Below are 57,671 nucleotides of genomic sequence, written 5' to 3'. Positions count from 1 at the left end.
GTTGCCGGGTGAACCGATCAGCGAAAGATTTCCGCCCAACGCAGAGGCACACGCCAGTGGCATAAGCAGTCGAGAGCGGGCGTACCCTGATTTTATCGCTGCGCCTATCACCACAGGAATTAAAACCGCCGCCGTGCCGGTATTGGACAATACTCCGGAAAGGATCCCACAGACTAACATAATGATGACAATGAGCTGCTTTTCGCTCCGCGCATAACGCGTCACAATACCGCCAATCTTATCCGTTACGCCGGTTTCAAATAAGGCTCCGCCAACCACAAACATTGCCACAAACAAAATGACATTTTGATTAATAAAACCGGAAAATGCCGTTTGCACATCAAAAACGCCGGTAACCACCAAGGTAATACAAACAATCATGGCCGTTACAGCCAAAGGGATTTTTTCCCACACAAACATTACTACAGAAAAAACCAATAGCGACAATGTAATCGTAACTGGAGACATAAATATATCACACCTCACCTTATCAAAGGCCATATAATCATATTTAAAATCAGGTAACTTCACCCACACTTAAACGCTCAAATAAAACAACAGAAAAGCTCCATGCCGCTCTGAATAATAAATCTTGCCCATGGGCATCCTGCGATGCCCAGGTAATCCATCATTTTCTCAAGAATAGTTTAAATTACCTTCCAGGCGATTAATATTTCCCACCACCATACCCCTAGCGTGATTTGCAGGAGGAAAGTAAGTAACGCTAATATTCCACCGATAATCCACCATGATTTAATATCATTATAGCCAACGCCAAAAATAACTGGCCCTGCAGCCCCGCCGTAGTGGGTTACCATGCCACCATAAGAGTTGCTGAAGAGTAAGGCCAGCGCGGTTAGCATGACCGGCGCGCCAGAAACATTCGCCAGCATGGCAAAGACCGGTACCATGGCGACAATATAAGCGCTACCCGACGCAAAGAAGTAACGAACTAAAATGCTTAAGGCAACAATAACGATGAAAGCAACATTACCATGACCGTTAAATGAAATATTATTTTTTAATAATTCAGCCAGCCATAAGAAAAAGCCAACTTTAGAGAGCAGGGAACTTAAACCAATAATACCACCGTACCATATGAGCGTATTCCACCCCCCCTTATTCTTAATCACGTCATCCCAGGTCACGATTTTCAATACCAGCATCAGCGCCATTACACAGATTGCAACAGTAGACTCATTGACCCCCAGGGCGCTGCTGAATACCCAACCGCCGAGCGCAAGAACAAAGAGGCAAGACAGCATCTTTTCCCGCACCGTCATGGGCCCCAAAGCGTCTATGCCTGTCTGAGCGATCTTTTTATTATCAACTCGCTTTAATTCTGGCGGATATAGCTTGTAGGTAATCAGCGGCGTCAGCAGCAACATAATGATGCCAGGTAGTCCAGCGGCCAGCGCCCATCCTCCCCAGCTCAATTTTATGTGGCAAATATCTTCGATCATTTTCAGCGCAAGGATATTCCCGGCCATAGCGGTGAAGAACATGTAGCTGGTCGTTTTAGTGACCATATAGATGTTCAGCATGAGGTAATGGCCCACGCGCTTCGCGCTCCTCTCCGGCTCTGACCCTAAGGCGACGGCGACACTATTGATTATGGGTAAGACGATGCCGCCGGCACGGGCCGTATTCGACGGCGTGGCGGGCGCCAGAATCAGGTCAAGAAAAGCGGTAACATAGCCCAGGCCCAACGTCGTACTACCAATTTTGCCGATCAGAATATACGCAATTCTTTTACCCAATCCGGTAATGACAAATGCCGCGCTCAGAGTAAATGCAGAAAACACCAACCAGGTGGTACCTGATGAATATCCGCTTAACACGCTGGCCGCTTTTATCGAACCGTCGCCTAAATTTCCCACGACCACCATTGATGCGGCTACCGCGATCAGGAGGACCACGGGCTCAGCAAAGGGTTTAATGACTAACCCGACGATCGCTGCCAGATAGATACCGGATAATACCCAGGCAAGATTTGATAACCCTTCTGGCGCTGGGAATAAACTGATGAGTAACGGTATTGCTATTATAACAAGCAGCTTCCATAATTTATTCTTTTGCATTTCCATTCTTTCCCTGTAATCAATATTTAAGGATGCTGGTGAAACGTATTCACATCACTCCCCTCCCCGATTCCGGGTATTTTTATAGATACTAAGAGAGTGGGTATTTATTCGGGAATGTAAACCGTTCCTGAAAGGATCTTCCGCGCGGTGCGAATAACCGATGCGCGGATATTTTCTGGGCGTTCAGCAGTCTGACTTAAGTCGACTTCAATACCGCCGCTGGGATGTTCGACTTTAATGATTCCGTCGCCTGATAGATTCGTCAGTTCATTAGCAATGGTTTCCGGAATAATACATGCGCTTGCCAGACCGATAGCACCGGTAATCGCCAGCGATTTATGGCAATTATGCGGCATAAAATAGCGTACGTTTATACTTCCGCCACTTAGCGCAGGAGAAATCAGAACCGGTTTAGGGATAACCATATTAGTTACATCCCCAAACCCCATCGCCTTGCCAGCCTGGGTACGAATAGATTCAAGCGATTTTAATAACGCGCTATCCCGATCTAATTCACTTGCAGATTCATATCCGGTTTTGCCCAGACTCTGAGCCGGGATCACCACCATGGGCATCGCCATATCAATACAGGTCACTCGCACATTATCGAATACGTCCATGCGATTACCTGTCGGAAAAAGGCGTCCGGATTTTGCCCCCGCCGCATTCAAAAAAGTCAATGCCACCGGCGCAGCGCGGCCCGGAACGCCATCGATTTGGCTATCCCCTTCATAGATAACCTTTCCTTCAGGTGTTTGAACGTCAGCATCAATAAAAGTATTGGTGTTCACGTTTCTTATACGCACTCGCGTAACCGGAGACGCCGCCTCAACTAACCCATGCTCAATCGCAAAGCCGCCTACCGCACACAGCATATTGCCGCAGTTTGGCGTCGTATCCACCCGCCGTTCATTGACGATGACCTGAACAAACAGATAATCGATATCCGCTTCTTCGCTAAGCGATTGACTGATAATCGCCACCTTACTGGTTTGTGGGCTCCCTCCGCCAATGCCGTCAATTTCCAGCTCATGACCCGAGCCCATGATCGCTAATAAGCAGTCATCACGTTGCTGAATATCCTTGGGTAAATCATCTGCTAATAAAAAGGCACCTTTCGATGTCCCGCCACGCATTAATACACAGGGAATGCTCTTCATAGCATGTTCCTTATTCGCTAAGAAATAGAAGAATGGTGTAAAACGGCTTCGTGAATTTAATTGGTTTTATGTTTTTTAAGATTTTTATTTACTTAATTAACGGCCAAAACAATCACCTCAGGCATTTTACAAATTCATTCTACTTGCAAGAATTTCACCGGTTGATAAAATTTTGCCATAAGAGTTATTCCTGCTGAGCATTAATTAAAAAATACTCCCGCTTAATAATGACTTGTCATCTACTTAGAGAAACGCTTATTAAACCCTACGGAGCAATAATGAAAAATGAACTATCCGGTATGAAAGCCTTTGTCACGGTTGCGGAGCTTGGCTCATTTAGTAAAGCAGCCGAGCAGCTCAATCTCACGCAACCCGCGCTGACCAAAAAAATAAAAAAAATAGAGGGTAATCTGAACATTGCGTTGTTCGAACGAACCACGCGAAAAATTGCGCTTACTCAGGCCGGAAAAATGCTTCTCCCAAAGGCCAAAGCGTTGATTGCCAGCCTTGATGCGGCAATATTTAACCTCAACGATTTAACGTCTCAAATACATGATACGGTGACGCTATCTTGCATTCCGACCGCCGTATTTTACTTTTTACCGCGTGCTATCGTGCAATTTAATCAAAGCTATCCCAACATCAAAGTACGAATTTATGAACAAGGTATAGAAACGTGCATGAACTCAGTACGCAAAGGCGATGTTGATTTTGGAATAAATATGAACTTCATCACATATCCAGACATCGATTTTATCCCTCTGGTGAATGAACCTTTCGTTCTGGCGTGTCGGCAAGACCATCCGCTGGCGGGGAGACAATTAGTCGAGTGGCGTGAACTGGTGAGCCAAACCTTAATCGGCGTCAGGAAATCAAGCGGCAACAGACAGTTAATCGAGAAATGCCTGGCGGATAAGCCCTGGCGACTGGATTGGTTTTATGAAGTCCGACACTTGTCGACCTCGCTCGGTCTTGTCGAAGCCGGGCTGGGCGTCTCAGCGCTCCCCTGTCTGGCGATGCCCCATAGCGGCAACAGCACCGTCGTGAGCGTTCCGCTTGTCGAGCCGGTGATCCGGCGCACGCTTGGTATGATCCGCGTAAAGAACCGGCCCCTTTCCGCGGCGGCAGAACGATTAGCGTCGCTACTACTGCTGATGTGGACCGATGAAGCGGGCACGTTATGGCGCAACGTCGTCGACCCCATTCAAAACACCTGAGCACCATGCCCGGCCGCTTTATCACCGGGCTAGGGCGCCAACGCAATCACCTCGGCCGCCCAGCGCTGAAATCCTTCGACATCCAGCCCCAGCGCCACCTGCGCATTTGCCGGTTGGCCAAGTTTACCTTCGATATCCACCACCGTGGTGCCTGAAGTCCATGTACCCTGGGTTTCTACCGCCACGAAGCACGGTGCAAGGGTAAAAAGCTGCGGGCGAACCAGCCACGCAATCGCGCACAGGTCGTGCATACGCAGACCGCTGCTCATGCTGCCGCTACGGTAGTGGCTAAACAGCGCGTGCAGCATTTTCCCGGTCTGATTCAACGTCGGCAGAGTGGCGAGATAATCCGGCGCCAGCATCGCCTGATTAGTGACGTCCAGCCCGCACATGACGATATCCAACCCGCTGTTGAACACTTTAGCCGCCGCTTCCGGGTCGATGGCGATGTTAAATTCCGCGTTCGGCGTAAAATTGCCGCGCCCGGCGGAGCCGCCCATGATCACCAGGCGACGGATATTAAAGCGGCATTCTGGGTACTGGGTCAGCAGTAGCGCAATATTGGTTAGCGGGCCGATCGCCACCAGGGTCATCGGCTCCGGGGCGTGCATCAGCGCGTCGCGGATCGCCTGAAACGCCGGTTTCGCCAGCGGCTGGCGGTGATGTTCAACGAAATCGTAGCCTTCCATCCCGGACTCGCCGTGCACCGAGGCGGCGTCGCGCAGAGGGCGAACCAGCGGCATCGACGCGCCCTGGGCCAGGGGAACATCGGCGTTCCAGAAATGCAGAAGCTGAAGGGCGTTGCGGGTCGTTTTCTCCACCGACACGTTGCCCGCTACCGTGGTCATCAGCTGCAGATCAAGCTCGGGGGCGAATAGCGCGGCGGCAATCGCCGCGGCATCATCAATGCCGGGATCGGTATCCAGAATGATAGGTAAGCGCATCGTTTCTCCATAAAAAATGCCAGACGTTAAGTCTGGCATCTTCTCATACTGCAGCAGAAAAGAACTTACTCTACTTCACGGACATCTACGCGCAGCTCTTTCGGCACCTCGAAAACAATGTTCTCTTCGCGGCCTTCCAGCGGCACCGCATCGCCACCGCCCAGCTCCTGCAAACGCGAAATCACATTCTGTACCAGGATATCCGGCGCCGATGCGCCCGCGGTCACGCCGACGCAGCCCGCTTCTTTCACCCAGGCTTCCTGGATATCGGTCGCGTCGTCAATCAGATAGGCCGCTTTTCCCATCCGCTGGGCCAGCTCGGCAAGGCGGTTAGAGTTCGAGGAGTTCTTCGACCCCACCACCAGCACCACATCGGCCTGCCCGGCCAGCGCGCGGACGGCTTCCTGACGGTTAGTCGTGGCGTAGCAGATATCATCTTTACGCGGCCCGACGATTTTCGGGAAACGCTCGCGCAGAGCGTCAATCACGTCGGAGGTATCGTCGACGGAGAGCGTCGTCTGGGTCATAAACGACAGTTTAGCGTCGTTTTTCACGTCCAGCGTCCAGACATCGTCCGGCGATTCCACCAGGTACATTCCCCCCAGCGGGTTGCTGTACTGGCCCATGGTGCCTTCGACTTCCGGGTGACCAGCGTGGCCAATCAAAATGGATTCTTCGCCGCGACGGCTGGCGCGGGCGACTTCCATATGCACTTTGGTGACCAGAGGACAGGTGGCGTCAAACACCGTCAGATCGCGGCTTTTCGCCTCGTTGCGAACGGCCTGAGAGACGCCGTGGGCGGAGAAGATCAGGATTGCGCCGTCCGGCACTTCGCTAATCTGCTCGATAAAAATCGCACCGCGTTGACGCAGGCTGTCGACAACATAACGGTTGTGCACGACTTCATGACGCACGTAGATCGGCGCGCCGTATAGCGTCAGCGCGTTTTCAACAATGCTGATAGCGCGGTCAACGCCTGCGCAGAAGCCGCGCGGGTTAGCCAACAGAATCTGCATCTTACCCCTCCAGCGCCGGATCGATCTCCAGCACGTCAACATCAAAATGAACGGTACGCCCAGCCAGCGGGTGGTTGAAATCAACGGTGATCGAATCGCCGTTCACTTCGCGGATCACGCCGGGCATTTCGCTGCCATCCATTGCGGTAAAGAGCATAATCGCGCCGACTTCCGGCTCGCCCGCGTCGATAAATTCCCGGCGCGAGAAGTATTGGATCAGGTCCGGGCTCGGTACGCCAAATGCAGCGTCCGGCTCCAGCGAAAAGGTGGTTTTATCCCCTTCTTTCAGCCCCAGCAGATGCTGTTCCAGGCCTTCAGAAAGCGAGGTATCGCCCAGGCGAAAGAGCGCGGGTTTACCGTTATTGCGGGTTGACTCTGCGGTGGAGCCGTCGTCGAGCTTTAAGGTGAAGTGCACCAGCACCGCACTGTTGCTCTGTACTGATTTAGACATGCAGGTTGCTCACTTGTTTTACCCGGCGGCGGTGGCGCCGCCGGGCGAGTTTTGTTACGCCTGTTTCTTCGCTGCCGCGTTCGGTAAGAAGCCTTCCAGCACGATCAGCGCCGCGCCGATACAGATAGCGGTATCGGCGAGGTTGAAGGTGGCGAAGTGCCAGTTCCCGACGTAGAAATCGATCATATCGACGACAAAACCATGCCACAGCCTGTCGAATAAATTCCCCAGCGCGCCGCCAATAATCAGCGCATAGGCAATGTTATTCAGCTTCTGCGTCGCCTTAGAACGATACATCAGCACCGCGAGGATCACGCAGATACCGATAGCGATACCGGCGAAGAACCAGCGCTGCCAGCCGCCGCTGTCGGCAAGGAAGCTAAAAGCCGCGCCATAGTTGCGCGCATAGTGCAGATTAAGCGATGGGAACAGCGATACCGTATCCCCCAGAGCAAAGTTCTGGAGGATCAGGAATTTACTGCCTAAATCGATAATCAGCACGGCTACGACGACCCACAGCCAGCGTAGCCCCGTTGAACAAATCGGTTTACTCATCAGGCAAACTTACGTTTTTCGCCGTCACCGGCGATGTTGCTGACACAGCGTCCGCAGATATCCGCGTGTTCCGCCACCTTGCCGATATCCGTGGTGTAATGCCAGCAGCGCGGGCACTTGTCACCTTCGGCTTTGCTCAGCACGACTTTCAGGCCTTTCAGCAGCTCACTCTGCCAGGCGTCGGCCGGAGCCTGCGCATAATCGGCAACTTTCGCCCCTGAGGTCAACAGGACAAATCGTAATTCATCGCCCAGCGCGTTCAGCTTCGCCGCCAGATCGGCATCGGCGTAGAGCGTCACTGCCGCCTCCAGCGAGCCGCCAACCTGCTTATCCGTACGCGCCTGCTCAATGACCTTATTGACTTCGCCACGCACCTTCAGCAGCGCGTCCCAGAAGCCGTCGTTCATCGCTTCGTCCGCGTCCAGGCCAAACAGGCCGGTATACCATTCGCCGGTAAAGACGTATTTCTCGCGGTCGCCCGGCAGGTAACCCCAGATTTCGTCAGCGGTAAAGGACATGATCGGCGCCATCCAGCGCACCAGCGCTTCGGCAATATGGTACAGCGCGGTCTGGCAGCTACGACGCGCGATGCTGTCCGCCTTGGTGGTGTACTGGCGATCTTTAATGATATCGAGCCAGAACGAACCCATTTCGATGGAGCAGAAGCGCATCAGGCGCTGCACCACTTCGTGGAAATCGTAAGATTCGTAGGCTTTGACGATATCGTCCTGCGCTGCTTGCGCACAGCCTACGGCCCAGCGGTCCAGCACGACCATCTCTTCCGGTTTCACCATGTCTTTTGCCGGGTCGAAGCCGTTGAGGTTCGCCAGCAGGAAGCGCGCGGTGTTACGGATACGACGATAGCTGTCGGCGGCGCGTTTGAGGATCTCGTCGGAGACGGCCATCTCGCCGGTGTAGTCGGTGGAAGCCACCCACAGGCGCAGAATATCCGCCCCCAGCTTGTTCATCACGTCCTGCGGAGAAACGGTGTTGCCGATGGATTTGGACATCTTGCGGCCCTGACCATCAACGGTAAAGCCGTGGGTCAGTACCTGGCGATAAGGCGCTTTGCCCTTCATCGCGGTAGAGATCATCAGGGATGACATGAACCAGCCGCGGTGCTGGTCGGAACCTTCCAGATACATATCGGCGGCGTGACCGGTAAATTCCGGACGCACGTCAACAACGGAGGAGTGGGTCGACCCGGAGTCAAACCACACGTCCAGCGTATCCGGCACCTTCTCGTAGCTATCCGCGTCGGCGCCGAGGATATCGCGGGAATCGAGATCCCACCACGCCTGGATGCCGTCGACTTCTACGCGTTTAGCGACTTCTTCCATCAGCTCCAGCGTACGCGGGTGCAGCTCTTGCGTCTCTTTATGCACGAACAGCGACATCGGTACGCCCCAGGTGCGCTGACGGGAGATACACCAGTCAGGACGGTTGGCGACCATCGATTCGATACGCGCCTGGCCCCAGTCCGGGATCCACTGCACGCCTTTGATTTCGGAAAGCGACTGCGCGCGCAGGCCTTTTTGATCCATGCTCACGAACCACTGCGGCGTGGCGCGGAAGATGATTGGCGTTTTGTGGCGCCAGCAGCACGGGTAGCTGTGCTGCATTTTTTCAACGTGCAGCAGCGCGCCTTTTTCTGACAACAGCGCAACGACAACCTCGTTGGCTTTGAAGACGTTTACGCCGTCCAGCGTCGGGTAAGTTCCCGGCAGATAGGCGCCGTCCGGGCCAACCGGGTTAGCGACTTCCAGACCATATTTTTGACCGATGACATAGTCATCCGGGCCGTGGCCTGGCGCGGTATGTACCGCACCGGTACCCGCGTCCAGCGTGACGTGATCGCCCAGGATCGCCGGGACGTCGAAATCGAGGAACGGATGCTTAAAGCGCATCAGCTCCAGCTCGGCACCGTTCACCACCGCCAGGATGGTGTAATCAGCAATGCCGGCGCGCTTCATCACGCTTTCGACCAGGTCTTTCGCCAGGATCAGCGCCTGACCGTCAACCTGCACCAGCGCATAGTCAAACGCCGGGGAGAGGGAGATGGCGCGGTTCGCCGGCAGGGTCCACGGGGTGGTGGTCCAGATAACCAGAGAAACCGGGCCGTTGACGTCCGCCACACCGAATTTTGCCAGCACCGCCGCTTTATCGGTCGCGTGGAACGCCACGTCGATGGACGGGGAGGTTTTGTCGTAATACTCAACTTCCGCTTCCGCCAGCGCTGAGCGACAGTCTACACACCAGTGCACCGGCTTAGCGCCTTTGTGCAGGTGGCCGTTGCCGATGATTTTACCCAGCGCGCGGATGATGTTGGCTTCGGTTTTGAAATCCATGGTCAGGTACGGGTGCGACCAGTCGCCGAGCACGCCCAGACGGATAAAGTCTTTACGCTGTCCATCAACCTGGGTGGCGGCGTATTCGCGGCACTTGGCGCGGAACTCGGCAGCGGTGAATTTCTCGCCCGGCTTGCCGTACTCCTGCTCCACTTTCAGCTCGATCGGCAGACCATGACAGTCCCAGCCCGGTACGTACGGAGAGTCATAGCCCGCCAGCCCTTTGGACTTAACGATAATGTCTTTCAGAATCTTGTTAACCGAGTGACCAATATGAATGCTGCCATTCGCATAAGGAGGGCCATCATGCAGAATGAAGGTTTTTTTGCCTTTTTTGGCTGCACGAATGATGCCGTACAGGTCATCATCGGTCCAACGCGCCAGCATTCCCGGTTCACGCTTGGCGAGGTCGCCGCGCATCGGGAACCCTGTTTCCGGCAAATTCAGGGTCGATTTATAGTCACTCATCAGATTCTCGGTTCCGTATTTCGGTTTGATAAACACCGTCAGGGTTATGCCTGTCCGGTTAGCCCAAAGAAGTCGCGGGCCGTTAACTCATCACGTGCGATTTGCGTTTTTAGTTCATCAAGCGACGCAAATCGCTGCTCGTTACGTATTTTTTTACGCAGTATTACATCTATATGGCGACCGTAGAGGTCCATTACAACATCCAGGAGATGAACTTCCAGCTGCTGACGCACGCCGGATACCGTTGGACGAGTACCAATGTTGGCGACCCCCATAAACGGTTTGTCGCCAAGCCCTGTCACTTCTACCGCATAGACCCCTTTTACCGGGGAAACCTGACGGCGCAGCGGTAAATTCGCCGTCGGGAAGCCTATTGTGCGCCCGAGCTCATCGCCGTGCACTACGCGCCCGGAGATGGTAAACGGATGCCCCAGCAGCGTCTCCGCGAGGGGCAGATCGTCGTCAGCCAGCGCCTGGCGCACCGCCGTGCTGCTGATGCGCACACCGCCTTCACAGAAGGTTTGGGTGCTGGTGACGTCAAAGCCATACTCCACGCCGGCTTTTTGTAATAACAAAAAATCCCCCTGGCGACCCGCGCCAAAGCGGAAATCATCGCCAACGGCGAGGAACTGGACACCCAGTTGGCGGACCAGCAGTTCGCTGATAAAGTCCTGGGCGGTCAATGCGGCAAAGCGCCGATCGAAGCGCACGCACAGGACGTAATCGACGCCGCTTTCGGCCAGATAGTTCAGCTTCTCACGCAGGCGCGTTAATCGCGCTGGCGCTTTATCGGCGGCAAAAAGCTCAAGCGGCTGCGGTTCAAAAATCATCACCACCACCGGTAAGCCACGCTGGCGGCCTTCTGCGCGCAAACGCTGCAATAATGCCTGGTGCCCGCGATGCACGCCGTCAAAATTTCCAATGGTCAGCACGCACCCGTGCGGGGCCTGACTGAGATTATGTATGCCGCGTATCAGCTTCATGTCTGGCTCAAAACAGTGAAAATCGTCCGAGTATACCTTGTACAACTGGCGACGTTAACCAGCGATTGCACCTCTTCACTGAAAGATCCCGGTAATTCATTCACTCAGCGCGAGATTGCGGGAAAATCTCTCCGGCGTCGTCGATTTTTATGGTCGAAAGGCTGTATTCGCCAGCAACAAGCTGGTAGAATCTTGCGCCATCACTACGTAATGAAGCGTTGTTAGTTTGAACGACGCTTATTTGCACAAATCCATTGACAAAAGAAGGCTAAACGGGCATTCTCCTCGGCCTTTGAATTGTCCATATAGAACACATTTGGGAGTTGGACCTTGGCTAATATCAAATCAGCTAAGAAGCGCGCCGTTCAGTCTGAAAAGGCCCGCAAGCACAACGCTAGCCGTCGCTCTATGATGCGTACTTTCATCAAGAAAGTATACGCAGCTATCGAAGCTGGCGACAAAGCTACTGCACTGAAAGCATTTAACGAAATGCAACCAATCGTGGACCGTCAGGCTGCTAAAGGTCTGATCCACAAAAACAAAGCTGCGCGTCATAAAGCAAACCTGACCGCTCAGATCAACAAACTGGCTTAATCGCCCGCGCGTTGTCGCTTTGAAAAAAACCCGCGAAAGCGGGTTTTTTTATGTCTGCCATTTATTACGCTGGAGCCTGAACCCGGCCTCGGCATTTTCCTCATGCAGCCCTATGCCTGAGGCGGCGTAAAAAGCGCCGAATAGTCACGGTTACAAATCCGCTGCACCGCCGGATGCTGGATCATTCGTTCCGCAAAGATGGCGTGATACTCCTCCATAACGTTGTCCATGCGCCCGATCTCAACTATCGATTCATCGCTATAAAAATCATGCGCATACAGCGTCGGCGCAACGAATATCGCATTGTGCGCCGCGCCGAAGGCCTTCATCAACGCCGCATCGTCGAACTCGCCCAGAATTTCCACCTGTAGCCCCTGCGAGTTAAACCAGTTGAGCAGCTTGCGCCCTAGCATGGAACGACGGCCGGGGATCAGCAGCCGACGTTCTTCCAGACAGCCGGGGAACGGTCTTTCCGGCGGCGGATTCATGCACCAGAAGCTCACACTACACTCGCCAATTTTTACCGAAAATAGCCCTTCCTGCTGGGTGGAATCGATGGGACAGTCGGAGATGATCATATCGAGCTTATGCTGGCTTAGCTGCTCAAGCAGCATTTCATGGGTCGACTCGAAACAGCGTAAATGGATCTGTTCGTTATCGACGACGGCGGCATCCAGTACGCCGCTAACCAACCGTTTCGACAGCGCGTCCGCGACGCCAACATCAAACAGCAGATTCGACTCTTTACGATAGTTAACGATATCGAGCATTTCCTGGCTTAGCGTAAACATGCGATCCGCATAGCGGAATACCAGTTCACCTAATTCGCTAGGCTCCAGCCCTCTTCCTTTGCGCTTAAACAATTTCCCTTGCAGGCGTTCTTCCAGGGCCTTAATTTGCCCGGTAATGGTCTGCGGCGTCAGGAACAGCGCTTCAGCGGCACCGACAACGGAGCCTTCTTTGTAGACGTGCCAGAAGTAGTACAGGTGATTGTAGTTGATGTGCGACATGCTTCTCTCCCTGATAATGTCAGGAGAGCCGTAGCCGGCTCCCCGTGAGATGTTAAGCCGCGTAGCCCGAATCCGTTACGCGCTTACGCAATATGATGTATCCCGTGACGGCCGATAGTATCGATCCAATCAGGATGCCAAGCTTGGCCCAGTTGATCAATCCGGGGTCGACGCTGCCGAAGGCCAGGGTGGCAATAAAAATCGACATTGTGAAGCCAATCCCACACAGGATGCCCACCGCCATAATTTGCCTACAGGTGGTCCCTTCGGGTAACGAGGCCCATTTCAGCTTCAGCGCCAGCCAGCAGAATACGCTAATACCCAACGGCTTACCGATAAACAGCCCGGCAATGATACCCAACGGCAGCAGTGAGGTCAGCCCTTCTACCGTGACCCCTTGCAAAGAAACGCCCGCGTTAGCGAAGGCGAACAGCGGCAGGATCAGGAATGCCACCCACGGATGCAGCACGTGCTCAAGCTGCTTCGCCGGCGATTTACCGTTCTGCTCTTTTAGTGGGATCATAAAGCCGACAATAACCCCAGCCAGCGTGGCGTGCACCCCCGACTTAAGAACCGCGGTCCAGAGTATGGCGCCCACCAGGATATAGATCCCGGTACGCCGTACGCCGCACAGATTTAATGCCGTCAGCACAACAATGGCTCCAGCGGCGACAACCAATGACACGACAGAAAGGTCGTGTGTATAGAACAACGCAATAATAATAATTGCGCCCAGATCGTCAATAATGGCCAGCGCCATCAGGAAAATCTTCAGCGCAGCGGGAACCCTATTCCCCAGCAACGCCAGTACGCCCAGCGCGAAGGCAATATCGGTGGCTGCCGGAATCGCCCACCCTTCTCTGGCAATCGAATCCTGGCCGTTAAACGCCAGGTAGACCAGTGCCGGAACCACCATTCCGCCCAACGCTGCGACGACCGGAAATACCGCCTGGCGACGGCTGGCTAATGCTCCCTGATTCATTTCACGCTTCACTTCAAGGCCGATAAGCAGGAAAAATACCGCCATCAGCGCGTCGTTAATCCACAACAGCATGTTCTTGTTGATCTCAAGCGCGCCGACCTTCAGCTGAACCGGCGTCTCAAGAAAAGCGTGATACCAACCGCTAGTCAGGCCGACGTTAGCCATTAGCATAGCCAGCGCCGCGGCGATGATAAGAATGATGCCTCCGGAGGCATCACTAGTAAAAAAACGATGCAGATGTTTCACTTTTTATAATCTCTTTATGGGTAATACTTCGTAATTACTATCCTACTCCGCCTGAATCATCGTTATAATTAGATTATACATGATAAATAGATCGGTTTTTACGAATCAAAAAAAACCGAGACATATCGGGCTTACCTGCTGTCATCGCGTCCTGGAAAAACTTAATTATGGATAGAGTTCCATTTTGTACACACGGAAACTAATGAAGACCCCGGAAAATCCGGGGTCTGCTGATATTGACGTTAAAGAGATTAATACGCGCCGAGGTCGGTCCAGGTCTTACCCGCGCCGCAGTTCAGATCCGGCTGATTGCCCTGGGACCACCAGTTCACCTGGTAGTTGTGGCCTTTCCAGCTCACGATCTCGAAAGTACCCCAGTTTGCGCCATAGACGGTATTCGCATCCCACAGCGGGTACGGCGTCGTGGAGTCATCAGGTTCCGGAGTTGGCTCAGGAGTCGGTTCCGGGATCGGCTCAGGAGTCGGTTCCGGGGTCGGTTCCGGAGTCGGCTCAGGAGTCGGTTCCGGATCAACGCTGCTTGCCGCAGGTACGACCGTCAGTACAAAGCGCTGCTGAGTGGACGGCTCATTGTGAACGTCACGGACAAACAGGGTGAACTGGAAGTCGGTGGCTACTGTCACTACAGGCGTCACAAACTCAATCACTTGTGCCGTTTTATCAGCGACGTCAATCGCTACCGGTACGCCCCAGCTGAAGCTCAGCGCATCATGGTCTTCATCCGTGGAGCCTGCGCCTGACAGCTGCACGCGGGAGCCGCCAACAACGAGGAGTTCAATCGCTGCTTTTGGCGCATGGTTGACCTTATCGCTATCGTCATCGTTATCAGCCGGATCGACGTTGATACCTTCAAAGTAGAACGGCTCCATATCGATGACTTCTTTACTCATCTGGTAACCCAGACCTTCACGCGCCGCATTTACTAGCACGCCGTTATCCTGGTCGATAGTCCAGGTAAACAGGCCGCCCAACCCCCGTTTCGCTGCATATTCCCCTTTAGCTTTCACGGTACGCGGCGTATCCAGCGACATGAACAGTTTTGACTGCGGGTTATAGAGATAATCAGCATTCGCGACTTTATCGGTATAGACGTTGAAGCCGTTGCGTCCTTTCTGATTTTCCAGATCCAGATAGTTATAAATGGTGTCGTACCATTCGGTGCAACCGGATTCAAACGAGCCGGTAGTGGTACCTTCGCCTGGTTTGTAGGTGCCTTTCAGCGGAGAGAAGCTCTCAATCTCGACGTTACGGCCATTGCGGGTATAGCCAGCGTAGCCTACGTTGATGCGGTCAGCCGGGAAGCCTTCGCCGATCAGATAATCAACAACCGTTTCAACGCTCCACCCGCCCGCGGTCAGCGGAGAGAGGTTGGTGTGATGAGTCAGCGTTTCCGCCCATGGGGTGCCGAAGAAGTCATAGGTCATCACATTGATGCCATATAGACCAGCTTCCAGCAGCGCTTTCACGTTGGAATAACCCAGCGTCTGAACGACGGCGGAGCTGGCGATAGAAATTTTAACGTCGCTGCGGCCCGCTGCATCCAGCTCTTTTTTCAGCTCTTTGATAAGCAGCGCATAGTTTTCGCCATCTTCCGGACCGAATGGGTTGTTATTGCCCGCATTGTTCGGGTATTCCCAGTCAATATCCACTTCGCTGAACATCGGGAACTGTTTGAACAGTTTTACCACCCCAGCAGCAAACGTTTTACGCGCCGCATCGGTTTTCGCCATTTCATGGAAAGCGTTACTCATGGACCAGCCGCCGATACTCATAGACAGCGCCAGCGTATGCCCCAGTTGTTTTGCTTTCGCCTGCAGATCGCGCAAACCACCTAAAATACCGTGAGTAGTTTGTTCGGTGACGGTCATTGGGTCGACATCCCAGCCGCTGGTAGACTGGTTGCAGTTCACATAAGACTGGAAATCGCCCCACGGATCGAGGAAAGTCGGCTCATGAGTGGTTTTACCGGTCTGCGCCGCCGCGGTTTCGATGGTGTATTGCTTCTCACCTTTATCACCAACAATACCAATAAAGCCAAAAATAATTTTGTCGTAAGCCAGCGGATCAACGCTCGCCAGATCGTAACCCCGACCGCGGTTATTCGGGGTGTCCTGTCCCTGGAGGCGACCATCATATTGTGACCAGTCTGTATAGTAACCAAACACTTTCGGTTTAGCGGCTTCGGCTTTATAGACGTTATATACCGGTTGCGCCACGCGGGCAGACGTATAGCTATACTTGCTGTCTTCAGTAGCAGGATAAAAACTATCTGCTGCATTACTGGTTTCAGTCAGAGTATCACCCTTAATTAATTTGCTGGTAGCCATGATATATTCCTTTTCAATGTAAATAAATTAGCAGTTCGTTCTGCGAGACAGATAATCCATTTTCATCGATGGCATAGCTAATCACTAAACCTCACATGAGAAATTGATTTTTAAATTATGCCTACCTGGTAACAATCACTCACATCAAAATAAACATATCGCGCATTAAGTTAAAAAAACATGAATATCTTAAACATACCATTTTTTCTTAAAGAATATTAAAAAAGCAGTTAAATAGAATTTAAAAATGCTTAAAAGCTGTGATGCAACCAATAAAGCTGCAAGGAAAAAGATGAATATTAAAAATGAAATATGGAATAAGAAAAAACTGATTATTAATATTCTAACCGCTCTCGCACACTCGGATAAAAGGACATGATTGTGAAAACATACATCATCAATGACGATTGCATTTTCAATGAACGGAAATATGAATTAAGAAATGTCTCTAACTCATTAGTCATCAGAATGACCGCAATGCGTGCCAGATGTTTAAGCTTCATTATTGAACATGCACAGGAGGAGGTAATAGGCAGACAGGAACTGACTACGGCGCTGTGGGGAAGCCGGGGAAATTATGTTAATGACGCGAACCTGACGCAGATCCTCTATCTCATTCGCAAAGACCTCAAAACTTTCGGTATCAATGATCTGTTGATTACCATCCCCCGCAAGGGCATCCAGGTTAACGATCAAATTTCCATTGCAGCGGCAGATTCAGAGACCAGCACAAAACCAGCATTGACCATCATGCTCTTTTGCAAAAAAATCCTGGCCCTCTTGTTCCCTCGCGGACAAAAACGCCCCTTTTTCTGACTTATTAAGGAGATACAGATGAACCCTATTCTTGACGGCATTCTCAACCTCGAGGGTGACTACGTTAATCATCCAAAAGACCTTGGCGGGGAAACCCACTGGGGGATCACTGAAGCGGCCGCCCGCGCAAACGATTACGCAGGCGATATGAAAGAGCTAACGCGAGTTGAGGCGTATAGCATTCTTGAAAATATGTACTGGATCAAACCCGGATTTGAGAAAATTTCCCGGATCTCATGGGCCGTGTCGTTTGAATTATGCGATGCCGCGGTAAATATCGGCCCGCATTTTCCCTGCACCTGGCTACAGCGCTGGCTGAACGCATTAAACCGAGAACAGCGTTTTTATCAGGATATTAAAGCCGATGGGATTATTGGGAAAAGGACCCTGGAGATGCTGAGCACTTTCCTCGATATACGAGGCAAAGAGGGTGAAGAGGTTCTGCTGAAGGCCCTTAACTGTAGCCAGGGCGCTTATTATCTCAGTATTACGGAGAGCCGACCTGCAAATGAAGAGTTTATCTATGGCTGGCTAAAAAATCGAGTTACATTACTTCGTCCTACAGGCAGCTAACAAAACGTTGCAGCCACCACTAAACGAACAAGGCTCATATGAGCCTTGTTCGTTTGTACGATATTATTTAAATAAATCATTACTATTTAATATCTGCCGGACTTTTGTCCCCACGATTTTTAATATAGGTACAGCGAATACCCCTCCGATACCGGAAAAAAGTAAAATCATATTAAGGCTTAAGCCTTTTTCAATGGCGACAGCGCTAACCAGAAAGCTGGTAAAACAGGAAATAACAATTTGCGCCAGGCAACTGATAATACCTTTGTGCAAATGGTTGGCTTTACGGACATTTGATTTCATCAAATAGCTGACGAAACCACCCCATGCACCGGTTGCGATGACAGTAAAAAGAATTTCCATTTCAAGCAGCATCGCCTTTGGCGTTTCAATCTGAGCGGGAACTGACATATACGACTCCTTATGATTATGACACACTCTGAATCTACCTCTGTTTAAACAAAGTACAGAATCAAAAATAATCATTAAGCGTCCTTTGACGGCCACTACTGCCCTTTTCAACGGCGAAATGCCGAGAGCGTATGCAGCATTGTCACCACTTCTTCAATATTCTGACTCTTACGATTCTTTTTATGCCAGTAAGCATAGATATTAATGGGTTTAAACGTCATCTCGCCAGGCGGTTGGATAATATTAATATTATAATTGCGGTTATTTTTATAAAATATCGCAAGCTTAACTGGCATTAACGCTATCAGCGAGGTGCGCTCCACAATACTGATGATACCGGTGATCGAATCACTCTTATACCCTTTCAGCCTGTGGCCCTGATAAGCGATCTCGCTGTCATATAAGTTTTCGTCATTAATCATCATTGGGGAGAATAAGCTGGTTTGATAGACGGCATGACGGGAAGAAAAAAAATTATGCAAGGATAGCTGTGACAGTTCGCTCAACAAACTATCTTCACTACAGATACAACAAAAATCTTTAAAGCTATCAATAAAGCGACTCTCAAACGCCTCATTGTTGATCGCTTCAGTACTTATCGCGAGATCGCAATCGCCGGAGATGAGTAAGCTTTTCATCTCCTCATTATCTCTGTTTCGGTTAGAAAAATGCCCGAACAGATAGCGATCGAATACTTTTTCATCGTAAAGCTGTGAAAGATAATAGTTTTCGGTAATGTCACCGCCAAGAATAGTGATTCGGTTCTCCTCCTGATGCTTACGCTCTGGGGTTAATGCCATCCTGACGAGGTCGATGACCTGACGAAAACTCTGGTGCACTTCCAGCGCTTTCACCGTCGGGATCAGCCCGTTTTTGCCCCTGACAAAAAGTTCCTCATTATAAAAAAGCTGCAGTCTGGTTAGCGCAATGGAAACAGCCGCCGGTGTTACGGATAATCTTTTTGATGCTTTTGTCACATTTCCTGCCGATATAACGGCATCCAGTACTTTCACCAGATTATAATCAAAATCTTTTTTAAGATTTCTTGCGTTCACGTGCCACCACCCTGGAATAAATAAATACAATATAAATAATTATTTAAGCCATGCATATCATATTCATTCAAAATGTACATTATTAGTATCAAAAAAAATCATATGTAAAAATGATATTTTTGCGCACTGCGCTGCTCATTTTTCATACATCTTTAGATGGGTATTTATGCAGGCGCAATAAAATTAACGATGTTTCAGACAAATAATATTACCATAATAAACAAATAATAATATTATTACCGCAAAGGTGAATATTTATTACAGAGGAGACACTTTTTTATTGCCAATGTGCAAGATATAAAAAAACCCGAAATAAATTTCGGGTTTTTTTATATAAAGTGATGATTAACGCGTCAAATCATCGAAAAATTTCTTCACACCATCGAAGAAACTTTTGGAGCGTGGACTATTCTTTTCACCCGTCGGCCCACCAAAGCTTTCCTGAAGATCTTTCAGCAGCTGCTTTTGTTTATCGTTAAGACCAACCGGTGTTTCGACGACCACGCGGCACAGCAGATCGCCCTGCGCACCACCGCGCACGGACTTCACGCCTTTGCCACGCATCCGGAACAGCTTCCCTGTCTGCGTCTCGCCAGGCACCTTAAGGTTCACACGACCGTCCAGCGTCGGGACCTCAATCTCGCCGCCGAGGGCGGCCATAGTAAAGTTAATCGGTACTTCACAGTACAGGTTGTTGCCTTCACGCTCGAAAATGGCGTGCTGCTTAACCTGAACCTGAACATACAGATCGCCTGCTGGCGCGCCATGCTCGCCGGCTTCACCTTCTCCAGCCAGACGAATACGGTCACCGGTATCGACGCCCGCCGGAATCTTAACCGACAGCGTTTTGGTTTTCTCTACGCGACCATGACCATGACATTTATTACATGGATCTTTGATCAGCGTACCGCGCCCCTGACAATGCGGACAGGTCTGCTGCACGGCGAAGAAGCCCTGGCGCATCTGTACCTGACCCGCACCGTGGCAGGTAGGACAAGTCTGCGGCTGGCTCCCCGCTTTGGCGCCGCTGCCGTGACAAACGTCGCACTCTTCGAGCGTTGGGATACGGATCTCTTTGGTGACTCCGCGAACCGCCTCTTCTAAGGTCAGTTCCATGTTGTAGCGCAGGTCTGCCCCGCGCGCTGCGCGCTGGCGACCACGACCGCCGCCAAAGATATCGCCAAAAACATCGCCAAAAATATCGCTGAAATCCGCGCCGCCGCCAAAACCGCCGCCGCCGCCCATGCCGCCTTGCTCAAATGCGGCGTGGCCGTACTGATCGTAGGCGGCGCGCTTCTGGGCATCGGTCAGGACTTCATACGCTTCTTTGATTTCTTTGAATTTAGCTTCAGCCTCTTTATCCCCCTGGTTACGGTCCGGGTGATACTTCATGGCCAGGCGCTTATACGCCTTTTTGATTTCACGCTCTTCCGCCGATCTGGAAACGCCTAAAATCTCGTAATAGTCTTGCTTTGCCATTGGTGTTTTTCAGCCCCTTAACATGCGTGCACGGGCGGAGAGGAAACCTCTTCGCCCGTGCCAGTGTTTTACCCGTTCAAAGGGCGATTATTTTTTGTCTTTCACTTCTTCGAACTCAGCGTCAACAACATCGTCGTCCTTCGCGTTGCTCTCGGAAGCGTCAGCGCCGCCAGCCTGCTGCTGGGCGTGCTGCTGCTGCGCGATTTCCATTAGCTTCTGGGAAGCCTGAGCCAGCGCCTGCATTTTCGCTTCAATATCGGCTTTATCTTCACCTTTCAGCGAAGTTTCCAGCGCGGTCAACGCAGACTCGATAGCGGTTTTATCGTCAGCCGGCAGCTTGTCGCCTGCTTCTTCAACCTGCTTACGCGTGCTGTGCAGCAGGTGGTCACCCTGGTTGCGGGTCTGCACCAGTTCTTCGAACTTACGGTCAGCTTCTGCGTTCGCTTCAGCATCGCGAACCATTTTCTGAATCTCTTCTTCATTCAGACCAGAAGAGGCTTTGATGGTGATCTTCTGCTCTTTACCGCTGTTTTTGTCTTTCGCGGAAACGTGCAGGATACCGTCAGCATCGATATCGAAGGTCACTTCGATCTGCGGCATACCGCGCGGTGCCGGGTTGATACCATCCAGGTTAAACTGACCCAGTGATTTGTTATCAGAGGCGCGTTTACGCTCACCCTGAATAACATGGATGGTTACCGCGGACTGGTTGTCTTCGGCGGTAGAGAACACCTGGCTGTGCTTGGTCGGGATCGTGGTGTTCTTATTGATCAACGCAGTCATCACGCCGCCCATGGTTTCGATACCCAGAGACAGTGGGGTAACGTCCAGCAGCAGTACGTCTTTCACTTCGCCGGTCAGAACACCGCCCTGTACGGCTGCGCCAATGGCAACGGCTTCGTCCGGGTTAACGTCTTTACGCGGTTCTTTACCGAAGAACTCAGCGACTTTTTTCTGCACCATAGGCATACGAGTCTGACCACCGACCAGGATAACGTCCTGGATATCGGATACGGACAGGCCAGCATCCTGCAGAGCAACTTTCAGCGGCTCGATAGAACGGTTAACCAGATCTTCAACCAGGCTTTCCAGTTTCGCACGGGTCACTTTGATGTTCATGTGTTTAGGACCGGTGGCATCTGCGGTGATATACGGCAGGTTCACGTCGGTCTGCTGAGCGGAAGACAGCTCAATTTTGGCTTTTTCAGCGGCTTCTTTCAGGCGCTGCATAGCCAGCGGGTCGTTACGCAGGTCAATGCCCTGATCTTTCTTAAACTCGTCAACGAGGTAGTTGATCAGACGAGTATCGAAGTCTTCACCGCCCAGGTGGGTATCACCGTTGGTCGCCAGAACTTCAAAGGTTTTTTCGCCGTCAACTTCGTCGATTTCGATAATGGAGATATCGAAGGTACCACCACCGAGGTCGTATACCGCGATGGTGCGGTTGCCGACTTCTTTATCCAGACCGTAAGCCAGCGCGGCGGCGGTCGGTTCGTTGATGATACGTTTGACTTCCAGACCTGCGATACGGCCGGCGTCTTTAGTAGCCTGACGCTGAGCATCGTTAAAATAAGCAGGTACGGTGATAACCGCTTCAGTTACCGGCTCACCCAGGTAATCTTCAGCCGTTTTCTTCATTTTCTTCAGCACTTCAGCAGAGATCTGCGGCGGTGCGGTTTTGGTGCCCTTCACATCAAGCCATGCGTCGCCATTGTCTGCGGCAACGATTTTGTACGGCATGATAGAAACGTCACGCTGGACTTCTTCGTCCTGGAAGCGGCGGCCAATCAGGCGTTTAATCGCAAACAGGGTGTTTTGCGGGTTTGTCACTGCCTGACGTTTAGCCGGCTGACCAACCAGAGTTTCACCATCCTGGGTATAGGCAATGATAGAAGGCGTGGTGCGATCGCCTTCGGCGTTCTCCAGCACGCGTGCAGTAGTGCCATCCATAATCGCTACACAAGAGTTGGTAGTACCCAGGTCGATACCAATAATTTTACCCATCTAAACGTCTCCACTAAAAATTCAGTCAACATGTGGTTGTGAACCTGTAATAAGGGCGAAACGTGCGGTTTCAACTGCCCAGACATCATTTTTTTTCAGGTTCATTCACTGCGGTTGACTACAAGATGGGGTCACCCGCCACTTCATCAAGGGGCAAGACAAAAAATTTTTTGTCTTGCCCCTGCCGTCGCGGGGGGCTGGGCATCAGAAGAAGGCCGAAAAGCGGGTTTAAAAACGCACAACACATAATAAATAATAATAATTAAATTAAAACTCATTCATATAATAATTGACATAATCCGCAATGATTACGAGCTAAAGACAATAAAGTTCTGGTGATAAAATATTTTCCACTGATAACAGAACAAAATAATAAGGAAATCCTCATGAAATCACTCATTCATATACCAGTAGGATTATTGTTTAGCGCTGCGTTAATAACATCCGCATCCGCTAACGATCATAAAATCTTAGGCGTTGTCGCCATGCCGCGAAATGAGACTAACGATCTCACCCTGAAACTGCCGGTTTGCCGGGTGATTAAGCGTATCCAGCTCACCGCCGATCGCGGCGATATCCAGCTTTCCGGCGCGACGCTGTACTTTAAAGCCAGCAATAGCGCCAGTCAGAACATCAGCGTGCCGTCAACCATCCAAGAAGGGGCAACCACCGACTGGATTAACATTAATAGCGATAACGATAACAAGCGCTGCGTTAAAAAAATCGCTTTTTCCGGCCACACCATTAACTCTTCTGACATGGCTTCGCTAAAAATCATTGGCGACGATTAATATCACTGTTCACATTATCTGAGATTTATGAAAATTAATTATCTGGATGATGAAGACCTCTCTTTTCTTCATCGCTGCAGCGAAGAGCATCTGGAAACATTCACCCGAATTCTGACCCACAATGAGAATGGTAAGCCGCGCCTTTCAAGCTCGCTATTGCGTAATGAAAATTTTCAGGCGATGGCCGGGCACCCTGAACGCTATCGTCGCAACTGGCAGCTTATTGCCGGCGAGCTCCAGCACTTTGGCGGCGACAGCATCGCCAACACGCTGCGTCGTCACGGAAAGTTCTACCGGGAAATTTTGCTGGACGTCTGCAAGAGGCTAAAAATCAAAGTAGAGAAACAGATGTCTACGCCGGAAATCGAGCAGCATCTTCTGGAGCACTTTCTGGAACATAGCTGGAAGAAGATGGACGATCGGCAGAAGGCTGACTTTTTCATTGCCGTTGAGTGTCGGGTCAACGAGCATAAAGAGATACTTCCCTATCTGCTACAGACGAATAAGCTGGCGCAGGGCGTCTCGCATCTTCTCGAAGCCCGTCTGACGAAGATCCTCCGCACCCACGCTGCCGTTAGCGTAATCGGCCACGGTTTGGTGCGCGGTGCCGGACTTGGCGGCCCTCTCGGCGCCGCGTTTAATGGCGTCAAAGCCGTGAGCGGCAGCGCTTATCGCGTAACCATTCCGGCCGTACTGCATATTGCCTGTTTGAGGCAAATGACCAGACTTCATCAGGTGAAAAATGAAATTGGTGAAAAATACCCCGCCAGATCATAGACAGTAACGCAGCGCCTAATTATTATGCCGCGCCCCGCCGCTGAGTGGCGGGGAATGCTTCCCTTTCTAATCATTATTTTGAGGAATTATGGGCAACACTAAGTTGGCTAATCCGGCACCGCTGGGCCTTATGGGCTTCGGCATGACCACTATTCTGCTTAACCTGGCAAATAGCGGCCTGTTCGCGTTTGATGTAGCTATCCTGGCGATGGGCATTTTTTACGGCGGCATTGCGCAGATTTTTGCCGGCCTGTTGGAATTTAAAAAAGGCAACACTTTTGGTTTAACCGCATTCACGTCTTACGGCGCTTTTTGGCTGACGCTGGTTGCCATTCTTTTGATGCCGAAAATGGGGCTTGCAGAAGCGCCTAACGCGCATTTCCTTGGAATGTACCTAGGATTGTGGGGCGTTTTTACCTTGTTTATGTTCTTTGGCACCCTGAAAGCCGCGCGTATGCTGCAGTTTGTATTTCTCAGTCTGACCGTGCTGTTCGCGCTGCTGGCGATTGGCCACCTGGCTGATAACGAAGGCATTGTGAAGATTGCAGGCTGGGTCGGTCTGGTCTGCGGCGGCAGCGCCATCTATCTGGCGATGGGTGAAGTGCTGAACGAGCAGTTTGGCCGCACCGTTCTGCCAATTGGCGAAAAGCATTAATTAACTTCGCCGCCCGTCCGCGAGCGGCGAAGTAAGCCCTATCGATTTACGGCAGGCGCTGCAGTTCAGCTTTCGGCGCAGCGACCTGCTCATCCAGTCCCTGGCGTAGCCAAATCCCCAGCCCCAACCCCATAAACGACAGCGCCAGCACGTACCACGCGGGCGCCATCGGCGAAACGCCCATCAGCATGGTCACCGCAATCGGCGTCAGGCCGCCAAAGATGGCGTAAGAGACGTTATAAGAGAATGAAATACCGGTAAAACGGACTTCAGCCGGGAACGCGCGTACCATCACATACGGAACCGCCCCTACCACGCCGACGCACAGGCCCACCGTACCGTAGAGCAGAAACAGACGCTGCGGGCTAGCGCCGGAAAGATGGTAGAAAGCCCAGCTTGCCGCCGCGAGGAATACGCTGCCGACAATAAACGTGCGGCTGGCGCCAAAACGGTCGGCGGCCAGGCCTGCCAGCAGGCAGCCAATGCACAGCATGATGGTGGCTATGCTGTTCGCCTGCAGGGTAATGGCGGGGGCAAAGCCGTAGTGTTTTTGCAGCCAGACCGGCGACATCAGGATCACCACCACCACGCCAGCGGATAACAGCCAGGTTAGCAGCATTGAGACCGCCACCGCTTTCTGATGCTTCAGCGCGACGGCCTTAACCGGCAGCTCCTGCGCTAACGCCTTGCGCTGCTGCATTTCGAGGAAAACAGGCGTCTCCTGGAGCCAACGGCGCAGATACATGGCAACGAGCCCAAACGCGCCGCCCAGCAGGAATGGAATACGCCAGCCGCCATCATGGATACCCTGCGGCGTCAGGTTGGTATTAATCAGCGTCGCCACCACCGATCCCAGCAGGATCCCAACCGTCAGGCCGGCGGTCAGCGTCCCGCAGGCGATACCGATTCTTTTTTCCGGCACATGCTCAGCCACAAAAACCCAGGCGCCGGGGACTTCACCGCCAATCGCCGCCCCCTGAAGAATACGCATAAATAGCAGCAAAAGCGGCGCCACGATGCCCACCGACGCGTAGGTGGGCAGCAGGCCAATCGCCAACGTAGGCAGCGCCATCAGTAAAATGCTCAAGGTAAACATTTTCTTACGCCCGACCAGATCGCCAAAGTGGGCCATAATGATGCCGCCAAGAGGACGCGCTAAATAGCCCGCCGCAAATATGCCGAAGGTCTGCACCTGGCGCAGCCACTCCGGGATATCCGCCGGGAAAAATAGCTCGCCGACAACGGCGGCGAAGAAGACAAAGATGATGAAATCATAAAACTCCAGCGCGCCGCCAAGGGCGGCCAGCGTCAGTGTTTTATAATCCTGTCGGTTCAGAGGTCGGGTATAGTGTGGCATAACGGGCAATCATCCAGAGGTATGAAGATGTTCTACGCAATGTGTAAAGTTAAAAACACTATATCGTAAATAAAACAACACACCACTGGAGATGCAGGTTATATCAGGAATGTGGGAAATTCAGGATAATGTTTCACGCATGGCGCTTTTAGGGCGAAAAGCTGCTACTACATCGCAGTTCGTTTCGACATAGGGCCCCTCAAGCAACTGTACACAATACGGTACACTTGCAAATACCCCGTGCACCAGCACGTTGCCTTCCGCATCTTTCACGCCTTCCAGCGTTTCCTCGATAGCTTTTGGCTGCCCGGGCAGATTAAGGATTAGCGCCTGCTTGCGGATGACGCCAACCTGACGAGAAAGAATGGCCGTTGGTACGAAGTGAAGGCTAACCTGGCGCATTTGCTCGCCAAAGCCGGGCATAACCCGATCGGCAATCGCCAACGTCGCATCTGGAGTGACGTCACGACGGGCCGGGCCCGTGCCGCCGGTAGTCAACACCAAATGGCAGCCCATTTCATCAACCAGTTCGCACAGCGTTTGCTCAATAATAACCTGTTCATCCGGGATCAAGCGGGTCTGCAATTCGAAAGGCGTGGAGAGCGCACGGGCCAGCCACGCTTCAAGCGCGGGGATGCCTTTATCCTGATAGACGCCGCTGGAGGCGCGATCGGAAATGGAAACTAAGCCGATTCGTAAGGTGTTCATGATTATTCCGTTCAAACAGTATTAATAAACAGAATAATACACCGAGGGGAGCAAGGCAGACAGTTTAATGTGGCCGACGGGCGTCGGCCACATGCGGAATTACAGCAGATCGCCGATCATTTTTTCCAGTTTTTCCTGGTCGATCGCAAACTTGCGGATACCTTCCGCCAGTTTGTCTACCGCCATCGGATCCTGGTTGTGCTGCCACAGGAACTCGGATTCGGTGATACGAGCCGGACGCGCTTTAACTTCGCCGCTAAAGGCCAGTTTACGCTCGATAGCGCCTTCGCTTTCCGCCAGCTCTTTCAGCAGGGCCGGAGCGATAGTCAGGCGGTCACAGCCAGCCAGCTCCAGGATCTCGCCGAGGTTACGGAAGCTTGCGCCCATAACCACCGTCTCGTAGCCGTGCTGTTTGTAGTATTCGTAGATTTCGCTTACCGAAACCACGCCCGGATCTTCTGCCGGCGCGTACTCTTTCTTATCGGTATTGGCTTTGTACCAGTCGAGGATACGGCCAACGAACGGAGAAATCAGGAATACGCCCGCTTCGGCGCAGGCACGTGCCTGAGCGAAGGAGAACAGCAGCGTCAGGTTGCAGTTGATGCCTTCTTTTTCCAGCTGCTCAGCGGCGCGGATGCCCTGCCAGGTCGAAGCCAGTTTGATCAGAATGCGATCGTTGCCGATGCCGGCATCGTTGTACAGCTTGATAAGGCGCTTAGCTTTGGCGATAGATGCCTCGGTGTCATAGGACAGGCGAGCATCGACTTCGGTGGAAATACGGCCAGGGATCAGCTTAAGGATTTCAAGACCAATGTTCACCGCCAGCTTATCGGAAGCATCGATAATCTGCTGCGCGCGGTCGCTGCTCTGGCCGCGAGCCCAGGCAACAGCGTCATCGATCAGCTTACGGTACTCAGGGATCTGAGCCGCGCCGAGAATCAAAGAAGGGTTAGTCGTGGCGTCCTGAGGCTGATACAGCTTCATTGCCGCGATATCTCCGGTATCAGCTACGACAGTGGTGTACTGACGCAGAGAGGTCAATTTATCCGTCATGATAGTGTTTCTCTTAAACAGCAGTTAAGGGGATGTAACCGGTCTGCCAAGATGATAACACGCTGCCGGGGCAGCGCAACCGCCTACAATGCATGAGCGCAGAGTGTGATAAACTGGGCCAATTAATTACCTGAACACTAAAGGATTGTCACTGGATTGGTAGCGCTTACACTTGCGCACCGATATGGGCAAGAGGATGCTTGATGCCTGATTTTCTGTCGTTTATCAATGAAATACTCTGGGGCTCGGTAATGATTTATCTGTTACTGGGCGCCGGCGTCTGGTTTACCTGGCGAACAAAATTCATTCAGTTCCGTTATATCCGCCAGTTCAGCAAAAGTCTGAAAAAGAGCCTTCAGCCGCAGCCCGGCGGCTTAACGTCTTTTCAGGCGCTGTGTATGAGCCTGGCGGCGCGCGTGGGCAGCGGCAATATGGCAGGCGTTGCGCTGGCCATTGCCGCAGGCGGCCCCGGCGCCGTATTTTGGATGTGGATCTCGGCGCTGCTCGGTATGGCCAGCAGCTTCGCCGAATGCTCTCTCGCCCAGCTTTATAAAGAGCGCGACTCCCGCGGGCAGTTTCGCGGCGGCCCCGCCTGGTATATGGCCCGGGGACTAGGTATGCGCTGGATGGGCGTGCTGTTTTCCATTTTTCTACTGCTGGCTTACGGGGTCATCTTTAATACCGTACAGGCCAACTCCGTTGCCCATGCCATGGCGTATGCGTTTCATTTACCTGAGGCGATTACCGGCGGCGTCCTGGCGGTTCTGACCCTGCTGATCATCATTCGCGGTATTCGCGGCGTAGCGCGAATGATGCAGTGGCTCGTGCCAGTGATGGCCCTGCTATGGGTGGCGACCAGTCTGGTCATTGGTCTGTGGCATATCACCTCCCTGCCAACGATTTTTGAAACTATCTTCCGCTGCGCTTTCGGCTGGCAAGAGGCCGCTGCGGGCGCAGTCGGCTATACCATCAGCCAGGCGCTAACCAGCGGCTTTCAGCGCGGGATGTTTTCCAATGAAGCGGGGATGGGGTCAACGCCTAATTCCGCCGCCGCCGCTGCCTCCTGGCCCCCTCACCCAGCGGCGCAGGGGATCGTACAGATGATTGGCGTTTTCATTGACACCATCGTGATCTGTACCGCCAGCGCCGTGATCATCATGCTGGCGCCGCGAGACGGCAATGCAGAAGCGGTGAACGGCATTCAGGCTATTCAGCACTCGATGAACAACCTCATCGGCGACTGGGGTTCCAGCTTTGTCGCTATCATGGTGCTACTGTTTGCCTTCAGCTCGATCGTCGCAAACTATATCTATGCCGAAAATAATCTCATTTTTCTCCGCATGGATAGTGACCGTAATATCTGGCTGCTGCGTCTGCTTACGCTGTGCATGGTTGCTACCGGTGCGATGATCGGCCTACCGGTGGTGTGGCAGATGGCGGATACCATCATGGCGTTGATGGCGATAACCAACCTGACGGCTATCCTGCTGCTCTCGCCAACGGTGCGCATTATTGCCAGCGATTATCTGCGGCAGCGGAAGCTGGGCCAGCGGCCGGAATTTGACGTCACCCGCTACCCTGAGATTCATCAGCAGCTGGTACCGGGAACATGGGACAACCTGCCGCGCGAATAGCGCGGCAATCGCAGCTATCGATCCTCTCATGACGTTTTTTTGCTAAAGTCGTCAAAAATTTCCCGCAAGGACTGGATATGCTCATACTGATTTCACCTGCAAAAACGCTCGATTATCAAAGCCCGCTGGCAACGACGCGTTATACCCAACCTGAACTGCTGGAACACTCTCAGGAGCTTATCGGCATTGCCCGCCAGCTGTCGGCGCCACAGATTGGCAAACTGATGGGCATCAGCGACAAGCTGGCTGACCTGAACGCGACCCGTTTTCACGACTGGCAGCCAGACTTCACCCCGGACAACGCCCGCCAGGCGATTCTGGCGTTTAAGGGGGATGTCTATACCGGCCTGCAGGCAGAAACCTTTAGCGAGGCTGATTTCGATTTCGCCCAGCAGCATCTGCGAATGCTTTCCGGGCTGTATGGCGTTCTGCGCCCGCTGGATCTGATGCAACCTTACCGCCTGGAAATGGGGATTAAGCTTGAGAACGCGAAAGGCAAAGATCTGTATCACTATTGGGGAGACGTGATTACCGATAAGCTGAATCAGGCGCTGAAAGCCCAGGGCGACGATATTGTGGTAAATCTGGCCTCTGATGAGTACTTCAGGTCGGTAAAACCCAAACGGCTTGAGGGCCAGTTGATTAAGCCGGTATTCCTCGATGAAAAAAACGGCAAGTTTAAAGTGATCAGCTTCTACGCTAAAAAAGCGCGCGGCTTGATGAGTCGTTACATCATTGAGAATCGCTTAACGAAGCCGGAGCAGCTGACCCGCTTTGATAGCGAAGGTTATTTCTTTGACGCCGACGCGTCGGGCAAAGGGGAGTTGGTCTTTAAACGCCACGAGCAGTAAAAGAAAACTCCCCTGCCGCGGATAACGCAGCAGGGGAGCGTGAGTTCGGATTTAACCCATCATCAGCTTACGCAGCGCGGCAAAATCGGCCGGCAGGTTATGCGACAGCAGCGGCAGGTCTGCGCGATCGGCCAGCTCTTTTGGCAGCGGCAGCGTCTCTTGCAGAATCTCTTCCACGCTCTCTTTAAATTTCGCCGGATGCGCCGTGCCGAGGAACAGGCCGTACTCGCCCGGCTGCAGCTGGTCGCGCAGCGCGCGATAGGCAATTGCCGCATGCGGTTCTGAGGTATAGCCGATGGCCTTCAGCTCACGCATGGTCTCTTTGGTGGTTTCATCATCCACTGCCGCGTAGCCCAGCTCATTCAGACGCCAGATTTTACGACGGAATAGCTCTTCCACGCGCGGCCAGTTGTTCGGCTGGCTGACGTCCATGGCGTTGGACAGCGTGGCCTGAGTCGCTTTCGGCGACCAGTTACCGTCCTGCAGGAAGCGCGGCACGGTGTCATTGGCGTTAGTCGCCGCGATAAAGCGTTTGATTGGCAGACCCAGGGATTTGGCCAGCAGACCGGCAGTAAGATCGCCAAAGTTACCGCTGGGTACAGAGATAACCAGCTGATTACGGGCTTCCTGAGGCAGCTGAGCAACGGCTTCAAAATAGTAACAAATCTGCGCCAGCAGACGGCTGATATTGATTGAGTTAGCCGAGTTCAGACCCAGAGCAGCCTTCAGCTCTTCATCATCAAAGGCCTGCTTAACCAGCGCCTGGCAGGCATCAAAATCACCGTCGATTGCCACAGTTTCAATGTTGCCACCGAGGGTACAGAACAGCTTTTCCTGCAGCGGGCTGATTTTGCCGCGCGGATAGAGAATGACCACTTTGACGTTTGGCAGGCCATAAAACGCGTGCGCAACCGCCGCGCCGGTGTCGCCGGAGGTGGCCGTCAGAATAGTGACCGGTTTGTCGCCGGCGATATGGGTCAGCATCTGCGCCATAAAGCGGCCGCCGAAGTCCTTAAACGCCAGAGTCGGGCCGTGGAACAGCTCGAGGCAGCCGACATCATCCTGCACTTTGCTGACCGGCGCCGGGAAGGTGAACGCGTTGCCGATGCGTTCTTGCAGAACATCATGCGGGATCTCGTCGCCGATAAATGCCGACAGGATTTTCGCGCTACGCGACACGAAGTCCTGCTGCAGCATTTCGTCGATTTCACTCAGGCTGAATTCCGGCAGATCGTGCGGAAAGAACAGCCCCTGATGCTTGCCAAGCCCCTGAGTGACGGCCTGCGCAAAGCTGACCTGTTCGTTATGATCTTTTAAGTTATAGAGTTTCATTGGTTATCCCACTACTCGAGCGCCCGCCGTGTCCAGCCGGCAAATATGAACGAAGCCTTCCTGATTTTGCAGATAGTGCGTAGCCAGCCAGTCGGCGACGCGCTGCGCGGTTTCCGGTTTATCGCATAATGCGAACAAGGTTGGACCGGAACCGGAAATGCCGCATGCCTGCGCGCCAATTTCCATTGCTGCCTGACGCGCTTCGCTGAAGCCCGGCAGTAGTTTGGTACGATACGGTTCGGCAATCACGTCTTTCATCAATTTCGCCGCCAGCTGAGGCTGGCGGGAATAGCAGGCGTGAATAAAGCCCGCCAGATGACGACCGTGGGCAATACAGTCCTGACGGCGATACTGCGCCGGCAGAATTGCCCGCGCTTCCGCCGTTGAGACCTTAATCCCCGGATAGGCCAGCACCCACAGCCACTCGTCGAAGGCCGGAATCTGCTGACTGATGATGCCGTTTTCCTCAAGCATCAATTGTATCCCGCCCAGATAGCACGGCGCGACGTTATCGTAATGGATACTGCCGGAAATCCGCCCTTCCATCTCCCCCATCAGCGCCAGCATCCGGCTCTCATTGAGCGGCTTGCCGCAAAATTCATTCATCGCCACCAGCGCGGCGACCACGGAACAGGCGCTGGAGCCCAGCCCGGAACCGATCGGCATGTTTTTTTCCAGCGTCATCGCCACCGGAACCTTTTTGCCAATCTCCTGGCAAAAACGCTCCCAGCATTGATAGACGATGTTTTCCTGTGGCGCCGTCGGCAGTTTGCTGGCGAACCGACCCACGTTTTGCAGGCTGAAGCTCGTCGCCGCCTCAACCGAGACGTTGTCCCCTAGCAGAGTGCCATCAACCGGCGTGACCGCCGCGCCCAGCACGTCAAAGCCGACGCTCATATTGGCACTGGAAGCCGGGGCATATACTTTGACCATCTTAAACTCCTAACTTCCATGACAGGGTACGCAGCAGGTCGGCGAATACGCCAGCCGCCGTCACATCGTTCCCCGCGCCATAACCGCGCAGCACCAGCGGCAGCGGCTGGTAATAGTGGCTGTAGAACGCCAGCGCATTCTCGCCGTTTTTCACTTTAAACAGCGGATCGTTGCCATCAACCGCGGCGATTTTGACGCGACAGGTGCCATCCTCTTCGATATTACCGACATAGCGCAAGACCTTACCTTCATCGCGCGCTTTGGCGACCCGCGAGGCAAACTCATCATCCAGAGAAGGCAACCGCGCCATAAAGCTGTCAACATCGCCGCTGGCATCAAACTCCGCCGGCAGCACCGGTTCCACGATAATGTCAGACAGTTCAAGCTCACGCCCGGTTTCACGCGCGAGGATCAGCAACTTACGCGCGACATCAACGCCAGAAAGATCGTCGCGCGGATCCGGTTCGGTATAGCCCATCTCACGCGCCAGCCTGGTCGCCTCAGAAAAGCTCACGCCCTCATCGAGTTTGCCGAAGATAAACGACAGCGAGCCAGACAGAATACCGGAAAAGTGCAGCAGCTCATCGCCCGCGTTCAGCAAATTTTGCAGGTTTTCGATAACCGGCAGCCCCGCGCCGACGTTGGTGTCGTATAAAAACTTACGCCGTGAGCTGCTTGCGGCGTGGCGCAGCTGATGATAGTAATCCAGCGATGAGGTATTGGCCTTTTTGTTCGGCGTGACCACGTGGAACCCTTCGCGCAGGAAATCGGCGTACTGATCGGCCACGGCCTGGCTGGAGGTACAGTCGACAATCACCGGATTCAACAGATGGTACTCTTTCACCAGACGAATGAGTCGGCCCAGATTGAACGACTCTTTGGCTTCCGCCAGCTCGTCGCGCCAGTGTTCAAGGTTCAGGCCGTGTACGTTAGTCAGCAAGGCGCGAGAGTTGGCCACGCCGCAAACGCGCAGGTCGATATGCTTACTCTTCAGCCAGCTCTGCTGGCGTTTGATCTGTTCGATCAACGCACCGCCGACGCCGCCGATGCCAATGACAAACACTTCAATAACCTGATCGGTATTGAACAGCATCTGGTGAGTCACGCGCACGCCGGTGGTGGCGTCATCGTTGCTGACGACAACGGAGATAGAGCGCTCGGAAGAGCCCTGAGCAATAGCGACAATGTTGATATTGGCGCGGGCCAGCGCAGCGAAGAACTTCGCAGAAATTCCGCGCAGCGTGCGCATACCGTCACCAACAACGGATATAATCGCCAGGCGCTCCATTATCGACAGTGGCTCAAGCAGCCCCTCCTTCAGCTCCAGATAAAATTCATCTTCCATCACCCGCTTCGCCCTGGCGCAATCGCTCTGCGGCACGCAGAAGCTGATGCTGTATTCAGAAGAGGACTGGGTAATAAGAACAACGGAGATTCCCGCGCGGGACATGGTGGCGAACACGCGCGCCGCCATGCCAACCATGCCCTTCATCCCCGGACCGGAGACGTTGAACATCGCCATATTATTGAGGTTGGAGATCCCCTTCACCGGCAAATCGTCTTCATCGCTGCTGGCGCCGATAAGCGTACCCGGCGCCTGCGGATTGCCGGTGTTTTTGATTAAACAGGGGATCTGGAACTGGGCGATAGGGGCAATAGTACGCGGGTGCAAAACTTTAGCGCCGAAGTAGGAGAGCTCCATCGCTTCCTGATAGGACATCGACTTCAGCAAACGCGCATCCGGAACCTGACGCGGGTCGCAGGTATAAACACCGTCAACGTCGGTCCAGATCTCGCAGCAGTCGGCGCGCAGGCAGGCGGCCAGCACTGCTGCTGAGTAGTCAGAACCGTTACGCCCCAGCACCACCAGCTCACCTTTTTCGTTACCCGCGGTGAAGCCCGCCATCAGCACCATATGGTCAGCCGGGATCTGGCTGGCGGCAATACGCCGAGTCGACTCGGCGATATCAACGGTGGATTCGAGGTAATGGCCAACGGCAAGCAGTTTTTCAACCGGGTTGATCACCGTGACGTCATGACCGCGCGCTTCCAGCAAGCCTGCCATAATGGCGATAGAGAGCTTTTCTCCCCGGCAAATAAGGGACGCATTAACGCTATCCGGGCACTGCCCAAGCAGACTAATGCCGTGCAGGACGTGTTTGATTTGCGCGAATTCCTGCTCAACAAAAGCTTTCAACGGCGCAAGCGGAAAGCCCGGTTGTGCATCGGCGAGACCTTGCAGAAGTTCGGTGAAAATGCGTTCGGCATCGGCGATATTGGTCAGCGCATCCTGCCCGCCAATGGTTTTTTCGATCATCGCAACCAGATGGTTAGTGATCTTCGCCGGGGCAGATAGTACGGTCGCTACCTGCCCCTGCCTGGCATTACTCTCCAGAATATCGGCAACACGCAGAAAACGTTCTGCATTTGCCACTGATGTACCGCCGAACTTCAACACACGCATGGTTATGACCCCTTGATTTTTTATCGAAAAAAAAGCCCGCACTGTTCAGGTGCGGGCTTTTTTCTGTGTTTCCTGTACGCGTCAGCCCGCACCGTTACCTGTGGTAATAGTGGTGGTGATAATCGTGGTGATCATGCCGATGCGATTCATGGATGTTGTGTACTCTGTAATTTTTATCTGTCTGTGTCCTGTGCCTATATTGGTTAAAGTATCTGTCGACTTAAGTCAACGAATTTCTACTTTTGGCCCATTTTTTCACACCTGGCCAATACGCCATGGCCGCCTGATAATTCATCCGCATCTGCGCATCAGGAGGCCAATAATTAGCACATAAGACCATATGAAAATGGTATGACAGAACTTTAACCTGGAAGGTTTTTTTCAATATCGTGCAGTAAACGATGCAGCATGGCAGTATCCCTCTGCTGCAAAAGACCCATTCGCTGCTGGAGCCAGTCGGTCAGTTTTATATCGTCACCCACGCCGAGGCGCTCGAGCAGATCGCGAGTGCGAAGGCGTAGCGCCTGCAGCTGATTGTCATCCACGCTAGCGGATGTTGGCGGGGTATTCTGCAACAACGAGGTCAGCTGATAACAATAGACCATCACCGACTGCCCCAGATTGAGCGAGGGATAGTCAGCCACCATCTGCACGCCGCTCAGCACATCGGCAAGGGCCAGCTCTTCGTTGGTTAACCCGGAATCTTCCCGGCCAAACACCAGCGCGGCATGATGCATCCATTGCGCTTTTTCTTCCAGCAGCGGCAAGAGCTGCTGCGGCGTCGCGTAGTAGTGAAAACGCGCCCGGCTACGGGCGGTAGTGGCGACGGTAAAATCGACATCGTGCAGCGCCTGCTCAAGCGTGGCATAAGTTTTAACATTGTCGAGGATCTCGCCAGAACCGTGCGCGACCCAGCGCGCCGCAGGCTGCAAATGAGCATCGCTATCGACGATACGCATATCGCTAAACCCCATGGTTTTCATCGCTCTGGCTGCCGCGCCCACGTTTTCTGCCCGCGCCGGGGAGACTAATACAATTGATAAACGCATTTGGTTTCTCTTTTACTTTTTAGGCGGCGGGAATGACGATTTTTCCCTTCATATTACGCGCCGTGAATTTACAAATTTGCAACAAAAATCACTAAATTTGAGCTTTATCACCCATAAAAAAAACTAAACTATTCCCAAGGCACCGTGTCACAGAGTATGTTAACAGAACAGCTTTATCCGTATGTTTGGCAATGAAATTTATGTCCGAATACGTTTTTAGGCTTTGGATTCATCACGTTTATTATTTTCTTAGCGTAACTAATTGCGCATGATATGAATTGTGACGATGAATCCCGTTTAGATGCAATGATTTCACAAGACTGTTAACGTGCTACAATTGAACTTGATATATGTCAACGAAGCGTAGTTTTATTGGGTGTCATGCCTCACTTAGCCTGTTATGTTGCTGTTAAAATGGTTAGGATGACAGCCGTTTTTGACACCGTCGGGTCCAGAGGGAAAGTACCCACGACCAAGCTAATGATGTTGTTGACGTTGATGGAAAGTGCATCAAGAACGCAATTACGTACTTTAGTCATGTTACGCCGGGCATGTTAATTTGCGACATGCACCAGGCAGGTCAGGGACTTTGGTACTTCCTGTTTCGATTTAGTTGGCAATTTAGGTAGCAAACATGCAGACCCCGCACATTCTTATCGTTGAAGACGAGTTGGTAACACGCAACACGTTAAAAAGTATTTTCGAAGCAGAAGGTTATGATGTATTCGAAGCGACCGATGGCGCGGAAATGCATCAGATCCTGTCTGAAAATGATATCAACCTGGTGATCATGGATATCAACCTGCCAGGCAAAAATGGTCTCCTGTTAGCACGCGAGCTGCGTGAGCAGGCGGACGTCGCGCTGATGTTCCTCACCGGCCGCGATAACGAAGTGGATAAAATCCTTGGCCTCGAAATCGGTGCCGATGATTATATCACTAAACCTTTCAACCCACGTGAACTGACGATTCGCGCGCGCAACCTGCTCTCCCGTACCATGAACCTTGGTACCGTGAGCGAAGAACGCCGTAGCGTAGAAAGCTATAAGTTCAACGGTTGGGAGCTGGATATCAATAGCCGTTCGCTGGTTAGCCCTAATGGTGAGCAGTACAAGCTGCCGCGCAGTGAATTCCGCGCCATGCTGCACTTCTGCGAAAATCCGGGCAAAATCCAGTCGCGTGCGGAACTGCTGAAGAAAATGACCGGCCGTGAGCTGAAGCCGCACGACCGCACCGTGGACGTAACCATCCGTCGCATTCGTAAGCATTTTGAATCCACTCCGGATACCCCGGAAATTATCGCCACCATCCATGGCGAGGGGTACCGCTTCTGTGGAGATCTGCAGGAATAACACCGTTTTTCTTGCTGTCATAACGTAAAAACGGCGCAATTCGCGCCGTTTTTTTTTATTTCCAGATCCTCAGCTTATCGCCATCATCACCGTCTTCGGGCAGTCTCTCTTTTGGCTTCGGGAGAGATAGCGTGTACCAGTCAACGCGACGCGTCAGGAACATCAGCGCGCTGAGCGCCAGCAGTAGTACTCCCGTCCCCAATAACAGCGCGCTATCTTCTGAACGCAATAGCATCCACATAACGCCATCCAGCAGCAGTAATGCGCAGACAAAAAGAAAGCTGCTACGCCATCCCTTCAGCACCGCGTGCAGATAAACCCCATTGATCAGCGCCCCTATCAGGCTGGCAACGATCCAGGACGGCGTAAAGCCAATATGCTCGGACAGGGCCAGTAATATCAGATAGAACATCACCAGTGACAAACCCACCAGCAGATACTGCATCGGGTGTAAACGGCACTGAGAAAGGCTCTCAAAAACGAAAAACGCCATAAACGTAAGTGAGATTAATAGAATGGCATACTTTGTCGCCCTATCGGTCAGCTGGTACCGATCGGCTGGCGTCGTAACGTTAACGTTGAAAGCGGGCAGTTGACGCCACTCAATCTCGCGATCGTCCATAAAAAACCGGGCCATATTGTTCGCAAACCAGCTACTCTGCCAGCGGGCGCTATAACCTGATGGGGAAACCTCACGACTAACCGGGAGAAAATCGCCCAGGAAACCAGGATGCGCCCAGTTACTGGTCAGCTGTAATTGGCTATTGCGTCCGAGCGGCGCGACTGAGAAGCTTCCGGTTCCGTTCAGGTTGAGTGTGAATTCAACATCCAGCGTTTTTTGTTGGGGAGTTAACAGCGGCATTGGCATATGAATTCCCTCTCCGCTGCCGCTGATACCGATTCCGGGTTCCACCGGCAGCGCCTCTCCATTAATTTTCGGGGCAATAATGGTGCCAATCCCGCGTGCATCGCTAACGCCGACCACCATAACCGGTTTACCTAACGTAATATTATCTTTTCTGAGTTCAGCCAGACGGGAAACATCAAATTGCGCCTTAATACCCAGATCGTTGTGCCAGATTTGGCCTTCATAAATCCCTATTTTTCTGGATTCAACGTTCTGTTTTCCGGCTATCGCCAGCGACTCAGGTAACCAGTAATGCAGCCAGTGACGTTGATATGTCACCTCTTTTTTATCCTCAATGCGGGTCAATACCTCGGTCACGGGAATGGCGATCAGCGGCCCGACCAATTTCTGCGATCCGCTGGTACTGCTCTCCAGAGCCTCAATGACTTCGCTGCGATAATCCGCGCGTTCAACGATCAGCTGCCGGACGATCATCAGCGGGATCGATAACAGTAAAATACACCCCAGCAGGGTGCTCATTTTCCAGAATAGTGGTGATTTCAACATAGCCCTCTCCTTAGTGATACGCTTACCTTAAAGGGGCTATGTGGGGAGAATTTGAAGCTATGTGAAGTGAGCGTGAAGTCTCAGCAAAGCGCACACGCCGCCCTCCGGGCGATTAACCAGCTCGATATCGCCCTGATGCAGGCGCGCAACTTCACGAACAAACGCCAGCCCCAGGCCGCTGCTTTTTTGGCCATTATCACGAGGCAGAGAATAGAAACGTTCGAAAACACGCCCCAGCGCGTAGTCGGGAATACCGCTTCCCGTATCGCATACGGTTAATCGCACGCCGCCATCACGTTCTTCCGCGCCAAGGACAATCACCCCTTCAGCAGGAGTAAAATCGATAGCATTATCAAGTAGATTGCCCAATGCCTGCGCCAGGAGCTCACCATCACCCTCTACCGTCAGGGGCGTTTCCTGCCAGCGTAGTGTGAGGTTTTTCGCCACCAGCGCGATGTCGCGCTCCTCGGCCAGACGACGAAAAAGCGCAGCGACGGAGACGGGACGCTGGGCGATCTCCAGCCGATTCTCCAGCCGGGCCTGCTGAAGTAAATTTTCCACCAGCGACTGCATTCGCGCATTCTGCGCCAGGATATTGCGGGTAAAACGCGCGGCGACCTCAGGCGGAGGCGCCTCCCGGAGAATTTCTGCCGCGCCGCGAATCGCCGCTAGCGGGCTCTTCAGTTCATGGGTCAGCGCATAAACGTAGTTCTCAATTGCGTTCTTACCTTCAAGTTTAAGGCGCATACTTTCCAGCGCCTGCGCCAGCTTGCGCAGTTCGCTGCTGCCCGTGTCCGGCAACGGAAGCGGACGGTCAGCGGTCACGGAGTCGGCGTAGCGAACCAGCTTGCCGATGGAAAAGTTAATCCACCATACCATCGCAACGCCGATCAGTAGCGCGATCCCCAGCAGCGCCCCTCCGGCCCACAGAATACGCCGCTCGCTGCGTTTGATGACCGGCGCCATGGCCAGATTGGGTTTTCCGACGCTGAGCACGCCAATGATTCGACCATTATCCATCACCGGCGCGGCAATATACATCACCGAGCTACTATCATCGTCTGGATCGCTGCGCGTGCTGCGCGCCCCGTATTGTCCGCGTAAAGTGAGCCAGACATCGTTCCAGCGCGAATAGTCTTGCCCCAGCGCATTGCCCGCGGAATCAAATACCACCTTGCCCTGCGCATCGGTCATATAGACGTGATATTCGTTGCGAACTTTATTAATGCCGGCAATGTTGGCATTGATCGGCTGGCGATGCAGCGTTTGAAAAGCCTGGGCCAGGCGCCCATGCTGGGGATTGGCGGAAAGTAAATCCTCACGGGCCAGCCCGGCAAGCAGGGCCGCCGTATCAATCAGCGTTCCTTCCGTTGCGCGCCGAACACCGGGTTTAATCTCCTGAACGAAGATAGAAAGCACAAACCAGGCAGCAATCGCCACTATCAAAAAGTAGCCCATCAGCAGCCGCATACCGATGCGCATCAGAAGCCTCCAAGGCTGTATCCCATACCGCGGTGCGTATTGATCGGAGAGAGATCGGGATTCACTTCTCGCAGCTTAGCGCGCAGCGTTTTGATATGGGTATCAACGGTACGGTCGAAGCTCTCGTTCGCGTCGCCCCATACTTGCTCCAGCAGCAGCTGGCGGGAAAAAATGCGCCCAGGAGAATGAAGTAGCGTTTTTAATAATAAAAACTCATAGCGGGTCAGATTCAGACCCTGGCCGCACCACGTGACCTGAGCCGCGGCGTCATTCAATGTGAACTCCCCCACGCGCAAAAGCGGTGAAGGGGCGGCGAATTTCTGCAGCCGCCGCAGGACAGTGCGAACCCTGGCACAAACTTCACGGGGAGAAAATGGCTTGGCGATATAATCATCAGCGCCGATTTCCAGGCCGAGCAGCTTATCCACCTCTTCGCTGCGGGCCGTCAGGAACAGCACCGGCAGCGCAGGATAGCGGGCCAGCAGTCGGCGACATAGCTCAAACCCGCTGATATCAGGCAGGCCGACGTCAAGAATCGCGAGGTCGGGTTGGTGATGATGCGCCGCGTCCAGCGCAGGGAGTCCGCGCTCGAACGCCGTAACGATAAATCCTTCTTGTTGCAGCATGTAGACGAGCGTATCCGCGATACTCATCTCATCTTCCACCAACCAGATCCGCGGTTGTTGCATCGGCGTTCCCTGTTATTTATTCCATGGCATAATCGGCACGGCGCTAAGCGCATTTTTCGGCGAGCCATCGACGATTTTATCCGAATAGGTCAAATAGATCAGCGCATTGCGTTTGGCATCGTAAAAACGCACGACCTGCAGCTTTTTAAATACCAGCGAGGTGCGTTTCTGGAACACCACATCGCCCTGAGTTTTACCGTTTTTGATTTTATCCGTCAGCTCAATCGGCCCCACCTGCTGACAGGAAATTGCGGCATCGGAGGTATCCTCCGCCAGTCCTAACCCGCCTTTAATTCCTCCGGTTTTCGCCCGGCTGATGTAGCACGTGACGTTCTGGACATCCGGGTCGTCAAAGGCCTCGACGACGATTTTATGATCCGGCCCAAGGAACTTAAATACGGTATCCACAGAGCCGATTTGTTCCGCCTGCGCCACCTGGCAGCCCGCCAGCAAAAGCATTCCTGCCACTAACTTCTTGTATTTCATATTGTTACCATTCTTAAAAATTTAGCTGAGTGATTATCACATATTAAGAAGAAAAGTTTTATAGATCACAGCTTTACAAAATTACCACCAGAACTTCTGGAATAATCGCATTTAAAAGCAAAAAAAACACTGAATGCTAAAACATCAAAAAATGCTATTATCCGCTACCTTTAGTATCAGGCACCTGAGTTTAAGGATGGGGATATTTTATGGATCAAGCAGGGATTATTCGCGATCTCCTTAGCTGGCTGGAAGGTCACCTGGATCAGCCTCTCTCACTGGACAATGTGGCAGCGAAGGCGGGCTATTCCAAGTGGCATCTGCAAAGAATGTTCAAGGACGTGACCGGCCATGCTATCGGTGCCTATATTCGCGCCCGTCGCTTATCTAAGTCGGCGGTTGCCCTACGCCTGACCGCGCGTCCGATTCTTGATATTGCGCTACAGTATCGCTTTGACTCGCAGCAGACTTTTACTCGCGCCTTTAAAAAGCAGTTTTCGTTGACGCCAGCCCTCTACCGACGCTCTCCAGACTGGAGCTCCTACGGTATGCGCCCTCCGCTGCGTCTGGGCGAGTTCACCATGCCGCACTATGAATTCGTCACGCTGAATACCACTCAGCTGGTCGGCGTCACCCAGAGCTACACCTGTAAGCTCGAGGAGATCTCCGATTTCCGTAATCAGATGCGCGTCCAGTTCTGGCGTGAATTCCTCGCCAATACGCCATCGATTCCCCCGACGCTATACGGTCTGCATGAGCCGCGTCCTAGCCTCGATAAAGACGATGAGCAGGAGGTGTTTTACACCACCGCGCTGACGCCGGAGCTGGCAAACGGCCACCTGCATAACGCCCATCCGGTGATACTGGAAGGCGGCGAATACGTGATGTTTACCTACGAAGGATTGGGCACCGGGTTGCAGGAGTTTATTCTGACGGTTTACGGCACCTGCATGCCGATGCTTAACCTCACCCGTCGTAAGGGCCTGGATATCGAACGTTTCTTCCCGGAAGATGAAAGCCGGAATCAGGAACCGCCTATTCAGCTGCGCTGCGAATACCTGATCCCGATTCGTCGTTAACGCTGTAGCTCATCCATCGCGGGGGCATCGAGATGCGACACATCCCCCGCGGTTTCCACCACCCATCCCGACGCCAGCCAGGGACTTTGCTGGTAGTCAACGCGGGAAATAGAGCAGTTGCGTAGACGCAGGCGACGCTCCGCGTAAGCGGGCAGACCAAGAATCGTACTCACCAGACATCCCAGCGCCATCCCATGGCTCACCAGCAGCGGTCGGCTACCCGCGGGCAATTCCAGACAAGACGTCAGCGCCGCGTGCATACGCTCGCTCAGCTCCTGCATTGACTCCCCCTGCGGGATACGCCCGTCGGGCGTGCCGTTAACCAGCTGTCGACGCCAACCCTCCTCTTCTTCGCTCAGCGAGTCGATATGGCGCTTTTCAAGCACGCCCATATCCAGCTCACGCAAGCGCGAATCGGTCACGACGCTGCATCCGCAGGCTTCAGCGATGATTTCCGCGGTACGGCGCGTCCGGCCTAAATCGCTGGCGATAATATGCGTAATCCCCAACGTTCTGGCGCGCTCGCCCACCTGCCAGGCCTGACGCTCACCGTGGGCGGTAAGCGGGCTGTCGGACTGGCCCTGAATACGTCGCTCGGCGTTCCACTGCGTTTCACCGTGGCGAACAAGGTATACCTGTAACATGCTTTATTATCCGTTCTGAGCTCTTAACCCTCGAGCTACAAGCATAGCCGCCTGCAGCAAGAATGATTTGGAGTATACTGCGATGATGTTTAGTAATTCTGAGTTGTTTTGATTATGCACCATGTTGTCTCAGCTACCACTAATCCCGCCAAAATTCAGGCAATTCTGCAGGCTTTTAACGAGATCTTCGGCGAAGGATCCTGCCACATTGAGTCCGTCTCCGTCGAGAGCGGCGTGCCGGAACAGCCCTTTGGCAGCGACGAAACGCGCGCTGGCGCACGAAATCGCGTGGCTAACGCGCGTCGCGCACGGCCAAACGCGGACTTCTGGGTCGCCATTGAAGCCGGAATCGACGAAGGCAGCACCTTTAGCTGGGTGACGATCGACGACGGCAACCTGCGCGGCGAAGCGCGCTCGGCGACCCTGCCGCTACCGCGGGTCATTCTTGAAAAAGTCCAGGCAGGAGAAGCCCTGGGGCCGGTGATGTCTCAGCATACCGGCATCGATGAAATTGGCCGCAAAGAGGGCGCTATCGGCGTATTCACGGCCGGAAAACTGACGCGCAGCAGCGTTTATCATCAGGCCGTCGTGCTGGCGCTAAGCCCGTTCCATAACGCTATTTACCGCTAGCGTTAATCAACGCCTGTTCCAGCCACAGACGCAGCTCCGCCGGGGCCGATTTGAGGCTGTTCGAACCGCGGGTAATGGTGGCGATCCCGGCGCCGAGTTCATTTTTCAGCTCGCGCTGGCTCATCTCGCCGCGCAGCAACTCTTCAATGATGCGCACCCGCGTGCCGAGCGCCTCGCGCTCGTCGGGCGTCAGCATGAGCTGTAAAAGCGGCAGATGGAGGTCGTCGGCGTACGCTTGCTGCAGGAGGGCGACAAAACGCAGCCACTCCTGATGACGCTGTTCGGCCACGGCCGCTGAATAGGGGGATTGTTGGGTCATGTTACGCCACCTGTCGAATGTACTCACTAACGAGTACAAAGCATAACATACTTCTGTCCGGACTCTACGGGTTTCGGGCAACATCGCGAAATACGATGTTGCCCGAAGGAGGCTGTATTAATAGCGCAGCTTCCATTCCGCATCGCTCAGCAGCGTGTCTTTCTGGCCCATAAAATAGCGATAGTAGGCATCATAGGACAGAACGTTTTTCACATAGCCGCGCGTTTCAGAGAACGGAATGCTCTCGATAAACGCCACCGCGTCAATGCGTCCGCCGCTGTTGCCCCGCCAGGTGCGCACTCGCCCAGGACCAGCGTTATAGGCCGCAGAGGCGAAGATTCGGTTATTGCCAAACTGCTGATAAACATATTGCAGATAGCTGGTACCAATGTTGATGTTCATTTCCGGATCCAGTAGCTGCGATGGACCGTTATAGCCGGGAATATTGAACATGCTCACCGTATGCGTTGCCGTACCCGGCATAATCTGCATCAGACCGCGGGCGCCAACCGGTGAACCGGCTTTCGGATTCCAGGCGCTCTCCTGACGCGCGATGGCCATCGCGTAGCTTTGCGGAATATCTTTACCGCTGATATAGCGGGTAAAAAGGTCGTTATAGGCCAACGGGAAACGCTCTTCCAGCTGATCCCATAGTTTTCCGGCGATGGTAGCCTGGACGCTCAGATCCCACCAGTCCTGATTAAACGCGTAACGAGCCAGCTGCGCCTGCTGATCTTTGGTTTTGCTGGTGACCAGATTTGCCCACTCGCTGCGGGCGGTATTATCCATATTCCAGTACATCAGCTCGCGGACCCGCGCCATTTCCGGCCCCGAGGTCAACGCCGGATCGAGGTTCGCCGGGGCTTTGTCGATGCGGAAAGTGTACTCCTCGCCCAGGCGCTGGGCAGCGACCATCGGATAGAAGCCGCGCTGCTGCATCAACGAACGGAGAATATCTTTCGCTTCGTCATCGCGTCCGCGCTCCAGCAGCAGATCGGCCTGCCAATAGCGCCATTCGTCCTTCTCTTTCGCCTCCATCGGCAAACGCGCCAGCCAGGTGTTCAGGCCACGCCGATCCCCAAGCCCCAGCGCCATACGTACCCTGCGCTCCACCAGCGAGGTGGATTGCGAACGCATAATGGCGTCGTCGCGCCAGATGGCCTGCTCTTCGGTCACGTCGCTGCCCATCAGGCGCCAGGCGACAATATCCCGCAGCTCCTGAATCTGATCTTCATTGAGCTGCTGCGCCTGCGCTAATGAGGGGATCATCAGGCGCGCGTTTTCCACATCCTGCCGGGCAACGCTGGCAAACGCGACTGCCGCCATCTGGCGGGTGAAATCCGTCGCACCGGTTGTGCGGGCGAAGGTCATCACGCTATTGGGATCGTTAGCCAACGCGATGACCGCCGTCGAAATGGTTTGATAATCGGCAGGCATCTGCTGGGCCAGGACCCGTACCAGACTGGTATTACCCGCTTTCATCGCCAGGCGAATGCGTTCAAGGTAGGCCAGCGGATCCTGCTGGCCGGAGGCGCGCCAGGCGCCAAATAGCTGGTCACAGGCGTTTGGCTGGCTTTTGCCGCTCAGCCACAGCGCTTTCGCCCCGTCCCAGGCCTCCTGAGCCTGGCCGACGTTCCACTTCGCATAGTAGTAATTGCACTGCGCCTCGGTGCCGGTCGGCTTATCCGGGCTGAAGGCCAGCAGGCCGCGCCAGTCGCTGCGGCGCGCCAGTTCGTTGACGAACCGTGATTTCAGCGAACGCGCAGGAGGCAGCGTAGGGTTGGCGGCGATAAAATTGGTCACCACCAGCGCAGGTTGGTTCATCAGATCATCGGTAATCTGCCGGTACTGGAGATAAGGATAGAGCGGATAGGTCGTTAGCGTGGGCATCAGCTGATTGACGACATCCATTTGTCGACTGTCCCACGCCTGTTTAACTTGAGCATAGCGGCTGCGCTGTTCATCCAGTGAATCCGCATGCGCCAGTTGGCTTAACGTCAGCAGACTTACGCCGGCGGCCAGAAGACGCCACGTCACAGTTTTGGCTTTTTCCACAAGCTCTTCCTCTATTCAGATACACCACAACAGCATCATGCCGCGGGCAAAAATTTCAGGTATTACGTAGATATGCTAATCAGACAACGCGAATCGCGCCACGTCCCGGACATTTTTTTACGCTTTTGTGAATCCCATCGCCTCGCTGGGATTAAAGCGCGAAAAAGGCTACACTTCGCCTTTGAAAACTATTCACTACCCTACTCAAAATCATTCTGGCTGCATCAAGCTAGCCTGAGGGATGAAGAGTATATAAAAGAGGCGAAGTCCAACGTGGCTCAATTCGTTTATACCATGCATCGTGTCGGCAAAGTGGTTCCGCCGAAACGTCATATTCTGAAAAATATCTCCCTGAGCTTTTTCCCGGGCGCAAAAATCGGCGTTCTCGGCCTGAACGGCGCCGGTAAGTCGACCCTGCTGCGTATTATGGCCGGCATCGATACCGATATCGAAGGCGAAGCGCGTCCGCAGCCAGGTCTGAAAATCGGCTATCTGCCACAGGAGCCGCAGCTCAATCCGGAGCAGACCGTACGTGAGTCGGTTGAAGAAGCGGTGGCCGAAGTGGTCAATGCGCTGAAAGGCCTGGACGAGGTGTACGCCAAATACGCGGAGCCGGATGCCGACTTTGATAAGCTCGCCGCTCAGCAGGGCAAGTTCGAAGAGATTATCCAGGCGCACGATGGCCATAACCTGAACGTCCAGCTTGAGCGCGCGGCGGATGCCCTGCGTCTGCCGGACTGGGACGCGAAAATCGCCAATCTGTCCGGTGGTGAGCGCCGCCGCGTCGCGCTGTGCCGCCTGCTGCTGGAAAAGCCAGACATGCTGCTGCTCGACGAACCAACCAACCACCTGGACGCAGAGTCCGTGGCCTGGCTGGAACGCTTCCTGCACGACTTCGAAGGCACCGTGGTGGCGATCACCCACGACCGTTACTTCCTCGATAACGTCGCCGGCTGGATCCTTGAGCTGGACCGCGGCGAAGGTATTCCGTGGGAAGGTAACTACTCCTCCTGGCTGGAGCAGAAAGATCAGCGTCTGGCGCAGGAAGCATCTCAGGAAGCGGCGCGCCGTAAGTCAATCGAGAAAGAGCTGGAGTGGGTCCGTCAGGGCGCGAAAGGCCGTCAGTCTAAGGGCAAAGCCCGTCTGGCGCGCTTTGAAGAGCTTAACAACGTCGAGTACCAGAAGCGTAACGAGACCAACGAACTGTTTATTCCACCAGGCGCACGTCTGGGAGATAAAGTGGTTGAAGTTAGCAACCTGCGTAAGTCCTATGGCGACCGCCTGCTGATTGACGACCTGAGCTTCTCGGTACCGAAAGGCGCTATCGTCGGCATCATCGGTCCTAACGGCGCGGGTAAATCGACCCTGTTCCGCATGATGTCCGGTCAGGAACAGCCTGATGCCGGTTCAATCACCCTGGGTGAAACCGTCAAGCTGGCCTCCGTCGATCAGTTCCGCGACGCCATGGACAACAGCAAAACCGTATGGGAAGAAGTTTCCGGCGGGCTGGATATCATGAAAATTGGCAACACCGAGATGCCAAGCCGCGCCTACGTGGGCCGCTTTAACTTCAAAGGCGTTGACCAGGGCAAGCGCGTTGGCGAGCTGTCCGGCGGTGAGCGCGGCCGTCTGCATCTGGCGAAGCTGCTGCAGGTGGGCGGTAACGTCCTGCTGCTCGATGAACCGACCAACGACCTGGATATCGAAACCCTGCGCGCGCTGGAAAACGCCCTGCTGGAGTTCCCGGGCTGCGCGATGGTCATCTCGCACGACCGTTGGTTCCTCGACCGTATCGCGACCCATATTCTGGACTACCAGGATGAAGGTAAGGTGGAGTTCTTCGAAGGTAACTTTACCGAATACGAAGAGTATAAGAAACGCACCCTCGGCGCCGATGCGCTGGAGCCGAAGCGTATCAAGTACAAACGTATCGCGAAATAAAAGCAAAAGGGCAACGCAGGTTGCCCTTTTTGGTGGTTGCTCCTCACCCTGTGGGTGACGCAGAGGAGCTTAGCTATCCCTGCTCGCCCATCATCTCTTTTACCAGCTCAACGCAGCGCAGGAAGCGGGCATCGTAATCGGCCTCTTTCACATGCACAAAATCTATCTCATTCTCTTTGAGCAACGACACCAGCATCGTCTGAAACTCCTTGCGGTCTACCGAGCTGCCAAGACTACGTAAACCGTCGGCCACCCACGGCGTGTTGTTTTCCAGCAGGATGACCAGGTCAAAACGATATTCGTCGATCAGCGCCTGAACAAAGGGATGTTCCCGCCCCTCGTACTTGAGACAGAACGCCTGGGTGCTGACAAAGTCCGTGTCGATGAACGCCACCTTGTTGGCATATTTCACCGCGAAATCAATATATTGCGCGTGACCGAGGGCAATTTTGTCATAGTCGGAGTATTGCAGCGCCATCTCATCGCCGCCGAGGTGCGAAAAGACGTAGTCGCGGCCATATTCCCAGGCGCTGGTAGTATTAAAGATATTGGATAGCTTATTCACCAGCGTCGACTTACCGCTCGACTCACCGCCGAGAATCGCCACCGTGCGCACGAAAAACGGCTTCACTTCGGTAGGAATATATTCCCAGTAGCGGAACGGGTTTTCACGAATCTGTCCGCCGCTGATGTTCATAAAGGTGCGTTTAGGATCGATCAGAACGGTTTCAATACCCAGATGCTCCAGATACTGCGGCGCATCGCCCTCTTCCGAGGTGTAGATCCAGTTAGGCTCGATGCCCTTCTCGCTCATAAAGGCGCGGATCCCGCGGCTCCAGACGTCCCAGCCGTGCGGATAGGGTTCCATTCCCTCTTCATTGAAGGCGTGGATGCGGATGTTCTTCTGGTATTTGAAGGTTTGCAGCAGCCAGCGCAGGCGGTCAGGTACGGTCGGCTGCTGCGACATCGCGCTTTTTTCAAACAGCTCACGGTCACGGGGATCGTCGTAGCCCATAATGATATGCAGCTCATCGACCTGGCTACAGGCGCGCTGAATCAAGTAGATGTGCCCGGTATGCAGCGGGTAAAACTTACCAAATACCACGCCAACGCTTTTTTGTCGACGCGGAAACTCCAGCCCGAGAAACCGGTGTAGCGCTTCCAGCTTCTGCGCGCTGGGGCTTTTAATTTTCGCGTTCAGCAGCTGGCTCAGATAGCCTTTTGTCATCCCGCTGGCGTCAGCTACCTGCTGTAGCGTACAACCCTTCTGCTTAATGGCGCTTTTTAAATAGTCAAATGACGACATAGCGAGTCTCCTTTTCACTTATTATAAGTCGTCAAAGACGCTAAGTGCGTCCGCAAGCTTTTTCACGCCAAAGATTTGCATCCCTTCCGGCGCTTTTTTCGGCACATTCGCTGCCGGAACAATCGCCCGACGAAAGCCATGCTTAGCCGCTTCAGAGATACGCTCCTGGCCGCTCGGCACCGGGCGAATTTCGCCTGCGAGACCCACTTCGCCAAAAACCACCAGGTCCTGGGGCAGCGGACGGTCGCGCAGGCTGGAAACCATCGCCAGCAGCAGCGCCAGATCGGCGCTGGTTTCGGTGACCTTCACCCCACCAACCACGTTGACGAAGACGTCCTGGTCGGCCATCTGCAGACCGCCGTGACGATGCAGAACCGCCAGCAGGATCGCCAGACGGTTCTGCTCCAGCCCCACCGCCACGCGGCGCGGGTTGGACATCATCGAGTGATCGACCAGCGCCTGGATCTCCACCAGCAGCGGTCGCGTGCCTTCCCAGACCACCATCACCGAACTACCGGAAGTCACTTCGTCCCCGCGGCTCAAAAAGATGGCCGAGGGGTTGCTCACTTCACGTAGACCCTGCTCGGTCATGGCGAATACGCCCAGCTCGTTGACCGCGCCGAAGCGGTTTTTATGGCTGCGCAGGGTGCGGAAACGAGAGTCGGCGTCGCCGTCGAGCAGCACGGAGCAGTCGATACAATGCTCCAGCACTTTCGGCCCGGCCAGCGAGCCGTCTTTGGTAACGTGGCCGACCATGACGATAGCCACGCCGCGCGTCTTGGCAAAGCGCGTTAAATAGGCCGCCGTTTCGCGCACCTGGGCCACACTGCCCGGCGACGACTGCACGTCGGCCATATGCATTACCTGGATGGAGTCGATAACCATCAGCTGCGGCTTTTCTTCATCGGCAATCTGGCAAATCTGCTCAATGCTGGTTTCTGACAGCATATTCAGATTGGCCGTCGGCAGGCCTAAACGGTGAGCGCGCATCGCCACCTGCTGAAGCGACTCTTCCCCGGTGACGTAGAGCGTTTTCATGCCTTCGGCGAGCTTACACAGGGTTTGCAGCAGCAGCGTCGACTTACCCGCGCCGGGATTGCCGCCGATCAGAATCGCGCTCCCCGGCACCACGCCGCCGCCGAGCACGCGGTCAAACTCTTTAAATCCGGTAGAAAAACGCGGCAGTGCTTCCAGGCTGATATCGGAGAGCTTCTTCACTTTCGACACGCCGGCATTACCGGCATACCCTGACAAGCGTTCGTTTCTTGCCACCTGCGGCGAAGCGGCAATGCGCATCTCGGTTATGGTATTCCAGGCATGACAGGCGCTGCACTGCCCCTGCCAGCGCGGATAATCCGCACCGCATTCATTACAGACAAATGCGCGTTTTGGAGCTTTCGCCACGTTAACCTCTTACTTTTGATTCATGCTGCCGGAGAGAATACAGAATACCCCCATCAGGTCAGCGTGGCGGATTGTCACTTCCGCCAGTTCATTAACTTTTGGCTTAGCATGATAGGCAATGCCGAGCCCTGCCGCTTTAATCATCGGCAGATCGTTTGCGCCATCGCCAATGGCGACGGTTTGCGCCGGCGGGATCTCATACTTTTCCGCCAGTTTACGCAGCGTATTGGCTTTATATTTCGCATCGACAATATCGCCGATGACGTTGCCGGTCAGCTTACCGTCCCTGATCTCCAGTTCGTTGGCGAACACCGCGTCGAGATGCAGCTTGTCGCGCAGATATTCGGCAAAGAAGGTGAAGCCGCCGGAGGCGATCGCCACCTTCCAGCCAAGCGTTTCCAACTTCAGCACCAACTGGGTCAACCCCGGCATCAGCGGTAGCGTTTCGCGCACCTGCAGCAGAATGCTGGCATCGGCATCTTTCAGGGTCGCCACGCGCTGGCGCAGGCTGGCGGTGAAATCAAGTTCGCCGCGCATCGCGCGCTCGGTCACTTCCGAGACCAGCTCGCCGGTCCCGGCCAGTTTGGCGATTTCATCGATACACTCAATTTGAATCGCCGTCGAGTCCATATCCATGACCAGTAAGCCCGGCGTACGTAAATGCGGGATTTTGCCCAGCGGCGCCACGTCAAACCCGGCCTCATGGGCCAGACGGGTGGCACGAAGCGTAAGGGAGCCCGCCAGCCGCATCACCTGGTAGTCGTCAACCGCCCAGGAGGCGACGATAACCAGCGCCGCGCCCAGCTCGCGCTGCCACTCGGTCAGACGATGCTTGTTAATGCCGCGACCATACAGCAGCCAACCGCTGCGTCCGGCATGATAGTCCAACGGCATGACCTCATCACCGCTCAGGGAAAGCGGCAATCCAGGCCACAGGGAAACATCTTCAGGCAGGTCGCACCAGGTCAAACTGTTTGGCATCACGGCTCCACATAACTTCATTCAGGCGAGGAAAATAACGCATGAGGCTACCTTGTAACCAGCGCTTCTGGCAACATTAAGCTGCAAATTTTCAAAGGTGGAATATGGTACGCGCAAAACTTAAATTCCGACTGCATCGCGCGGTAATTGTTCTGATCTGTCTCGCACTCCTCGTCGCCCTGATGCAGGGGGCCTCCTGGTTCAGCCAGAACAGTCAGAAGCAGCGCAATCCGCAGCTGGAAGAACTGGCACGCACGCTCGCCCAGCAGGTCACGCTAAACCTGGCGCCGCTGTTGCGTAGCGAAACGCCTGATGAAAAGCGGATTAGCCAGCTGCTGGAACAGCTTACCCACAAAAGTCGCATCCTCGACGCCGGCGTTTATGACGAACAGGGCGACCTGGTGGCGCGTTCCGGCGAAAGCGTCGAGGTACGCGATCGGCTGGCGCTGGACGGTAAAAAAGCGGGCGGTTACTTCAACCAGCAAATCGTCGAGCCTATCCAGGGTAAAAACGGCCCGCTCGGCTACCTGCGCCTGACGCTGGATACCCATACCTTAGCCACCGAAGCGCAGCAGGTCGATAATACCACCAATATCCTGCGTCTGATGCTGCTGCTATCGTTGGCCATCGGCGTCGTCCTGACGCGCACCCTGCTGCAGGGGAAACGTACCCGCTGGCAGCAATCGCCTTTCCTGCTCACCGCCAATAAGCCGGTGCAGGATGAAGATAAAGATGAATCAGAATAAGGAAATCACTATGTCTACGCTGCGCCTGCTGCTCTCTGACTCTTACGACCCCTGGTTCAACCTGGCGGTTGAGGAGTCTATTTTTCGCCAGATGCCCGCCACTCAGCGGGTGCTGTTCCTGTGGCGCAATGCCGATACGGTGGTCATTGGCCGGGCGCAAAACCCGTGGAAAGAGTGCAATACCCGACGCATGGAAGAAGATAACGTGCGCCTGGCGCGTCGCAGCAGCGGCGGCGGCGCGGTATTCCACGATCTGGGCAATACCTGCTTTACCTTTATGGCTGGCAAACCGGAGTACGATAAAACCGTTTCCACGAATATCGTCCTGTCGGCGCTGAATGCGCTGGGCGTCACGGCGGAAGCCTCGGGCCGTAACGATCTGGTGGTCAAAACCGCCGACGGCGAGCGCAAGGTCTCCGGTTCCGCCTATCGCGAAACGATGGATCGCGGCTTTCACCACGGTACGCTGCTGCTGAACGCCGATTTAAGCCGCCTGGCCAACTACCTCAATCCCGATAAGAAGAAGCTGCAGGCCAAAGGCATTACCTCCGTGCGCGGACGGGTAGCCAATCTGGTCGAGCTGCTGCCGGGCATTACCCATCAGCAGGTTTGCGAGGCGATTCAGGAGGCGTTCTTCGCCCATTACGGCGAGCGCGTAGAGGCCGAAGTTATCTCTCCGGAGAAAATGCCGGACCTGCCGAATTTTCCCGCAACCTTTGCACGACAGAGCAGTTGGGAGTGGAACTTTGGCCAGGCGCCCGCCTTTAGCCATCTGCTGGATGAACGTTTTACCTGGGGCGGCGTAGAGCTCCATTTCGATGTTGAAAAAGGCCATATCACGCGCACGCAGATTTTTACCGACAGCCTCAACCCGGCGCCGCTGGAGGCGCTGGCTACCAGATTGCAGGGTTGCCTCTACCGCGCGGATATACTGCAACAGGAGTGCGAGGCGTTATTGGCGGATTTCCCGGAGCAGGAGAAAGCGCTACGGGAGCTGTCGGCATGGATTGCCGGCGCGGTGCGCTAGCGCGGTCAGAGCCTCTCATCCCGGCCCTCTCCCATAGGGAGAGGGAGGAAGAGATGATTACTCTTTATCGCCCAGCAGAACGGATTCCAGCGCGATTTTAATCATGTCGTTGAAGGTCGTCTGACGTTCAGCGGAGCTGGTCTGCTCGTGGGTACGGATGTGGTCGGAGACCGTGCAGATGGTCAACGCTTTAGCGCCAAATTCCGCCGCGACGCCGTAGATCCCGGCCGCTTCCATTTCCACGCCCAGGATGCCGTATTTTTCCATCACGTCGAACATTTCACCGCCGTCCGGCGCATAGAACAGGTCAGCGGAAAAAATGTTGCCCACGCGAGCGTCAACGCCCAGCGCTTTTGCCGCGTCAACCGCGTTACGCACCATGCCAAAGTCGGCAATCGCCGCAAAGTCGTGGTCCTTAAAACGCATACGGTTAACTTTAGAGTCGGTGCAGGCACCCATGCCGATAACCACGTCGCGCAGCTTAACGTCCATACGCACCGCGCCGCAGGAGCCTACGCGAATGATTTTTTTTACGCCGAAGTCGGTGATCAGCTCTTTTGCGTAAATGGAGCAGGACGGGATCCCCATACCGTGACCCATAACGGAAATTTTGCGGCCTTTATAGGTACCGGTGAAGCCCAGCATACCGCGCACGTTGTTCACTTCACGAACATCTTCAAGGAACGTTTCTGCAATGTGCTTCGCGCGCAGCGGGTCGCCCGGCATCAGCACAACGTCAGCGAAATCGCCCATTTCTGCATTAATGTGTGGAGTAGCCATCGTTAAATCCTTCTGAATGTTGTTGCCTGCTGGCGGCAGCGCCTTATCAGGCCTACAAAAAAGGCCCGGGGAGCGTCGCTCACCGGGCAAATAATCACAGCATGTTTTTGCCGTAGTCCATCGCCGAGGTACCGAAGTACGTCGCCAGGGTCTGGCCAATATCAGCGAAGGTTTCACGGTGCCCCAGCGAGCCCGGCTTCACTTTCGGGCCATAGATCAGCACCGGAATGTGTTCACGAGTATGGTCGGTACCGGTCCAGGTCGGGTCGCAGCCGTGGTCGGCGGTCAGGATCAGAATGTCATCTTCCCCGACCAGCGCCATCAGCTCCGGCAGACGGCGATCGAACAGCTCCAGCCCTGCGGCATAGCCTGCAACGTCGCGGCGGTGGCCCCAGGAAGAGTCGAAGTCTACGAAGTTGGTGAAGACGATGGTTTCGTCCCCCGCTTCTTTCATCTCTTTGATGGTGGCGTCAAACAGCGCATCCAGGCCCGTCGCTTTCACTTTTTTAGTGATACCGCAGTTGGCGTAGATATCGGCGATTTTACCCACCGATACAACCTGGCCCTTTTTCTCGTCGACCAGCTTCTGCAGTACCGTCGGCGCCGGCGGCTCAACGGCCAAATCGTGGCGGTTACCGGTGCGCTGGAAGTTGCCGGCTTTGTCTCCGATAAACGGACGCGCGATCACGCGACCAATGTTGTAGCCGCCTTCGGTCAGCTCTTCACGCGCGATTTCACACAGCTCGTACAGCTTATCGAGACCATAGGTCTCTTCATGGCAGGCAATCTGGAATACCGAGTCAGCGGAGGTATAGAAAATCGGCTTGCCGGTTTTCATATGCTCTTCGCCCAACTGGTCGAGGATAACGGTACCGGAAGAGTGACAGTTGCCGAGGTAGCCCGGCAGGTTGGCGCGCTTAACCAGTTTATCCAGAAGCTCCTGCGGGAAGCTGTTTTCATGCTCGGGGAAATAGCCCCAGTCAAAGAGAACCGGTACGCCGGCGATTTCCCAGTGGCCTGACGGGGTGTCTTTACCTGAAGAGAGCTCATGCGCCCATGCGTAAGCGCCGATAACGTCCGCGTTGCCGTCCATACCGGCGGCAATTTTACCGGTAGAACCCTCATGGGCTTTAACCAGCCCCAGACGGGTCAGATTCGGTAGATTGAGCGGGCCTTTGCGGCCGTTGTCAGCCTCGCCTTTGGCGCAGGCTTCTGCAATATGGCCCATGGTGTCTGAACCGACGTCGCCAAAGCGATCGGCGTCTTCAGTCGCACCGATGCCGAATGAGTCCAGCACCATAATAAATGCACGTTTCATATTATTCTCCGTACCTTTTGCGCTGCAAAAAAGCGATCAGATCAGTATATAACTATTCGGTGATACGACGATAGACCGTCGGCGTCATTTCAGGCGCTTTATCGTCAAGTTTAATGGCCGCTTTCACGGCTTTGGCCGCTTCCTGCCAGCTGTTTTCGTCTTTGGCATGGATAACCGCCAGCGGCTGCTGTGCGTCGATACGTGCGCCGAGGCGAACCATATCGGTGAAACCGACGCTGTAATCAATCAGATCCGATGCCTGACGGCGACCGCCGCCCATTGACACCACCGCCATGCCCAGCGCGCGGGTGTCCATTTCGGCGACAAACCCTTCGCCTTCGGCATAGACCGCTTTGCTCAGCATCGCGGACGGCAGATACTTATCGTAGTTTTCCACGAAGTCGTTCGGCCCTTTTTGCGCCGCCACCATCCGGCCGAAGACTTCTGCGGCTTTACCGTTATCCAGCACCGCCTGTAGCTTCGCCCGCGCGTCGGCGTCGTTCTCCGCCAGCTTGCCGGAAATCAGCATCTCGACGCATAGCGCCATCGTCACTTCAAGCAGCCTCGGATTGCGGTACTCGCCGGTGAGGAACTGCACGGCTTCACGCACTTCCACCGCATTACCGGCGCTGGAAGCCAGCACCTGATTCATATCGGTTAACAGCGCGGTCGTTCGCACGCCGGCGCCGTTGGATACCCCGACGATAGCTTCAGCCAGCGCGGCGGAAAGTTCATAAGTAGGCATAAAGGCGCCGCTGCCGACTTTGACATCCATCACCAGCGCGTCCAGGCCTTCCGCCAGCTTCTTGGCGAGAATCGAGGCGGTAATCAGCGGGATAGAGTCCACCGTCGCGGTGATATCGCGCGTGGCGTAAAAACGTTTGTCAGCCGGCGCCAGAGAGCTGGTCTGCCCGATAATCGCGACGCCGACATCTTTAATGATTTCGCGGAAGCGGCTATCGTCCGGGAAAATATCGAACCCCGGAATCGCCTCCAGCTTATCGAGCGTACCGCCGGTGTGCCCGAGGCCGCGCCCGGAGATCATCGGCACATAGCCGCCGCAGGCCGCAACCATCGGCCCCAGCATCAGCGAGGTCACATCGCCTACGCCGCCGGTGGAGTGTTTATCGACGATGGGGCCATTAAGGTTAAGATGCTTCCAGTTCAGAACGGTTCCTGAATCCCGCATCGCCATGGTCAGCGAAACGCGTTCCGGCATAGACATATCGTGGAAAAAAATGGTCATCGCCAGCGCGGCGATCTGCCCTTCTGAGACGCTGTTATCGCGGATACCGTTGATGAAAAAGCGAATTTCTTCATCGCTCAGCGCATGACCATCACGTTTTTTACGAATAATTTCTTGTGCGAGAAACAAGATAACCTCCCGGGGAAAGAGTCAAAGACCAACCGCAGGCCGGACAGCATCCGGCCTTGAGGTCGGCAAATTACGTTTTAGTAGCTGCTGGCGCTCTTACCATCGCCGTGACCCAGCGCTTTCAGCAGGCTTGCCAGCAGGCTGGAGGCGCCAAAACGGTAGTGGCGAGAGTCGGCCCAGTCGGCACCGAACAGCTCATCAGCAATCGCGAGGAATTTTTGCGCGTCTTCTGCGCTACGCACGCCGCCTGCTGGCTTGAAGCCGACGCTCTGCTGAACGCCCATATCGCGGATGACCTC

At 54.0% G+C, this 57,671-nt stretch carries 54 protein-coding genes and 1 other annotated feature (2 of these 55 running past the window's edge); of the genes, 15 read left to right on the top strand and 39 right to left on the bottom strand.

What is annotated here, in order from left to right; all coding sequences use genetic code 11:
* The 3 genes from KCG39_RS22660 to KCG39_RS22650 form a co-directional block, all read right to left on the bottom strand.
* Positions 1 to 468: the beginning of an SLC13 family permease gene (locus KCG39_RS22660; RefSeq protein ID WP_032742247.1), read on the bottom strand. It extends 792 nt beyond the left edge of the window; the window shows 468 of its 1,260 coding nt (coding positions 1–468); it begins with the start codon at positions 466 to 468; its stop codon lies beyond the left edge, outside the window.
* Positions 469 to 647: 179 nt separating this feature from the next.
* Positions 648 to 2,081: an anion permease gene (locus KCG39_RS22655; RefSeq protein ID WP_142467908.1), complete on the bottom strand. Its 1,434-nt coding sequence runs from the start codon at positions 2,079 to 2,081 to the stop codon at positions 648 to 650.
* A 107-nt stretch (positions 2,082 to 2,188) separates the two neighbouring features.
* Positions 2,189 to 3,244 (bottom strand): 4-oxalomesaconate tautomerase, encoded by a 1,056-nt coding sequence (locus KCG39_RS22650; protein ID WP_142467909.1) that lies wholly within the window; start codon positions 3,242 to 3,244, stop codon positions 2,189 to 2,191.
* A gap of 278 nt (positions 3,245 to 3,522) precedes the next feature.
* Here KCG39_RS22650 and KCG39_RS22645 point away from each other — a divergent pair, with 278 nt between their 5' ends.
* The gene (locus KCG39_RS22645; RefSeq protein ID WP_004128780.1) at positions 3,523 to 4,461 is read left to right on the top strand and encodes a LysR family transcriptional regulator; all 939 of its coding nucleotides are present in this window, start codon (positions 3,523 to 3,525) and stop codon (positions 4,459 to 4,461) included.
* Between the two features lie 29 nt (positions 4,462 to 4,490).
* Here the strand turns inward: KCG39_RS22645 and rihC are convergent, their stop codons facing one another.
* From rihC to ribF, 6 genes are all read right to left on the bottom strand, one after another.
* Entirely contained in the window at positions 4,491 to 5,405 is a 915-nt protein-coding gene (gene rihC, locus KCG39_RS22640; protein WP_004098488.1) for a ribonucleoside hydrolase RihC, read from the bottom strand.
* A gap of 65 nt (positions 5,406 to 5,470) precedes the next feature.
* The gene (ispH, locus tag KCG39_RS22635; protein ID WP_004128779.1) at positions 5,471 to 6,421 is read right to left on the bottom strand and encodes a 4-hydroxy-3-methylbut-2-enyl diphosphate reductase; all 951 of its coding nucleotides are present in this window, start codon (positions 6,419 to 6,421) and stop codon (positions 5,471 to 5,473) included.
* A 1-nt stretch (position 6,422) separates the two neighbouring features.
* On the bottom strand, positions 6,423 to 6,872 hold the full coding sequence (gene fkpB / locus KCG39_RS22630) for an FKBP-type peptidyl-prolyl cis-trans isomerase (RefSeq protein WP_004128778.1): 450 nt from the start codon (positions 6,870 to 6,872) through the stop codon (positions 6,423 to 6,425).
* Positions 6,873 to 6,926: 54 nt separating this feature from the next.
* Entirely contained in the window at positions 6,927 to 7,427 is a 501-nt protein-coding gene (gene lspA, locus KCG39_RS22625) for a signal peptidase II (RefSeq protein ID WP_004098485.1), read from the bottom strand.
* On the bottom strand, positions 7,427 to 10,243 hold the full coding sequence (gene ileS, locus KCG39_RS22620; protein ID WP_004128777.1) for an isoleucine--tRNA ligase: 2,817 nt from the start codon (positions 10,241 to 10,243) through the stop codon (positions 7,427 to 7,429). Before ileS ends, lspA begins: the two co-directional genes overlap by 1 nt.
* A 44-nt stretch (positions 10,244 to 10,287) precedes the next feature.
* Positions 10,288 to 11,226, bottom strand: coding sequence for a bifunctional riboflavin kinase/FAD synthetase (gene ribF / locus KCG39_RS22615; RefSeq protein WP_004128776.1), 939 nt, complete (start codon positions 11,224 to 11,226; stop codon positions 10,288 to 10,290).
* Between the two features lie 330 nt (positions 11,227 to 11,556).
* On the opposite strand from ribF, the gene rpsT reads away from it, so the two are divergent.
* On the top strand, positions 11,557 to 11,820 hold the full coding sequence (gene rpsT, locus KCG39_RS22610) for a 30S ribosomal protein S20 (protein WP_003018940.1): 264 nt from the start codon (positions 11,557 to 11,559) through the stop codon (positions 11,818 to 11,820).
* Between the two features lie 110 nt (positions 11,821 to 11,930).
* Here rpsT and nhaR read toward each other — a convergent pair whose 3' ends face one another.
* The 3 genes from nhaR to KCG39_RS22595 all read right to left on the bottom strand — a co-directional run bounded on the left by nhaR (position 11,931) and on the right by KCG39_RS22595 (position 16,403).
* Entirely contained in the window at positions 11,931 to 12,830 is a 900-nt protein-coding gene (nhaR, locus tag KCG39_RS22605) for a transcriptional activator NhaR (RefSeq protein WP_004128775.1), read from the bottom strand.
* A gap of 52 nt (positions 12,831 to 12,882) precedes the next feature.
* Positions 12,883 to 14,058, bottom strand: coding sequence for a Na+/H+ antiporter NhaA (gene nhaA / locus KCG39_RS22600; protein WP_004128772.1), 1,176 nt, complete (start codon positions 14,056 to 14,058; stop codon positions 12,883 to 12,885).
* 251 nt (positions 14,059 to 14,309) lie between these two features.
* The gene (locus KCG39_RS22595; RefSeq protein WP_211811477.1) at positions 14,310 to 16,403 is read right to left on the bottom strand and encodes a glycoside hydrolase family 18 protein; all 2,094 of its coding nucleotides are present in this window, start codon (positions 16,401 to 16,403) and stop codon (positions 14,310 to 14,312) included.
* A gap of 381 nt (positions 16,404 to 16,784) precedes the next feature.
* On the opposite strand from KCG39_RS22595, the gene KCG39_RS22590 reads away from it, so the two are divergent.
* Complete coding sequence (locus KCG39_RS22590) at positions 16,785 to 17,219, top strand: winged helix-turn-helix domain-containing protein (RefSeq protein WP_032742243.1); 435 nt, start codon at positions 16,785 to 16,787, stop codon at positions 17,217 to 17,219.
* An 18-nt stretch (positions 17,220 to 17,237) separates the two neighbouring features.
* The gene (locus KCG39_RS22585) at positions 17,238 to 17,792 is read left to right on the top strand and encodes a glycoside hydrolase family 108 protein (protein ID WP_142445042.1); all 555 of its coding nucleotides are present in this window, start codon (positions 17,238 to 17,240) and stop codon (positions 17,790 to 17,792) included.
* A gap of 63 nt (positions 17,793 to 17,855) precedes the next feature.
* On the opposite strand, the gene KCG39_RS22580 is transcribed toward KCG39_RS22585, so the two are convergent.
* From KCG39_RS22580 to dnaK, 4 genes are all read right to left on the bottom strand, one after another.
* On the bottom strand, positions 17,856 to 18,203 hold the full coding sequence (locus KCG39_RS22580) for a phage holin family protein (protein ID WP_142467911.1): 348 nt from the start codon (positions 18,201 to 18,203) through the stop codon (positions 17,856 to 17,858).
* Positions 18,204 to 18,310: 107 nt separating this feature from the next.
* A complete protein-coding gene (locus KCG39_RS22575; RefSeq protein ID WP_004128762.1) occupies positions 18,311 to 19,258 on the bottom strand; it encodes a LysR family transcriptional regulator in 948 nt (315 codons plus the stop codon).
* A 345-nt stretch (positions 19,259 to 19,603) separates the two neighbouring features.
* Complete coding sequence (dnaJ, locus tag KCG39_RS22570) at positions 19,604 to 20,737, bottom strand: molecular chaperone DnaJ (protein ID WP_004128760.1); 1,134 nt, start codon at positions 20,735 to 20,737, stop codon at positions 19,604 to 19,606.
* Positions 20,738 to 20,824: 87 nt separating this feature from the next.
* Positions 20,825 to 22,741, bottom strand: a complete 1,917-nt coding sequence (gene dnaK, locus KCG39_RS22565) for a molecular chaperone DnaK (RefSeq protein WP_004128758.1) — start codon at positions 22,739 to 22,741, stop codon at positions 20,825 to 20,827.
* 386 nt (positions 22,742 to 23,127) lie between these two features.
* Here dnaK and KCG39_RS22560 point away from each other — a divergent pair, with 386 nt between their 5' ends.
* The 3 genes from KCG39_RS22560 to satP all read left to right on the top strand — a co-directional run bounded on the left by KCG39_RS22560 (position 23,128) and on the right by satP (position 24,964).
* Positions 23,128 to 23,532 carry a DUF2541 family protein gene (locus KCG39_RS22560; RefSeq protein WP_004128755.1) on the top strand — a complete coding sequence of 135 codons (405 nt, stop codon included), beginning with the start codon at positions 23,128 to 23,130 and terminating at the stop codon, positions 23,530 to 23,532.
* 27 nt (positions 23,533 to 23,559) lie between these two features.
* Positions 23,560 to 24,309, top strand: coding sequence for an acidic protein MsyB (gene msyB, locus KCG39_RS22555; protein WP_049115934.1), 750 nt, complete (start codon positions 23,560 to 23,562; stop codon positions 24,307 to 24,309).
* A gap of 88 nt (positions 24,310 to 24,397) precedes the next feature.
* Entirely contained in the window at positions 24,398 to 24,964 is a 567-nt protein-coding gene (satP, locus tag KCG39_RS22550; protein ID WP_004128752.1) for an acetate uptake transporter, read from the top strand.
* A 46-nt stretch (positions 24,965 to 25,010) separates the two neighbouring features.
* Here the strand turns inward: satP and KCG39_RS22545 are convergent, their stop codons facing one another.
* The 3 genes from KCG39_RS22545 to tal form a co-directional block, all read right to left on the bottom strand.
* Positions 25,011 to 26,321 carry an MFS transporter gene (locus tag KCG39_RS22545; RefSeq protein WP_004128749.1) on the bottom strand — a complete coding sequence of 437 codons (1,311 nt, stop codon included), beginning with the start codon at positions 26,319 to 26,321 and terminating at the stop codon, positions 25,011 to 25,013.
* A gap of 120 nt (positions 26,322 to 26,441) precedes the next feature.
* Positions 26,442 to 27,029, bottom strand: a complete 588-nt coding sequence (gene mog / locus KCG39_RS22540; protein ID WP_142467912.1) for a molybdopterin adenylyltransferase — start codon at positions 27,027 to 27,029, stop codon at positions 26,442 to 26,444.
* A 99-nt stretch (positions 27,030 to 27,128) separates the two neighbouring features.
* Positions 27,129 to 28,082 carry a transaldolase gene (tal, locus tag KCG39_RS22535; RefSeq protein ID WP_004098458.1) on the bottom strand — a complete coding sequence of 318 codons (954 nt, stop codon included), beginning with the start codon at positions 28,080 to 28,082 and terminating at the stop codon, positions 27,129 to 27,131.
* Between the two features lie 203 nt (positions 28,083 to 28,285).
* Here tal and KCG39_RS22530 point away from each other — a divergent pair, with 203 nt between their 5' ends.
* The gene (locus KCG39_RS22530; protein ID WP_004128745.1) at positions 28,286 to 29,716 is read left to right on the top strand and encodes an alanine/glycine:cation symporter family protein; all 1,431 of its coding nucleotides are present in this window, start codon (positions 28,286 to 28,288) and stop codon (positions 29,714 to 29,716) included.
* A gap of 77 nt (positions 29,717 to 29,793) precedes the next feature.
* A complete protein-coding gene (gene yaaA, locus KCG39_RS22525; RefSeq protein WP_004128743.1) occupies positions 29,794 to 30,567 on the top strand; it encodes a peroxide stress protein YaaA in 774 nt (257 codons plus the stop codon).
* Between the two features lie 51 nt (positions 30,568 to 30,618).
* Here yaaA and thrC read toward each other — a convergent pair whose 3' ends face one another.
* From thrC to yjjY, 6 genes are all read right to left on the bottom strand, one after another.
* Complete coding sequence (gene thrC / locus KCG39_RS22520) at positions 30,619 to 31,899, bottom strand: threonine synthase (RefSeq protein ID WP_004128741.1); 1,281 nt, start codon at positions 31,897 to 31,899, stop codon at positions 30,619 to 30,621.
* A 3-nt stretch (positions 31,900 to 31,902) separates the two neighbouring features.
* The gene (gene thrB / locus KCG39_RS22515; RefSeq protein WP_004128739.1) at positions 31,903 to 32,832 is read right to left on the bottom strand and encodes a homoserine kinase; all 930 of its coding nucleotides are present in this window, start codon (positions 32,830 to 32,832) and stop codon (positions 31,903 to 31,905) included.
* Position 32,833: 1 nt separating this feature from the next.
* Positions 32,834 to 35,296 carry a bifunctional aspartate kinase/homoserine dehydrogenase I gene (thrA, locus tag KCG39_RS22510; RefSeq protein WP_112167033.1) on the bottom strand — a complete coding sequence of 821 codons (2,463 nt, stop codon included), beginning with the start codon at positions 35,294 to 35,296 and terminating at the stop codon, positions 32,834 to 32,836.
* 25 nt (positions 35,297 to 35,321) lie between these two features.
* Positions 35,322 to 35,439, bottom strand: a sequence feature (Thr leader region).
* Complete coding sequence (gene thrL / locus KCG39_RS22505; RefSeq protein ID WP_004222578.1) at positions 35,378 to 35,446, bottom strand: thr operon leader peptide; 69 nt, start codon at positions 35,444 to 35,446, stop codon at positions 35,378 to 35,380. It overlaps the preceding feature by 62 nt.
* A 212-nt stretch (positions 35,447 to 35,658) precedes the next feature.
* Positions 35,659 to 36,345, bottom strand: a complete 687-nt coding sequence (locus KCG39_RS22500; RefSeq protein ID WP_049115930.1) for a tRNA/rRNA methyltransferase — start codon at positions 36,343 to 36,345, stop codon at positions 35,659 to 35,661.
* 398 nt (positions 36,346 to 36,743) lie between these two features.
* Positions 36,744 to 36,884, bottom strand: coding sequence for a YjjY family protein (gene yjjY, locus KCG39_RS22495; RefSeq protein WP_001541509.1), 141 nt, complete (start codon positions 36,882 to 36,884; stop codon positions 36,744 to 36,746).
* Between the two features lie 95 nt (positions 36,885 to 36,979).
* Between yjjY and arcA the strand changes: the two genes are divergently transcribed.
* Positions 36,980 to 37,696 carry a two-component system response regulator ArcA gene (arcA, locus tag KCG39_RS22490; RefSeq protein WP_002887843.1) on the top strand — a complete coding sequence of 239 codons (717 nt, stop codon included), beginning with the start codon at positions 36,980 to 36,982 and terminating at the stop codon, positions 37,694 to 37,696.
* Positions 37,697 to 37,751: 55 nt separating this feature from the next.
* Here arcA and creD read toward each other — a convergent pair whose 3' ends face one another.
* Genes creD through creA form a run of 4 tightly spaced genes read right to left on the bottom strand, consistent with a single transcriptional unit; the run spans position 37,752 to position 41,767 of the window.
* On the bottom strand, positions 37,752 to 39,110 hold the full coding sequence (gene creD, locus KCG39_RS22485; protein WP_185910098.1) for a cell envelope integrity protein CreD: 1,359 nt from the start codon (positions 39,108 to 39,110) through the stop codon (positions 37,752 to 37,754).
* Positions 39,111 to 39,167: 57 nt separating this feature from the next.
* Positions 39,168 to 40,592 carry a two-component system sensor histidine kinase CreC gene (gene creC, locus KCG39_RS22480; RefSeq protein ID WP_142445041.1) on the bottom strand — a complete coding sequence of 475 codons (1,425 nt, stop codon included), beginning with the start codon at positions 40,590 to 40,592 and terminating at the stop codon, positions 39,168 to 39,170.
* The gene (gene creB, locus KCG39_RS22475) at positions 40,592 to 41,281 is read right to left on the bottom strand and encodes a two-component system response regulator CreB (protein WP_004128730.1); all 690 of its coding nucleotides are present in this window, start codon (positions 41,279 to 41,281) and stop codon (positions 40,592 to 40,594) included. Before creB ends, creC begins: the two co-directional genes overlap by 1 nt.
* Positions 41,282 to 41,293: 12 nt before the next feature.
* The gene (gene creA / locus KCG39_RS22470) at positions 41,294 to 41,767 is read right to left on the bottom strand and encodes a protein CreA (protein WP_004128728.1); all 474 of its coding nucleotides are present in this window, start codon (positions 41,765 to 41,767) and stop codon (positions 41,294 to 41,296) included.
* Positions 41,768 to 41,976: 209 nt separating this feature from the next.
* On the opposite strand from creA, the gene robA reads away from it, so the two are divergent.
* On the top strand, positions 41,977 to 42,846 hold the full coding sequence (robA, locus tag KCG39_RS22465) for an MDR efflux pump AcrAB transcriptional activator RobA (protein ID WP_004128726.1): 870 nt from the start codon (positions 41,977 to 41,979) through the stop codon (positions 42,844 to 42,846).
* On the opposite strand, the gene gpmB is transcribed toward robA, so the two are convergent.
* On the bottom strand, positions 42,843 to 43,490 hold the full coding sequence (gene gpmB, locus KCG39_RS22460; protein ID WP_004128725.1) for a 2,3-diphosphoglycerate-dependent phosphoglycerate mutase GpmB: 648 nt from the start codon (positions 43,488 to 43,490) through the stop codon (positions 42,843 to 42,845). The genes robA and gpmB overlap by 4 nt on opposite strands.
* A 114-nt stretch (positions 43,491 to 43,604) precedes the next feature.
* Here gpmB and yjjX point away from each other — a divergent pair, with 114 nt between their 5' ends.
* Positions 43,605 to 44,120 carry an inosine/xanthosine triphosphatase gene (yjjX, locus tag KCG39_RS22455; RefSeq protein WP_004128722.1) on the top strand — a complete coding sequence of 172 codons (516 nt, stop codon included), beginning with the start codon at positions 43,605 to 43,607 and terminating at the stop codon, positions 44,118 to 44,120.
* Here the strand turns inward: yjjX and trpR are convergent.
* Positions 44,107 to 44,439 (bottom strand): trp operon repressor, encoded by a 333-nt coding sequence (gene trpR / locus KCG39_RS22450; protein ID WP_004128720.1) that lies wholly within the window; start codon positions 44,437 to 44,439, stop codon positions 44,107 to 44,109. The two genes, yjjX and trpR, sit on opposite strands and share 14 nt — an antisense overlap.
* Positions 44,440 to 44,556: 117 nt before the next feature.
* Positions 44,557 to 46,494 carry a murein transglycosylase gene (gene sltY, locus KCG39_RS22445; protein WP_004128718.1) on the bottom strand — a complete coding sequence of 646 codons (1,938 nt, stop codon included), beginning with the start codon at positions 46,492 to 46,494 and terminating at the stop codon, positions 44,557 to 44,559.
* A gap of 273 nt (positions 46,495 to 46,767) precedes the next feature.
* On the opposite strand from sltY, the gene ettA reads away from it, so the two are divergent.
* Positions 46,768 to 48,435, top strand: coding sequence for an energy-dependent translational throttle protein EttA (gene ettA, locus KCG39_RS22440; protein ID WP_014227837.1), 1,668 nt, complete (start codon positions 46,768 to 46,770; stop codon positions 48,433 to 48,435).
* Between the two features lie 73 nt (positions 48,436 to 48,508).
* Here the strand turns inward: ettA and nadR are convergent, their stop codons facing one another.
* From nadR to serB, 3 genes are read right to left on the bottom strand one after another with little or no spacing between them, the layout of a single operon-like run.
* On the bottom strand, positions 48,509 to 49,741 hold the full coding sequence (nadR, locus tag KCG39_RS22435; RefSeq protein ID WP_004128716.1) for a multifunctional transcriptional regulator/nicotinamide-nucleotide adenylyltransferase/ribosylnicotinamide kinase NadR: 1,233 nt from the start codon (positions 49,739 to 49,741) through the stop codon (positions 48,509 to 48,511).
* Between the two features lie 21 nt (positions 49,742 to 49,762).
* Positions 49,763 to 51,145, bottom strand: coding sequence for a DNA repair protein RadA (radA, locus tag KCG39_RS22430; RefSeq protein WP_142467913.1), 1,383 nt, complete (start codon positions 51,143 to 51,145; stop codon positions 49,763 to 49,765).
* 9 nt (positions 51,146 to 51,154) lie between these two features.
* Positions 51,155 to 52,126: a phosphoserine phosphatase gene (gene serB, locus KCG39_RS22425; protein ID WP_004128712.1), complete on the bottom strand. Its 972-nt coding sequence runs from the start codon at positions 52,124 to 52,126 to the stop codon at positions 51,155 to 51,157.
* Positions 52,127 to 52,230: 104 nt separating this feature from the next.
* Here serB and KCG39_RS22420 point away from each other — a divergent pair, with 104 nt between their 5' ends.
* Entirely contained in the window at positions 52,231 to 52,872 is a 642-nt protein-coding gene (locus KCG39_RS22420; protein WP_004128710.1) for a YtjB family periplasmic protein, read from the top strand.
* A gap of 10 nt (positions 52,873 to 52,882) precedes the next feature.
* Positions 52,883 to 53,899 (top strand): lipoate--protein ligase, encoded by a 1,017-nt coding sequence (gene lplA, locus KCG39_RS22415; RefSeq protein ID WP_004128708.1) that lies wholly within the window; start codon positions 52,883 to 52,885, stop codon positions 53,897 to 53,899.
* Positions 53,900 to 53,956: 57 nt separating this feature from the next.
* On the opposite strand, the gene deoD is transcribed toward lplA, so the two are convergent.
* The 4 genes from deoD to deoC form a co-directional block, all read right to left on the bottom strand.
* A complete protein-coding gene (gene deoD, locus KCG39_RS22410; protein WP_004098401.1) occupies positions 53,957 to 54,679 on the bottom strand; it encodes a purine-nucleoside phosphorylase in 723 nt (240 codons plus the stop codon).
* 94 nt (positions 54,680 to 54,773) lie between these two features.
* A complete protein-coding gene (deoB, locus tag KCG39_RS22405; protein ID WP_049115920.1) occupies positions 54,774 to 55,997 on the bottom strand; it encodes a phosphopentomutase in 1,224 nt (407 codons plus the stop codon).
* 52 nt (positions 55,998 to 56,049) lie between these two features.
* Positions 56,050 to 57,372 (bottom strand): thymidine phosphorylase, encoded by a 1,323-nt coding sequence (deoA, locus tag KCG39_RS22400; protein ID WP_049123169.1) that lies wholly within the window; start codon positions 57,370 to 57,372, stop codon positions 56,050 to 56,052.
* A 77-nt stretch (positions 57,373 to 57,449) separates the two neighbouring features.
* Positions 57,450 to 57,671 carry the final stretch of a deoxyribose-phosphate aldolase gene (gene deoC, locus KCG39_RS22395; protein ID WP_004128701.1) on the bottom strand. Its footprint extends 558 nt past the window's final position, so 222 of the gene's 780 nt are visible here — the last part of the coding sequence; the start codon falls outside the window, past its right edge; the stop codon is at positions 57,450 to 57,452.

It is taken from the genome of Klebsiella pasteurii (genome assembly GCF_018139045.1).
GTDB classification, from domain to species: domain Bacteria; phylum Pseudomonadota; class Gammaproteobacteria; order Enterobacterales; family Enterobacteriaceae; genus Klebsiella; species Klebsiella grimontii.
This window is presented reverse-complemented; position numbering and strand designations above follow the sequence as displayed.

Bases quoted from the DNA above. Each gene is read 5' to 3' on its own strand.
- KCG39_RS22655 (WP_142467908.1), bottom strand. From the start codon at position 2,081: ATGCAAAAGAATAAATTATGGAAGCTGCTTGTTATAATAGCAATACCG.
- KCG39_RS22650 (WP_142467909.1), bottom strand. From the start codon at position 3,244: ATGAAGAGCATTCCCTGTGTATTAATGCGTGGCGGGACATCGAAAGGT.
- KCG39_RS22645 (WP_004128780.1), top strand. From the start codon at position 3,523: ATGAAAAATGAACTATCCGGTATGAAAGCCTTTGTCACGGTTGCGGAG.
- rihC (WP_004098488.1), bottom strand. From the start codon at position 5,405: ATGCGCTTACCTATCATTCTGGATACCGATCCCGGCATTGATGATGCC.
- ispH (WP_004128779.1), bottom strand. From the start codon at position 6,421: ATGCAGATTCTGTTGGCTAACCCGCGCGGCTTCTGCGCAGGCGTTGAC.
- fkpB (WP_004128778.1), bottom strand. From the start codon at position 6,872: ATGTCTAAATCAGTACAGAGCAACAGTGCGGTGCTGGTGCACTTCACC.
- lspA (WP_004098485.1), bottom strand. From the start codon at position 7,427: ATGAGTAAACCGATTTGTTCAACGGGGCTACGCTGGCTGTGGGTCGTC.
- ileS (WP_004128777.1), bottom strand. From the start codon at position 10,243: ATGAGTGACTATAAATCGACCCTGAATTTGCCGGAAACAGGGTTCCCG.
- ribF (WP_004128776.1), bottom strand. From the start codon at position 11,226: ATGAAGCTGATACGCGGCATACATAATCTCAGTCAGGCCCCGCACGGG.
- nhaR (WP_004128775.1), bottom strand. From the start codon at position 12,830: ATGTCGCACATCAACTACAATCACCTGTACTACTTCTGGCACGTCTAC.
- KCG39_RS22595 (WP_211811477.1), bottom strand. From the start codon at position 16,403: ATGGCTACCAGCAAATTAATTAAGGGTGATACTCTGACTGAAACCAGT.
- KCG39_RS22585 (WP_142445042.1), top strand. From the start codon at position 17,238: ATGAACCCTATTCTTGACGGCATTCTCAACCTCGAGGGTGACTACGTT.
- KCG39_RS22580 (WP_142467911.1), bottom strand. From the start codon at position 18,203: ATGTCAGTTCCCGCTCAGATTGAAACGCCAAAGGCGATGCTGCTTGAA.
- dnaJ (WP_004128760.1), bottom strand. From the start codon at position 20,737: ATGGCAAAGCAAGACTATTACGAGATTTTAGGCGTTTCCAGATCGGCG.
- dnaK (WP_004128758.1), bottom strand. From the start codon at position 22,741: ATGGGTAAAATTATTGGTATCGACCTGGGTACTACCAACTCTTGTGTA.
- KCG39_RS22560 (WP_004128755.1), top strand. From the start codon at position 23,128: ATGAAATCACTCATTCATATACCAGTAGGATTATTGTTTAGCGCTGCG.
- msyB (WP_049115934.1), top strand. From the start codon at position 23,560: ATGAAAATTAATTATCTGGATGATGAAGACCTCTCTTTTCTTCATCGC.
- satP (WP_004128752.1), top strand. From the start codon at position 24,398: ATGGGCAACACTAAGTTGGCTAATCCGGCACCGCTGGGCCTTATGGGC.
- KCG39_RS22545 (WP_004128749.1), bottom strand. From the start codon at position 26,321: ATGCCACACTATACCCGACCTCTGAACCGACAGGATTATAAAACACTG.
- mog (WP_142467912.1), bottom strand. From the start codon at position 27,029: ATGAACACCTTACGAATCGGCTTAGTTTCCATTTCCGATCGCGCCTCC.
- tal (WP_004098458.1), bottom strand. From the start codon at position 28,082: ATGACGGATAAATTGACCTCTCTGCGTCAGTACACCACTGTCGTAGCT.
- KCG39_RS22530 (WP_004128745.1), top strand. From the start codon at position 28,286: ATGCCTGATTTTCTGTCGTTTATCAATGAAATACTCTGGGGCTCGGTA.
- yaaA (WP_004128743.1), top strand. From the start codon at position 29,794: ATGCTCATACTGATTTCACCTGCAAAAACGCTCGATTATCAAAGCCCG.
- thrC (WP_004128741.1), bottom strand. From the start codon at position 31,899: ATGAAACTCTATAACTTAAAAGATCATAACGAACAGGTCAGCTTTGCG.
- thrB (WP_004128739.1), bottom strand. From the start codon at position 32,832: ATGGTCAAAGTATATGCCCCGGCTTCCAGTGCCAATATGAGCGTCGGC.
- thrA (WP_112167033.1), bottom strand. From the start codon at position 35,296: ATGCGTGTGTTGAAGTTCGGCGGTACATCAGTGGCAAATGCAGAACGT.
- KCG39_RS22500 (WP_049115930.1), bottom strand. From the start codon at position 36,345: ATGCGTTTATCAATTGTATTAGTCTCCCCGGCGCGGGCAGAAAACGTG.
- yjjY (WP_001541509.1), bottom strand. From the start codon at position 36,884: ATGACTAAAGTACGTAATTGCGTTCTTGATGCACTTTCCATCAACGTC.
- arcA (WP_002887843.1), top strand. From the start codon at position 36,980: ATGCAGACCCCGCACATTCTTATCGTTGAAGACGAGTTGGTAACACGC.
- creD (WP_185910098.1), bottom strand. From the start codon at position 39,110: ATGTTGAAATCACCACTATTCTGGAAAATGAGCACCCTGCTGGGGTGT.
- creC (WP_142445041.1), bottom strand. From the start codon at position 40,592: ATGCGCATCGGTATGCGGCTGCTGATGGGCTACTTTTTGATAGTGGCG.
- creB (WP_004128730.1), bottom strand. From the start codon at position 41,281: ATGCAACAACCGCGGATCTGGTTGGTGGAAGATGAGATGAGTATCGCG.
- creA (WP_004128728.1), bottom strand. From the start codon at position 41,767: ATGAAATACAAGAAGTTAGTGGCAGGAATGCTTTTGCTGGCGGGCTGC.
- robA (WP_004128726.1), top strand. From the start codon at position 41,977: ATGGATCAAGCAGGGATTATTCGCGATCTCCTTAGCTGGCTGGAAGGT.
- gpmB (WP_004128725.1), bottom strand. From the start codon at position 43,490: ATGTTACAGGTATACCTTGTTCGCCACGGTGAAACGCAGTGGAACGCC.
- yjjX (WP_004128722.1), top strand. From the start codon at position 43,605: ATGCACCATGTTGTCTCAGCTACCACTAATCCCGCCAAAATTCAGGCA.
- trpR (WP_004128720.1), bottom strand. From the start codon at position 44,439: ATGACCCAACAATCCCCCTATTCAGCGGCCGTGGCCGAACAGCGTCAT.
- nadR (WP_004128716.1), bottom strand. From the start codon at position 49,741: ATGTCGTCATTTGACTATTTAAAAAGCGCCATTAAGCAGAAGGGTTGT.
- serB (WP_004128712.1), bottom strand. From the start codon at position 52,126: ATGCCAAACAGTTTGACCTGGTGCGACCTGCCTGAAGATGTTTCCCTG.
- KCG39_RS22420 (WP_004128710.1), top strand. From the start codon at position 52,231: ATGGTACGCGCAAAACTTAAATTCCGACTGCATCGCGCGGTAATTGTT.
- lplA (WP_004128708.1), top strand. From the start codon at position 52,883: ATGTCTACGCTGCGCCTGCTGCTCTCTGACTCTTACGACCCCTGGTTC.
- deoD (WP_004098401.1), bottom strand. From the start codon at position 54,679: ATGGCTACTCCACACATTAATGCAGAAATGGGCGATTTCGCTGACGTT.
- deoB (WP_049115920.1), bottom strand. From the start codon at position 55,997: ATGAAACGTGCATTTATTATGGTGCTGGACTCATTCGGCATCGGTGCG.